The organism is Streptomyces sp. NPDC046862 (genome assembly GCF_040704615.1).
Classification (GTDB): domain Bacteria; phylum Actinomycetota; class Actinomycetes; order Streptomycetales; family Streptomycetaceae; genus Streptomyces.
Window position 1 is genome coordinate 114563 of sequence record NZ_JBEYXP010000019.1, and the last position, 57671, is coordinate 172233.

Here is a 57671-nt window from a genome sequence, read left to right on the forward strand (position 1 = left end):
GCAGGGGGTGCGCTGGACGGCTGAGCAGGTGCTGGCATTGGCGCCTGACGCCGCGTCGCGCAAAGCGGGAAGCAAACTCGGCGCGGCCGGGCCGTGGTCGGAAGCGGGCAGTTCTGACGAGGGGACGGTGTGGGGACTGTGCAAGGGCAGTGGCAGCAAGCCGTATCGGACGGTCATCGACGTCGCGGACTCCAGTGGGCCCGCGTACAAGTGCAGTTGTCCCAGCCGCAAGTTCCCGTGCAAGCACGCGCTGGGGCTGCTGTTGCTCTGGGCGGGCGAGGACGGCTCGGTCGCGGCGCGTGCGCAGACGCCGGACTGGGCGGAGCAGTGGATCGCCGGGCGCCGGCGGCGCACGGAGGAGAAGAGGACGACGACGGGCGCGGCATCTGGGGGCGCGCAGGGCGATCCGGAGGCGGCGCGCCGCAGGGCCGAGCGTCGCGCCGAGCGGATCACCGCGGGGGCGACGGAGCTGGAGCAGCGGTTGTCGGACCTGTTGCGGGGCGGTCTGGCGGCGGCCGAGCAGGCGGGGTACGGACTGTGGGAGGAGACCGCGGCCCGCATGGTCGACGCGCAGGCGCCCGGACTGGCGGCGCGGGTGCGTGAGTTGGGAGCGATACCGGGTTCGGGGCCCGGCTGGCCGGTGCGGTTGCTGGAGGAGTGCTCGCTGCTCCATCTCCTCGACCAGGGGTGGCTGCGGCGTGAGGACCTGCCGGAGGGCCTCGCGGCGACGGTCCGTTCCCGGGTCGGTCTGTCCGGCTCGGCGGACGGCTCCCCGGTGCGCGACCGCTGGCTGGTCCTCGCCCAGTACGACACGGCGGACACCCGCCTGACCACGCGCCGGATCTGGCTGTACGGCGCCGAGTCCGGCCGTGTGGTGCTGCTCCTCTCCTTCGGGGCGGCCGGCCGCGCACCGGAGGTGACGCTGCCGATGGGGCTCGCCTTCGAGGCGGAGGTGTTGCCGTACCCGGGTGCGGGGCAGGTGCGGGCCGCTCTGGGCGAGCGGTTCACGGCGCCCGGGTCCGCGGCGATACGGCCGCCGGGGGTGACCCCGGCTCAGGCCGTGGCCCGTTACGGCGAGGCGCTGCGCGACGACCCGTGGCTGGACTCGGTCCCGGTCACCCTGTCCAGGGTCGTCCCGGCCTCCGACGGCGACTCCTGGCAACTGTGCGACGCGGACGGCGACACGGCGCTCCCCTTGTCTCCCTCCGCCCGCGCCCGCCCCGGCCTGTGGCGACTCGTCGCTCTGTCGGGCGGCGCTCCCGTCACGGTCTTCGGCGAGTGCGGCCACCAGGGCTTCACACCGCTGACGGCCTGGCCCGAGGGGGCGGGAGCGGCGGTGGGCCTGTGCTGAGGGGGGCAAGTGGCCGCCTGAGGTGAGGCGGCGCGAGAGGTGACGCGGCGCGTGACGAGCCGGGTGCGGCCCGTGCCCGGCTCGTCCGCTCCGCGCCCGCACGACCAGCCGGCCGGCCGCACAGCACGACACCTACGGCCGGCCGCACCAGTGAGGACAACGAACGGAGGGGACCCTCATGAACAGCACCCCGGCTCCTGCCGAGAGCTCGGAGAACTCGTGGGAAGAGCTCGTCACCGTCGCCCTGCTCGGGACCGACCGGCGTGGGGCACCCGGGCCCGCGTCCGGGCGGGAGGCGCCGGTGGCGTTGCTGGACGCGGCGGCGGTGGAGACCGTGCGCCGCAGGGCGGGGGTGCGGCCCGCGCGGGCGGCGGTGCGCCCGGAGCCCGCCGCGCCGGATCCGCGGCCGCCGCTGCCGCCGCCCGCGGCGCGCAGGCTCGCGCTGTTGCTGGCCGACCGGCCCGGCGTGGGAGGCGGGGGGCGTAGGGGCACGGCGCCCGACCTCATGGAGTTGCTGCCGCAGTGGCTGGCGCTGGCGAACGCACGCGGGTTCGCGGCACCGCCCGAGGCGCTGCCCGCTCTCCTGGACACGGCACGGGGCCGTACCGACCTGCGCCCGGCGGCTTTGGCCTTCGCGGGCCCGCGCGCTCTGTGGCTGGCCCGGCTGAACCCGGACTGGCGCTTCGCCCTGCGGGCCACACCGGGAGGCGGCGCCGATCTGCCGGGGCCGGGCGAGACCGACCGGATCGGGCGTCTGTGGCGGGAGGGCCTGTTCGCGGAGCGGGTGGCTCTTCTGACGGGGATACGGGCTCAGGAGCCCGCGGCCGCACGCGAGTTGCTGGAGACGACATGGGCGACCGAGCGGGCGGAGGACCGGCTCATGTTCCTCGACTCACTGCGGACGGGGCTGGGCGCGGACGACGAGCCGTTCCTGGAACGGGCGTTGACGGATCGGAGCCGGAACGTGCGGGCGACGGCGGCGGAGTTGCTGTCCGCGCTGCCGGGTTCGGCGCTCGCCGCGCGGATGGCGGACCGGGCGGAGGCGTGCGTGGCCGTCGACCGCACGCGGGACGTGCCCACGATCGTGGTGGAGGCGCCGCACGAGTGCGACGCGGGCATGGAGCGCGACGGAGTGGTGGCCAAGGCTCCGGCAGGACGGGGTGAACGGTCTTGGTGGCTGGGCCAGTTGGTGGAAGCGGCGCCGCTGGCGGTGTGGTCGGCGCGGCTCGGGGGGCGTACGCCGGAGGAGATCGTGGCCCTGCCCGTGGCGGACGACTGGCAGGGGGAGCTGCACGCCGCGTGGTGCCGGGCGGCGGTGCGGCAGCGGGACGCCGGATGGTCCAGGGCGCTCCTGGGCCCGCCGTCCGCTCCCGAGGCCGCGGGGCCCGGGGCGGTGTCGCTGGCCGAGCGGGCCAAGCTCCTGGCGACGTTGGGTGCCGGCGCACGAGCCGAGTGGGTGGCGGGGTTCATAGCGACGCACGGGCTGTCGGAGGCGTTCCAGCTGCTCGGTGTCTGTGCGGTGCCGTGGTCGCCCGCCCTGGGCGGCGCGGTGGTGGACGCGCTGAACATCGCGCGGGACGCGGGCAGCTACCCGTGGAGCTTCAGCGGCGTGATGGGGCTCGCCGAGCGCTGCCTGTCTCCTTCGGAGGCGGCACGTCTGGACGCCCTGACGGCCACCCCCGAGGAGCAGGAGAACGCGTCCCCGGGTGCCGGCGGGTACTGGTCCGAGGCCTTCCAACGCCTCGTCACGACGTTGCGGCTGCGCGCGGCGATGGAGGAGGAGCTGAGAGGCGAGGAGCTGCGGAGCTGAGCCCACGTGACCCGCAGCCCTCAGTTGCCACGGCGGGGCGAGCGCACCGCGACGGCGGGCGTCACGCTCCGCGGCGAACCGCTCACCGAGAGGCCGAGGGGCCGAGGGGCCGAGGGGCCGAAGGACTACGCCTCCGCCGGCTGCCGCACGTTCGCGCGGACCCAGTCCACGATCGACGCGGTGGTGGCGCCAGGGGTGAAGATCTCGGCGACGCCCTTCTCCTTCAACGGCGGGATGTCGGCCTCGGGGATGATGCCGCCGCCGAAGACCTTGATGTCCTCCGCGTCCCGCTCCTTGAGGAGTTCGATGACGGCCGCGAAGAGCGTGTTGTGGGCACCGGAGAGGATGGACAGGCCGATCGCGTCGGCGTCCTCCTGGATCGCGGTGTCGACGATCTGCTCCGGCGTCTGGTGGAGGCCGGTGTAGATGACCTCCATGCCGGCGTCGCGCAGCGCCCGCGCGATCACCTTGGCCCCGCGATCGTGGCCGTCGAGCCCCGGCTTGGCCACCACCACGCGGATCGGACCGGCTGCCACACCCATCACTGCCTCCATCAAACGACTGCACCGAACCCGTACCGAACGTCACGACACGTACGGCACACGAACCACCACAGTACGTACAGCCACACACCGTACGGACTGTGTACACGGCACGCACACCGCACATATCGGTTCTACCGCCGCCCACGACGCCGAATGCGTCCGCGGGCCCAGGCGCCCCGTACCGCACCGACCGGGGAAGTGAACGAACGTTATCGCCAGCATCCCGCAACCGGCAGTTTCGCGGTGGAGACCGAGGGGGAAATCACATACATACGTTCGCCGCGCACGGTTCCGAGTCACCGCGGCACACGCGTCACGGAAGGCGGGCGGCATCGGGCCGCACGTACCGGGACGCGGGCGTCACGGTCGGGGCGTGCGCAAGGAGAGCCGCCACGAGGTGGCCGCACCACCGCTCCACCGGCGGGAGACGGCGGCGGAGGTGAGGCGCTTCGGCGATGGCACGAGTAAGGAAGCGGGGAATCACGGTCGTACGGAGTCCGGGACAGCCTGTGCCGTGAGGACGGCGGGATGTCGCGTCGCCTGCACGACACGCAGCCCCGTCGCGCCACCGACGCCCCACGCGTCGCACACGCCGCACTCGCACCAGTCGCCCACCTCCGCGGGGGCTCGCCACGAGGGCACAGCGGGGGACAGGGACGTCCTCCCACGTGCCGACGGGAGGTCGGCCATGAAGGTCACCCGGGCTTCACTGCCCTTTCTACCGCTCTGCCAGCGTCTCTGGCCCGTCAGGCTGGCAGGGCTGTCGGTGACCCTCCTGAAGGCGACCGCCCTGGAGTTCGCGATCCTCGCCGGGCATCTGCTGCTCTACCCGTCCGGGATCATCCAGGAGCGCCGCGCCCTCCCCATCCCTTCGGCCCCTGACGACGCCACCGCCTCCCTGCCGGCCGAGGCGAAGCCCCCGGTGGTCCTGCTGCACGGATTCATCGACAACCGGTCCGTGTTCGTCCTGTTGCGCCGTTCGCTCGCCCAGCACGGCCGACGGCAGATCGAGTCGCTCAACTACTCGCCCCTCACCTGTGACATCCGCACCGCGGCCGAGCTGCTCGGCCGGCACATAGAGGAGATCTGCGAGCGCACGGGCCGTGAGCGGGTGGACATCGTCGGGCACAGCCTCGGCGGGCTCATCGCGCGGTACTACGTACAGCGGCTCGGTGGCGACCTCCGCGTGCGCACACTCGTCACGCTCGGCACTCCGCACGGAGGCACGCGTGTGGCCCCGCTGGCCGACGCGCACCCCATCGTGCGCCAGATGCGCCCCGGCTCGTCGGTACTCGAGGAGTTGCGCGAGCCGGCGCCCGACTGCCGTACGCGGTTCGTGGCCTTCTGGAGCGATCTCGACCACCTGATGGACCCGCTGGAGACCGCCTGCGTCGAGCATCCGGACCTGGCCGTGCGAAATGTACGGGTGAGCGGCATCGGGCACCTCGCCCTGCCCGTTCACCCCACCGTCGCCGCGGAGATACGGCAGGCACTCGACCTCGACGAGACGACTCCCGCGGCGGGAACCCCCGCAGGGGGCCTGACCGTGGCCTAATCGCTCAAAAGCGGCGGAAAAACCGGCAGAATCGGTCGAGTCGAGCCGCGACTCGGGGATCGAACCATCACCGGTACCGCCACGCGACAGCCCACCCGACCGCACTCTTTCGAACGCGCGTCGAACACAAGGCCAAGGCTGGGTCCATAGTCCGCCGAAAGACGCTCGAATGCCCGTTTCCTGCGAGCGTGAAACCCGTTGAAGATTGTCGCGCCCGCATACCGCCGGGTACAGTCGCCGCACTGCTCTGCCAGCCCCTGTTGTCGAGGCGAAAGAGAAGTTGGTGAACGACCGTCACCCGTCGGGGACTGCCACTCCCCCGGCCCCGGCTTCCGATGCCGACTCGGCGCACTACGCGTCGTACGGCCACCAGGAAGCCTCGTACGGCGACTTCACCACGTACGACGGTTACGGCGCCACCGGATTCGACACCGGTCACCACACCACCGTCACCACCGACACGGGCTTCGCGACCGCGGCCTTCGAGACCTCGACCTTCGAGACCGATCCCCTCTTCGGTGACATGCCGGGCGACGGCGCGACCGGCTCGTACGACTCCTCGCAGTGGTCCACGGGCAGCCAGCAGACGCTGAACTACGACCCGTACGCGGCCCAGCACCAGACCGCCTACGACACCGGCAGCTACGACTCCGGCGACTGGGCGACCGGTTACCACGGCCTCGGCGAGATCCCCACCCAGTCGCAGAGCCCCGAGGCGACCGGCCAGTGGGACGCGAACGGATGGCTGCAGGCCGATCAGCTCGGTCAGGCAAGCCAGTTGGGGCAGTCCGACCAGACCCAGCAGTGGACGGGCGCGCAGCTCTTCGACACCGGCGTCTACGACGCCACGCAGTGGAACAGCGACGGCGCCTCCGGCGATCACGACGCGAACGCCTATGAGCCGTACGAGGCCTACGAGCCATACGAGGGCTACGAGCAGCAGACGTCGGCCGACGGGTACGAGCACCCCTCCCCGGACGCCTTCGACCAGCAGGCGACCTCGGCCTTCGAGCAGATCAACCCCTACGACGACGGGCAACCCGTCGCCACGGAGGATGAGTTCGAGGGAGCCGGCACCGACGGACACGGAGCGGACCGTTCCGCGCTGCTGGACGACGAGGAGGAGACCGCGTCCGCGACTCCGCTCGCCTCGGCGGCGTCCGGCGCGTCCGGTGCCCCCAGCGGCTCCGGCCGGGCGGCGGCCCGCGCCGCCCAGCGTTCGCGTCGTCGCGCTCCGGCGAAGCGTTCCGGCCCGGCGAAGCGTTCCGCCGTACTGACGATCGCCGTTCCGTCGGCCTGTGTCATGGGGGTCGCGGGAATCGCCGCCGCCTCCGTGGGCGGTGGGGACGACGACGTCAACAGGACGACCGCCGCCGCGTCGGACGCGGTCCCGGTCAAGCCGTCCACCGCCAACAACAAGCTCGACACCCAGCTCGAAGGCCTTTCGGCCGGGGCGGACGACTTCGCCGACCGCGCGAGCCGGACCCAGGAGCGCATCGACCTCAAGGCACAGCAGGAGGCCGAGAAGAAGCAGGCGGCGGCGGAGGCGGCGCGCAAGGAGCGCCTGCGGCCGAAGTTCGCGCTCCCGGTCGCCCAGCGGGGGCTCAGCGCGTACTTCGGGCAGTCCGGCATCAACTGGATGTCCGTGCACACCGGCATAGACTTCCCGGTGTCGTACGGCACGCCGGTGATGTCGGCGACCGACGGAACCGTACGGACACAGTGGAACAGCGCCTACGGCAACATGGTCATCGTGACCGCCAAGGACGGTACGGAGACGTGGTACTGCCACCTCTCCACGTACAAGGTGCCTTCGGGGACGACGGTGAAGGCCGGCGACATGATCGCGTACTCCGGCAATTCCGGTAACTCGACCGGCCCGCACCTGCACTTCGAGGTACATCCCGGAGGCGGCGACGCGATAGACCCGCTGCCGTGGCTGCGGAGCCACGGGCTCGACCCGACGTAATCCCCCTCCCGACGGCACCGCGTCCAGGCGTCACGTCACTCATCCCACAGCACGGACAAGACCGGGCCCCTGCGGGAAGCAGGGGCCCGACTCGTGTCCGTGACCGTGCACCTCGCCCTACTCGCCCTACAACTTCTCCACCGGCGCGTACCGCAGGAGCAGCCGCTTCGGCTTGGTGTCGCCGAAGTCGATCGTCGCCTCGGCGTTGGCCCCCGTACCCTTCACGCCGACGACCGTGCCCAGGCCGAACTGGTCGTGGGTGACGCGGTCGCCGACGGCCAGGGAGACGACCGGCTTCTCGGTGGCGCGTCGCGTCGCGAAGCCGGAGGCACCCGCGGCGGACGAACGGGAGCGGGAGGACGACAGGGAGGCGGCGATGCCCGAGGCCGGTCCGGAGGACACCGGGGCCGCGGGGGCGCCGGTGCGCTTCCAGTCCAGGTGCGCCGTCGGGATCTCCTCCAGGAAGCGAGACGGAGGGTTGTACGACGGCTGGCCCCAGGCGCTGCGCAGGGTCGAGCGGGTCAGGTAGAGCCGTTCCCTCGCGCGTGTGATGCCCACGTACGCCAGGCGCCGCTCCTCCTCCAGTTCCTTGGTCTGGCCGAGGGCGCGCATGTGCGGGAAGACACCGTCCTCCATGCCGGTGAGGAAGACGACCGGGAACTCCAGACCCTTGGCGGTGTGGAGGGTCATCAGGGTGATGACGCCGTCGCCGTCCTCCTCGTCCGGGATCTGGTCGGAGTCGGCGACCAGGGCGACCTGCTCCAGGAAGTCGGCGAGTGTGCCCGCCTCGCCCTCGGCGCGCTCCTGCTCGAACTCCAGGGCCACGGCGGCGAGTTCCTGGAGGTTCTCGATGCGGGTCTCGTCCTGGGGGTCGGTCGAGGCCTGCAACTCCGCCAGGTAGCCGGTGCGTTCGAGGATCGCCTCCAGGACCATGGCCGGGCCGGCGCCCGAGTCGACGATCGTGCGCAGGTCCTCCATGAGCGTGTTGAACCGTTTGACGGCGTTCGTGGAGCGGGCCGCCATGCCGTACGCCTCGTCCACGCGGCGCAGGGCCTGCGAGAAGCTGATCTTCTCGCGCTGGGCGAGGGCGTCGATCATCGCCTCGGCGCGCTCGCCGATGCCGCGCTTGGGGACGTTGAGGATGCGGCGCATCGGGACCGAGTCCTCCGGGTTCGCCAGGACCCTGAGGTAGGCCAGGACGTCCCGGACCTCCTTGCGCTCGTAGAAGCGGACGCCGCCGACGACCTTGTAGGGCAGGCCGACGCGGATGAAGATCTCTTCGAAGACACGGGACTGGGCGTTCGTCCGGTAGAAGACGGCGACGTCGCCGGCCTTCGCGTCGCCCGCGTCCGTCAGACGGTCTATCTCGTCGGCGACGAACTGTGCCTCGTCATGCTCGGTGTCCGCCACGTAGCCGGTGATGCGGGCGCCCTCTCCGGCGTTGGTCCAGAGGTTCTTGGGGCGGCGGGACTCGTTGCGCTCGATGACCGCGTTGGCCGCGCTCAGGATCGTCTGCGTGGAGCGGTAGTTCTGCTCGAGCAGGATCGTCGTCGCGTCCGGGTAGTCCTCCTCGAACTGGAGGATGTTGCGGATGGTGGCGCCGCGGAAGGCGTAGATCGACTGGTCGGCGTCACCCACGACGCACAGCTCGGCGGGCTGGAGGTCGTCCGCGCCGGGCGGCACGTCCACGGGGTGCTCGGAGGTGCCGACGAGTTCCCGTACGAGGGCGTACTGGGCGTGGTTGGTGTCCTGGTACTCGTCGACGAGCACGTGGCGGAAGCGGCGGCGGTAGTGCTCGGCGACGTCGGGGAAGGCGCGGAGCAGGTTGACCGTCGTCATGATCAGGTCGTCGAAGTCGAGGGCGTTGGCCTCGCGCAGCCGCGACTGGTAGAGCGCGTACGCCTGGGCGAGGGTCTTCTCGAAGCCGTCGGTGGCCTGGGCGGCGAAGTCCTCCTCGTCGATCAGCTCGTTCTTGAGGTTGCTGATCTTGGCGCTGAAGGACTTCGGCGGGAAGCGCTTGGGGTCGAGGTCCAGGTCGCGGCAGACCAGCGCCATGAGCCGCTTGCTGTCGGCGGCGTCGTAGATCGAGAAGGACGACGTGAAGCCGAGCCTCTTGCTCTCCCGCCGCAGGATCCGCACGCAGGCGCTGTGGAACGTCATCACCCACATCGCGTTCGCCCGCGGGCCGACGAGCTGCTCGACGCGCTCCTTCATCTCGCCCGCGGCCTTGTTGGTGAAGGTGATAGCGAGGATCTGGCCCGGGTGGACGTGCCGCTCGCCGAGGAGGTGGGCGATGCGGTGCGTGAGCACGCGGGTCTTGCCGGAGCCGGCACCGGCCACGATGAGCAGGGGCGAGCCGGAGTGGACGACTGCCGCACGCTGGTTCTCGTTCAGCCCCTCCAGGAGCGTGGCCGGGTCCACCGCGGGGCGCGGGGCGCCGTCGCGGTAGTACGCGTCCCTGTCCGGTGGCACGTCGAACCGGCCGCCGAACAGGTCGTCCGGAACGGGCTCCGGCACGTGCTCGTCCTCGGGCGGCGGCGGGGGCTCTTCCTCGTGGGCCCGCGGGGCCTTGAGGTCCGCCAGGAAGCTGTCGTCAAAGAGGCTGCTCATCGCTCTCCGAGTCTAGGCCGCCCCACCGACAGCGAGGGGCCACCCCGCGAACTCGACCCTCTCCCCGTCCGGTCGGCGATCTTCCGGAGCCGATCGCCGGGGCGATCCTCACCGTCCAGGTTCGCATCGTCACCACTCGTGACCGTGCCGCACACGTGAGCACGCGTGAGCGCACGTGTCACCTCGCCCACCAAAACACCCGTTCACCACCAAAGAAGCCAAGAAGGGCAGAGCTCGCACCACGAACGAGTCCCCCTATATCCCCTTGGATTCGCCACGATCCGCGACGTCCTGAGTCAAGGTCACGAAAACGTATCGGGCATATCGCGCATCAACCTTCACAGAGGCCACACGAGTTGGCTAGCGTTCTTGTGGGCCGCTCGACACAACCGGCGAACGTCGCCGGGCCGGGCGTCCTCCGCCGAGTCCGGCGCACCCTCACGGGAGCCGGAGCCGGGGACCCACCGACCTTGGGGTGAATCGGTCCACCTGCCGTACGCGGCACGGACCGTAGGGCACACCTTCCGACGCAAGCGCCCGAACCCGACAGCTAACTCGGTAGGCGGACAACGGAAGGAGCCCGCCTTTCATGGCGCCGCACCGAAAGCCGCGTCCTGCCCGGACGCGCACAGGCATACGGACGCCCGCCCTGGCGACGGCGGCACTGACGTCCATGGCCCTGTTCTCCCAGACGGCGAACGCCGCGCCCTCGACCGACGACAAACCGAGCCTCGAAGAGGTCGAGAAGAAGGTCGGCGACCTCTACCGCCAGGCCGAGTCGGCGACCGAGAAGTACAACGCGGCCGAGGAGAGGACGACCAAGCAGAAGAAGCGTGTCTCCACGCTCCTCGACGATGTCGCCCAGCGCACGGAGAAGCTCAACGAGGCCCGGGAGCGGCTGGGTTCGTTCGCCGCCGCCCAGTACCGGACGGGCGCCGCCTCCCCGGACACGGCGGCGATGCTGCTGGCGGACAACCCGCAGGACTACTTCGACCAGACCCAGTTGATGGACCGCTTGACGGAACGTCAGAAGGACGTGGTCGACGACTACATCACGCAGCAGACGGAGACGGCACAGAAGCGCCAGGAGGCCACCGAGAGCCTCGCGTCGCTCACGGACTCCCAGGCCACGCTGAAGTCGTCCAAGGCGCAGGTCCAGACGAAGCTCACCGAGGCCCGTGAGCTGCTGACGAAGCTGACCGCCGAGGAGAAGGCCCGCCTCGCGGCGATCGAGAAGGAGAAGCAGGAGGAGGCCGATCGCCGGGCGGCGGAGCTGGCGCGGCAGCAGGCGGCCGAGGCGGAGAAGCAGCAGGCCGCGCAGCAGCAGGCGGCGCAGGAGCAGACAGCAGGCAGCACCTCCACGGTCGAGGCTCCGGCCGAGGACTCCACCTACGCCACGAAGGCCGCCAAGGCCCTCGCGTTCGCCCGCGTCCAGATCGGCAAGCCCTACGTCTGGGGCGCGACCGGCCCCGACTCGTACGACTGCTCCGGCCTCACCCAGGCCGCCTGGAAGGCCGCCGGCGTCGACCTGCCGCGCACCACGTACGACCAGGTCAACGCGGGCAGGACCGTCGCTCTCGCCGACGCCCGACCCGGTGACCTCGTCTTCTTCTACGACGACATCAGCCACGTCGGCCTCTACATCGGCAACGGCATGATGATCCACGCGCCCAAGCCGGGGGCCTACGTCCGCGAGGAGTCGATCTTCTACGACGGGGAGTCGGCGATCCACAGCGTGGTGCGGCCGGCGTAACGGTCGGCGTAACGACCACCCCTCCGGCCCTGGTCGGCGCTCGGCTTCTCGCCGACGGCCAGGGCCGGACTGGTGGCTGTCAGGTCCAGAGCACCGCGATGAAGATGTTCACCGTGGTCAGGGCGCCCACGAGGCCGAACAGTCCCTTCTCCACCCGCTCCTCGTCGCGCTTCACATAGACGAGCCCGAGGATCACGACCAGCAGGGCCAGCTTCACGCCGATCTTGATGTTGTTGACCGGCTGATCGTCGGCCTGGTTGAGGCCTACCAGGACGGCGCCGGTGATGAGCATCGTCAGCGCGCCGTGCAGCATGGCGGGCACGAAACGGGCCGCCCCCTGACCCATCGCCTTCACCTGGGTGAGAAATCCGCCCAGGAGGGAGGCTATGCCGATGATGTGCAGGGCGACGAAGAGATGGATGAGTACGTCCATGGAGCCGGAGCCTAACCAGGAGCCCTCGCCCGGCCGGGCACCGGGGCCCCGGCTTCCGCCGCCGAGCATGGGCTGCGTCTGCGCGCCTCCATATGCGCCTCCAGATAGACGCCATAGGCGCCAGATAGGCGCCATCTGCGCCTCCATAGCACCGCTCGGCCACCCGTTGGCGCATAACCACCGCATCGGTCATCGCTCTGCGTGAAGTCGGTGACGCCAGGCGGGGATCGCGGTCGCATACGGTCACCCGACGGTCCGTCCACACCAATTCCGCACATAGCGTTACCGAGCGGACACCGTCAGGTTTACCGTCCTCCCCCAGGTGACCGGCTCCCCACCGCCGCCCGAACCAGGGGCGGCAGCCGGACACCTCCGCCGAGAGGTCCGGCGGCGGCTCGCTCCCCCTGTGCGGGCCGCCGCCGGACGCGCGACCGCCGACCCCCACGGTGGTCCCGGCCCACAGGCCGTCTCGGTCGCGTCGTACGAAAGGACGTGACGCCCACTTGCCAGCGCACCGCAGGCCCCGACAGCGCCTCCTCGGCGGCAACACGGCTCGTACCGCCTTCACGATCGCCCTGGCGGGCGCGGCGGGCGCGGCCGGCCTCGACGGCACCGGGCACGCCGAACCGCAACGCACACCGGCGCAGGCCCAGGCGAAGGTGAACAGGCTGTACGAGGAGGCTGAGGTCGCGACCGAGCGGTACAACGGCGCGCGGGAGAGGGCCGGCGAGGCACGGGAGCGCCTGGAGGACCTGCGGGACGAGGCGGCGCGCCGGACGGAGGAGCTGAACTCGTCGCGCGAGAAGCTCGGTTCCATGGCGGCGGCGCAGTACCGCGAGGGTGGCATCGACCCCGCGGTGCGGCTCGCGCTGAGCGACGACCCGGACGCGTACCTGGACGGTGCCGCCTTCGCGGAACGGATGGGCAGCCGTCAGGCGTCGGACGTGGCGAGCGCACGCACGCAGTTGCGGGAGATCGAGCAACTGCGAGGTGCCGCGCACATCGAACTCTCGCGGCTCGCGTCCCGGCAGGCGGCCATGGAGCGGCACAAGCGGACGATCAACGGAAAGCTGGGCGAGGCGAGGCGTCTGCTGGCGCGGCTGCCGGAGGGCGAGCGGGCGCGACTGGACGCGGCGGGCGGCGCGGGGCGCGCATCGCGGTCCGGAGCCACGGCGCGCGACCTCGGCCCCCTCCCGGCGGCCCCCTCCACCGCCCAGGCGCCCAACCCACGGGCGGCCGCGGCCCTTTCGTACGCGTACGGCAAGCTCGGCAGCCCGTACGTGTGGGGCGCGACCGGTCCCGACGCCTTCGACTGCTCGGGGCTCGCACAGGCGGCGTACCGCGCGGCCGGGGTCTCGCTGCCCCGGACGACGTACGCGCAGATCGGCGCGGGGCAGCGCGTCGCGCGCTCCCAGCTCCTGCCCGGTGACCTGGTGTTCTTCTACTCCGGGGTCAGCCATGTGGGCATCTACGCGGGGAACGGGCAGATGGTCCACGCACCCCGCCCGGGGGCGCCGGTGCGGGTCGCGCCGGTGGACGAGATGCCGTTCGCGGGGGCTACGCGGGTGGTCTGAGCCTCCGAACTGAAGCAGGGGAACGGCGGGTCAGATCACGCGGAAGAGGCCGGCGGCGGCGTGGACGTCGGTGAGGTCCTCGACGGAGCGGAGGTTGTCGCACAGGGCCTCCAGGAACGAACCGGCGTCGCCGACGCGCGGGGCGCCGACGACCACGCCGAAGACCCGGAAGCCCAACAGGCGCTTGGCGTCGTTCCAGCCGCGCATCCATTCCTCGGTGACGCCGCAGTCGTCGTCGGTGATCATCACGATGTCGCCGCGTCGGCGGGCGGCGTCGTTGAACTCCTCCTCCAGCAGTTCGGCGGCCGCCGTCAGCGGCGTCTGGTAGCTGGTCCCGCCGCCGAGGAAGGTCTCCACGAAGTCGAGGGTCCGGTCGATTCCGGCGGGCCGGCCGCCCGGGAAGCGGAAGACCTGGATCTTGTCGGCGGCGGAGAACAGGATGCCGACGAAGTCACGCCCCGCGTGGCGGGCCTGGTCCAGCAGCGCCAGGGCGCAGGCCTTGGCCCACGCCTCCCGGGTGACCCCGCCGGGCCCCGCCTCGTACATGGAGTGCGAGGTGTCCACGCACGCGATGACGGCACCCTGGCCGGTGGTTTGCTCCCCCTGGCTGTCGTAGAGCATCAGCTCCCCCGCGGCGTAGCGCACGGCGAACACCGCGCGCAGTTCGGGCACGCCGAGAGCCGCCAGCTCGGAGGGGATGACGCGGGAGAGGTCGTTGCCGAGCGTGACGCCGACGAGTTCCCCTGTGGCGTTCTCCACCTTGCGGGCGCGCTCACCGCCGGCCATCTGCCGGAAGCGGCCGATCAGTTCGGCCCACTGTGCGAGACGGCCGGTGCGCAGCAGTTCGGCGAGCCGGGCGCGCTGGTCGAACGGCATCCGCTCCAGCTCGCCGCTACCGACGCCCCAGGCCCGCATCAGCGCGGCCTCCTCCCGCACGGCCTCGGCGGCCTTCGCCGCCGCGTTCCGCGCGGCGACACGGACACCGGGGGCCGCCGCCGCGAGGGCCTGCGCGGCGTCCTGGGTGGCCTGCCGCACAACAGCGTCGGCGGCCTCGGCGGCCTCGATCGCCTCCTGTACGGCGTGGGCGGCCTGAGCCCTCGCCTCCTGTACGGCGTCTGCGGCCTGAGCCGTCGCCTCTTGTACGGCGTTGGCGGCCTGGGCCCGCACGGCGCCGGCCCCGTCGGACCAGTCCGCATCGTCGGCGGCCTGCTGGAGCGCCTCGCTCACGGCGGTCGCCGCGTCTTCGGCGTTCTGCTGGGCCTTCTTCGCCTGCTCGGACTGCTCCAGAGCCTGCCGGGAGCGCTCCAGCAGCCCCCGCAGTACGGTGGCCTGGGCGAGCACGGCCATGGCGGCGGCGTAGGGGTCACCGGCCGTCTCCCGGCGCAGTTCGGCGAACTCCAGTGACTCCACCAGACAGCTGATGACCTGGTGGTTGACCAGGCGGGAGGGGTCCATCTCCTCGCGCTCGCGCAACCGCGGGCGGGCCTTGTAGGCGGCCAGGAACACGTCGGTCAGGAGGTCGGTCGCGCAGTCGTAGCGCTCGTTCAGCTCCTCGGCGAGATCGCGCAGTCCGGCCGACTGCTCGTAGGTGTCGCGCCATGTGATCCGGTCGAACCGGTCCGCGACCACGGCCGCGGTGTGCCGCGTGGGAGCGGCGGCGGACGCGAGGCCCAGCCACTTCCCGGCCCCGCTCGCCAACTCGTCGAGCGTGCTCGGAGTCCTGTCCATGCCCTGCCCGTCCATGCCCTGCCTGTTCACGCTCTGCCTGTCCGCGCTCTGCCTGTCCATGTCCTGCCACGGCCGTGCCCTGCGATGTCCTGTCCGTGGTCCCGTCCCGCCGGTGTTCAGAGCTGGGCCTGCACCATGCTCGCGTCCACGCCGAGGGCCTCGGTGAGGACGCGGGCGCGAACGGCCCGCTGGCGTCCGGTGACCCGGTCGATGGCGGCGGTGGAGCGGCCGGCGCTCGCCGCCTCCTCGCGCAGCTTCTCCAGCCGCTTCCCCGCCGTGGCGAGCTTGTTGTGGGCCTTCTTGATGACCCAGTCGCTCAGCGCCTCACGGGACTGCCCCGCCATGGCGTCGAGCTGGGCCTCCAGTTCGTCGATCGTGTCGGCAAGGTCGAGCGCTTCCTTGGCGTCGGGGTTGACCAGGTGCAGCACCTCGCGCTCGACGGTCGGGCGTTCGGCGGGCGAGTCCCACAGCACGTGGGTCAGCAACGCCAGGTCGGTCTCGGCGACCGCCGGGCGGCCATCGAGGTACGCGGACGCCTGGAGCAGGCCCACTGCCTGCCGCCAGCGGCGGTCGGAGGCGACGAGTTCCTTGCGGCGCAGGGCGGCCCGCAGCGTGCACACCGCGTCCACGATCAGGTCGGGGACGTCCACGGCCGGGACGGCCTCGGTAACGGCGTGCTGCAGGGCGGCCAGCTCGACCGTGGTCCGGCTGGGTGCCGCCGGGCGGCTGACGGCGGAGCGGACGAGTGCGGCGAAGTTCGAGGGGTCTTCCAGGTACCCGACCTCGATCCGCACCAGCAGCCTGTCGTAGATGGCGGCCGCGTCCTCTTCCCCGGGCAGTTCGTTGCTCGCCGTGATGGCTCCGATGAGGGGGCAGCGGATCGGCTCGCCGCCGTTCTCGGGGTGGTAGAGCCGCTCGTTGAGGTAGCCCAACGTCTCGTTCAGCGCCGCAGTGGAGCACTTGAAGATCTCGTCGATGAACGCCACATGCGCCGTCGTCGCTCGGCCGTCGTAGACCTGGCGGTACTCGCCCCGGGCCAGCGCGGCGACGTCGATGGGACCGAACATCCTCGTCGGGGCGGTGAACTTCGACAGGAGGATCTCCCAGTAGGCAGCCCCTTCGATTCTGCCGGTGAGCTCCCTCGCCATCTCGGACTTCGCCGTCCCGGGCGGGCCGAGCACTAACGAGTGCTGTCCGGCCAGCAGCGTCACCACCAGCGTCCGCACCACGTCGGCCCGCTCGTAGAAACGGTCCGCCAGCTCGTCACTGATCGCCCGCAGCCTCTTGGCCGTGTCCTGCATGTCCTGTGCGTTGTGCGCGTCCTGTGCGTCCATATCCAACTCCTTGCCGGCGACGCCTTGTTGGGTCGACCAGGCGGCCATCGTTTCCTGGAACTAGGACGTCAGTGGACTCCGCCGAGTTCTCGCAGCACCTCGCCCAGCGTCGCCACCCCCTCCGCGACCGCCGTGGCCGGAGAGGCGGCGTAGCCGAGGAGGAGGCCGGGCGGGCCCGGCCTCTGGCGGTGCCAGGAGAGGGGGTGGACTTTGACGCCCCGGGCGAGCGAGGCCGCCGCCAGCTCGGTGTCGGCGAACTCCTTCCGTCTCCGCGCCGCCGCTGTCCCGTCCGGCCCCCCGAAGGTGATCAGCAGATGGAGCCCGGCAGCGGCGCCGTGGACCACCGCTCCGGGCAGGTGGTCGCGTATCGCCACGATCATCGCGTCCCGGCGCCGCCGGTGCCTGTGCCGCAACTGCCGTAGGTGCCGCTCCAGTTCACCGGACTCCATCAGCCGGGCGAGGACGAGCTGGGGCAGCGCGGGGTTCCCCAGGTCGGCGAAACGCTTGGCTGCCACGAGGGCGTCCCGGTAGCGCGGTGGCGCCACCACCCATCCCGTACGCAGGGCGGGCGCCAGCACCTTGGACACGCTTCCCGCGTAGCAGACCCTCTCCGGCAGCATCGCCCGCAGCGCGGGCACGGGCGGGCGGTCGTAACGGTGCTCCGCGTCGTAGTCGTCCTCCACGATCAGCCCGCCCTCCCCCGCCCATCGCATGAGCTCCCGCCTCCGCGCGCCCCCGAGCACGACCCCGGTCGGGAACTGGTGCGCCGGAGTGAGCAACACGGCTCCCTCTGCCCGGAGTTCGGACACGCGGACGCCCTGGCCGTCCACCGGAACCGGCGGTGTGCGCAGCCCCTGGCGCTGGAGATGCTGCCGCACACCGAGCGACCCGGGCTCCTCCACGGCGATCTCCTCGACGCCGTCCTCCCGGAGCACCTGTCCGATCAGCGCCAGTGCCTGCGCGGTTCCCGCCACGACCAGCACCTCGTCGGGGTTCGCCCGAATCCCCCGGTACCGCGCCAGCCATCCCGCCACGGCCCGTCGCAACTCCGGTGTCCCCCGCGGATCGCCGTACGCGAAACCGCTCGGAACCAACTCACCGAACACGGCCCGCTCAGCACGGAGCCAGGCCGCCCGCGGGAATGCGGTGAGGTCGGGAACGCCGGGCGAGAGGTCGATCCGGGCGGGTACGGAGCGAACGGCGTCGAAGACGTCGTCACCGGGTGGCGCGGCGAACAACCGGTCGGCCGCCGGTGACGGGTGCCGTGCCGCGGTGATGGGGAGCGCGGGCGCCGCCACGACGACCGTCCCGTTGCGTCCCCTCCCGGCCACGTGGCCGTCCTCGGTGAGCCGTTGGTACGCCTCGGTCACCAGGCCGCGGGACACGCGCAGTTCGGCGGCGAGCACCCGGGTCGCGGGGAGCCGGCTGCCGACGGGCAGCCGTCCGTCTGCGATCGCGCGCCGCAGCCGCCCTGCCAGCCACTCGGCCCGCCCACCGGACGGAGCGTCCCGGATGTCGAGTTGCAGGAAGTCGGCGCCGGAACTCTCTTTGGCCCCCTTGTCAGACATCACTTTGGCTCTGTCCACGGGACCATTGTCGAACGACGCTCACTCCATGACCGCTTCCGCACCCCTGCCTCCCGACTACGTCCACGGCTACTCCCCCTACGAGACCCGCCGGCTCGGAGACCAGGCCGACACCCTGGCGACGCTGCTCCACAGCGACACCGCGTACCCGGCGGGCAGCAAGGTCCTGGAGGTCGGCTGCGGAGTCGGGGCCCAGACCGTCCACCTGGTGACGACGAGCCCGGAGGCCCACTTCACGGCGGTCGACGTCTCGGCGTCCTCGCTGACCCAGGCCCGCGCCCGGGTAACGGCTCACGCACCGGGCGCCCATGTGACGTGGACCCAGGCCAACCTCTTCGAGCTCCCCTTCGACGACGCCGAGTTCGACCACGTCTTCGTCTGCTTCGTACTGGAACACCTGGCGGCCCCGCGCCAGGCGCTCACCGCCCTGCGCCGCGTCCTGCGCCCCGGCGGCAGCCTCACGGTCATCGAGGGCGACCACGGTTCCGCGTTCTTCCACCCCGACAGCGCCTACGCCCGCGCCGCGATCGACTGCCAGATCCACCTCCAGGCCGACGGGGGCGGGAACGCCCTCATCGGCCGTCAACTCCACCCCCTCCTCACGGAATCCGGCTACGAGGACGTCACCGTCCACCCCCGCACGGTCTACGCCGACCGCTCCCGCCCCACCCTGGTGAACGGCTTCACTCGCAACACATTCATCGCCATGATCGAGTCCATCCGGGAGGACGCTCTGGCCGCGGGCCTGATGACGCCGTCCGACTGGGACCGTGGCATCACCGACCTGCGCCGAACGGCGGCGGACGACGGGACGTTCCACTACACGTTCTTCAAGGCCGTGGCGGTGAACCCGTCGCCGGAACCACCGGACCGGCCGGACCGGTTCAAGCGGTAGGGCCGGCGGACCTCACCACCACGCACCCGGCCCCGGTCTCACACCAGCCGTCGTGCCGTGGCCCACCTCGTCAGCTCGTGCCGGTTGGAGAGCTGCAACTTCCGCAGCACCGCCGAGACGTGGGACTCCACCGTCTTGACGGAGATGTACAACTGCTTGGCTATCTCCTTGTACGCGTAGCCACGGGCGATGAGGCGAAGGACCTCACGCTCGCGCTGGGTGAGACGGTCCAGGTCCTCGTCGACGGGCGGGGCGTCCGTGGAGGCGAAGGCGTCGAGGACGAAGCCGGCCAGCCTCGGCGAGAACACCGCGTCGCCCTCCTGGACGCGGAAGATCGAGTCGACCAGATCCGTACCGGTGATCGTCTTGGTGACGTACCCCCGGGCGCCGCCCCGGATGACACCGATGACGTCCTCCGCCGCGTCCGAGACGGAGAGAGCGAGGAAGCGGACGGGCCGCTCGACGTCGGACATCAACCCGGCGCACCGGCGCAGCACTTCGACGCCGCCACCACCCGGAAGGTGCACATCGAGGAGGACCACCTCGGGTCGCGCGGCCGTGATGACGCCCACCGCCTGGTCGACGTCGGCCGCCTCCCCGACGACCTCGACACCAGTGCTCTCCGTCTGCCCGATCTCCGCCTGCACGCCCGTCCGGAACATGCGGTGGTCGTCGACCAGCACGACCTGGACCCGGCGCCCGGGCGCCGAACCGGCCGCCTCCGCCGACCCGTTCCCCCGGGCCGGCCCGGCCTCCGGCGTCGATCCGCTCCCACCCTCCCCCGCCGAACCGCTCGGTGCGGCCGCGTCCGCCGGGGCACCCGCCTCAGCGGCGGGACCGGCAGAACGGGCAGGGCCCGTGGGGTCGGTGGAACCGGTGGGACCGGTGGAACCGGTGGAACCGGTGGGACCGGTGGGACCGGTGGAACCGGTGGAACCGGTGGAACCGGTGGAACCGGTGGAACCGGTGGGACCGGTGGGACCGGTGGGACCGGTGGAACCGGTGGAACCGGTGGAACCGGTGGAACCGGTGGAACCGGTGGAACCGGTGGGACCGGTGGGACCGGTGGAACCGGTGGAACCGGTGGAACCGGTTTCACTGGTGCCGGGGGTCGTCCCGTCCGGCCTGGTCGGACCGCTCGCCCCGTTCGCGTCGCTCATGACGTCGTCTCCGCCCTCTCCATCTCCAGCTCGACCTCCGTGCCGCCGTCCGGTACGGCGCGGAGCCGTGCCGTACCGCCGTTGCGCTCCATGCGACCGATGATCGATTCTCTGACGCCCATGCGGTCGGCGGGTATCGAGTCGAGGTCGAAGCCGGGGCCCCGGTCCCGCACGGACACGAAGACCGTTCTGCCCTCGACTTCGGCGAAGACCTGTACGGCGCCGCCCTCGCCACCGTACTTGGCCGCGTTCACCATCGCCTCGCGCGCGGCCTGCATCTGCGAGCCCAGGCGTTCGTCGAGCGGGCAGTCGCCGACGACCACGACCTCGATCGGGACGCCGTGCTTGTCCTCCACCTCGGCGGCGCTGCGCTTCACGGCCTCCGCGAGGGTGTCGGGTTCGTCGTCCTCGTCCTTGCCGGTGCCCTCGGGCTTGTAGAGCCAGTTGCGCAGGTCGCGCTCCTGGGCCCGGGCGAGGCGGCGCACCTCGTTCGCGTTCTCCGCGTTGCGTTGTATCAGCGTCAGCGTGTGCAGCACCGAGTCGTGGACGTGGGCCGCGACCTCCGCCCGCTCCTGGGCGCGGATGCGCATCAGCCGTTCCTCGGAGAGGTCCTGGGTCATGCGGACGAGATACGGGCCGGCGAGCAGCGCTATCCCCACGAGGACGGCGAGCGCGGCCTGCAGGACCGAGCCGAGGTGGGCGGCGGAGCCCTGCAGGACGAATATCCCGGAGACGCCCGCGGTGACGAGCAGGACACCGCCCACGGAACGGAGCAGCGTGAGCGTGCGCCGACGGCGGCCGACCTCGACCCAGCGTGCCCGTCGCGCGTTGTCCGCCTGACGCCAGACCAGGGCGACACCGGCGGCGACCAGGACGGTCGGCCACAGATACGCCTTGGCTCCGTCGCCGAGGTTCACATTGCCGACGAAGACCATGGCCACGACGACCATGAGGAGCAGGGCGACGATCTGGCCCCTGTCCGGTCTGCGGGCCACCAGTTTCCGCCGGCCGTCCGGTGAGGTCTCGGTGGAGACCGCCGGGGTCCGCTGGTTGTCGACACCGCCCACGCCGAGCGGGACGAAGAACCAGAACGCCGCGTACAGCAGCGCGCCAAGGCCGTCCGCGAGGAACAGGCCGACGAACACGAGCCTCAGCCAGGTCACGGGCAGCCCGAGATGCCCGGCGAGCCCTCGCGCCACGCCTCCGAGCCAGCGACCGTCGCTGCTGCGGTAGAGCTTGCGCGGGGGCCGCGGGACGTCGACTGGCACTGCTGCGGCTTCCGGCATGCCATCGATGTTCACACGCATGGCGGTCCGTGGCATCAGGGTCTGCCCCCGAGACACCCCTGATCTTCGACCGGGCATGATCGAACAGTTCCCGGGGCGAATATCAGGGTCGGGCCAGGGTCATCCCGACTGCCGCCGGGCGGTCTCGGCGGCCACGATGGACACATGACAGATCAGCAGCACGCGGCTCCGGAGCCGGACCCCGGCTCGGGCGCCCGGCGGCCGGCCACCGAGCCGCAGGACGCCATGCCCGCCCCGGACGAGGGCGGCACCACGCCCGGACCGGGCCAGGGCAAGGAACCGCGCGCACACGCTGGCGCGCACACGCACACGCGCACACACACGAGCGCGAGCGCGGACAAAGCGGGTGCGGGTGTGGGTGCGGATCAGGCGGGCGCTGGTGCGAGTGCGGGTGCGAGTGCGGCCCAAGTTGCCGCCGAGGGCTCCGCGTCGCCCCAGGCCCCCGCCAGGTTCCGTCGTGACCGGCGGCACAAAATGCTGTCCGGGGTCTGCGCGGGGCTGGGGCGGCAGTGCGACATGGATCCGGTGATCTTCCGGATCGTGCTCACGGTGCTGTCGATGGCCGGCGGCACAGGTCTCATCTTCTACGGCTTCGCATGGCTGTTCGTTCCGTACGACGACGAGGAGGAGAACGAGGTACGCAGGCTGCTGACCGGCCGTGTCGACGGCCAGGCCCTGGCGGCCGTGCTCTTCACCCTGGTCGGCTGCGGCGTCTTCCTCACCATGCTGGGCAATGGCGGGGTGCTGACCTTCGCAGTGGTCCTCTCCCTGCTCCTCGCGGGCGCGGGGTACTGGTCTCGGCAGCGCGGCGCCCCCGATCCCGACCCGCTCGCGGCACAGGCCGTCGCCGACGCGCCGCCGGAGGCCCAGGCGCCGCCCGTCCCCGCCTCCTACCCGTCCTGGTGGCGTGACCCGATCGTCAAGGACGGCACGCACGTGGGTGGTACGGGCTATCTGTGGGGGCCGTGGGAGGCACAGGACCGCGATGTCGCGGCGGCCATCAACATCGCTCGGGGCACACCGTCCCGCCCTGACATACGTACCGCCCAGGGGCCCAGCCCGCGCGGGCCGCGCTGGATAGGTGGCTGGGTGTTCTTGCTCGCGCTGCTCGCCGGAGCTCTCGGTACGAACCTGACGTGGGACGACCACGCGCTCGGGACCAGCCTGCAGACCGGTCTGGCCTGCGCCCTCGCCGTGTTCGGACTGGGCATCGGGATCAGTGCGTTCCTGGGGCGTACGGGCGCGGGGTCGATCTTCCTCGCGGTGGTGACGGCGGGCCTGCTGGTGTGCTCGGCAGCGCTCCCGGCGAACGTCAACACCCACTGGATACACACGACCTGGGCGCCGACCGCCGTGGCTGACGTACAGCCGGGGTACGAACTGGGCACGGGTGTGGGCACGTTGGACCTGACGCGCGTGGATGTACCGAAGGGCAGGACGGTAACGACCGGTGCGGAGGTGGGTGTGGGCAAGCTGAAGGTGGTGGTGCCCTCGGACGTCACGGTGCGCCTGACGATCGAAGTCGGCGTGGGAGACATCCAGTTGCCGGGCGACAAGAAGGAGGACGTGGACGTGGCACCGGACACCGAGAAGCAACTGACCCTCTCCCCTGTGAAGGGCACCACCGGCGACGGGAAGTCCGCCGGCACGATCGATGTCAGCATCGAGGTCGGCATGGGCCAGGCGGAGGTGACTCGTGCTGCGGCATGACGTTCAGCCCGGCAAGCTGGTCGCGGGCTTCTTCCTCACCCTCACAGCCGTCGTCTACGCAGGAGACGCGGGCGGCGCCTGGGAGACCCCCTGGTTCGTGGCCATACCCCTGGTCATCGGCGGCCTCGGTCTGTCGGGCGCGACGGCGTTCCTGACGTATGCGATACGCCGCCACCGATCGTCCCCGCACGAGGGGCACGCTCCCGGGGGCAGGCAGGCCTCGGACGCCGGGGTGTCGAGCAGGATCGAGTAACCGCTCTTTCGCCCGGCGCCTCGCGGGGTGACGGCTCACGCTGTCTCACCGGGCATGTCACCGGGGTGCGGCAGGCAGCGGTAGGGCGGCGGTGCGCACCGCGGCCGCGGGCACTACGGCGGTGCGCAACGCGGCCATGGGGACCGCGGCCGTGCGCACCGCACCAGCCCGGCTGCTGCGCGGCAGCTCAGCGATAGCCGCCCGATCGTTGCCGTCGGCGGTTGCGGATGGCCGCGTCGATGGAGAGGACGGAGGCGCCGGCAAGGACGAGGGGGAGCCAGGCCATGAGGTAGGCGAGGTCGTTGCCGTAGTAGTAGGGGTCGGATGCCCAGCTGACCGTCAGCCAGAGGCTGAGGGAGATCAGGGCACCGCCGAAGGCCGCGAGGCGGGCGAGGAGTCCGAAGAGGGTGCCGAGGCCGACGGCGAGCTCACCCAAAGCGATGGCGTAGCCGAAGCCGACGGGGTTCTTGAGGGCGAGGTCGACGAGGGCCGGGATGGCCGAGGAGTCGCGGACCGCGCGCATCATGTCGCCGATCGAGCCGGAGCCCGCATCGGACAGGAAGGCGCTGTCGGTGAGTTTGTCCAGGCCGGCGTAGATGAAGGTGACGCCGAGGAAAACTCTCAGAGGGAGCAGTGCGTATCGGGTGGCGGTGTCCCGCCAGTCTCGGCCGCTGTCGAAGTAGGGGGTCTGCGTGTCCGAACGAATACTGTGAGTCATGACTGTCCGCCGCCTCTCGCCGCCGTGCCGTTGACCCCTCAACAGACCATACGTACGAACGGGGGGAGCCGCTCAATGAGCGGGGCGCCAGTTTTCGGAGAAGGGTGCCTTTGGGGGCGTTTCTCAGGTTTTCTCACCCTCGCCCGTCGGCGGTCGCCCGGTCCGGCGATCACCCGGTCGGCCGCCAACCGGCCAGAGCCGGTCAGCCAGCCGGAGCCGGTAAGCCGTCCAAGGAGGGGACAGCCGACCAAGGCCAGTCGATCGGCCAAGGACGGCCAGTCGGCCTGTTGGCCTGCTGGCCAAGGACGGACCGCAGGCCAAGGTCGGACCGTAGGCCGGAATTGGTCCGACGGCCGCACACCATCCGATCCGACGGCCGCACGCGATCCGATGCGACGGCCGGACTCGGTCCGAGGGTCCGCCCCGGTCAGTCGGTCACTTCGATCACGTACCGGTTCGTCTCCACCCCGGCGGCGGTCACCACCTGGACCTCTACTCGGCCGGGCTCCACGTCGGCGGGGACCGGCACGGTGAGGACGGCGTCCGTGGGGTTGCTGAAGCCGCCGACGACGGGGACGAGCGGGACGTGGACGTGGACGGCGCCGATGCGGACGACCATCCGGGAGAGGCGGTCGGCGCCTTGGGCACCCGGTGGGACGAAGCCGGCGCCGCGGATCTCGATGTCGTCGCCGGTGCGGATGGGCGCGTCGAGGTCGCCGGCCTCGCGGGAGCGGACCACGGAAAGGATCACGGGGCGGCCGCCGTCCGCGTACTTGCCGGCGACGTACGTGGCCGCGGAGACCAGCACCAGCAGGGCCAGTCCCCAGGGGAGGTCGGGGAGTTGGTCGGGGCGGCGGGCCAGGCGTACGACAGCGAAGGCGAGGGCGACGGTGTTCACGACGACGAACTGGATGTCCGTGAAGCTGCCACGGCCGGAGTCGTCGGTCAGGAGGTCGGAGGCGCGGGGGCGGTCGGCGCGGACCTTCTGCAGGCGTTGGCCGAGGACGCGCAGGCCGACCACCCGCCGGACCAGCACGGCGATACCGCACACGACGGCGAGGACGGTCACCACGCCCGCGCCACGGGCGAGTTCGAGCCCGGTGATCAGCGCGTCCCGCCGGCCGTGGTCCGAGGCGGCGGCGAGTTGTCCGACGAGCACCAGAACGGCGTACACGGCGAGGAGCACCCAGCTCGCGGCCACGGCACGGGAGGTGGAGAGCCGGTTGTCCTCACCGATCACGGGGGCCAGAGCGCCACCCCGCGAGCGGTGCAGGTAGCCGGCGCCCGTCAAGGCCAGGCCCACCACCAGAGCGGCCAGCAGACCGGCCGTGCGTGCCGTCGTCCAGCCCGCGCCGATCGCGGTGAGTGCCTGGACCAGGAGCAGGGACAGGAAGGCACCCCACACGACGCAGGCCGTGCGCAGCCACAGGCGGCCCAGCCATGCCTCGCCCTCCACTCGCGCGCGTTCGGCGACGAGGGCGGCGGACTGGGTGAGTTCGTCGGAGACCCACTGGCGGGACGCCGACGCGGAGTACGCGACCGCCGCGGGCAGCCCCTGGCCGGACGCGAACTCCTCGCGCTTGAGCAGGAACGCGGCGACCGCGCGCCGGTGTCCCTCACGGGCGCCGCGCGGGCAGTCCCCGCACGCGCAGCCGCCCTCGTGGGCGCCCGCGCCCTGTCTCGCCTCCTGCACCGCCACGCCCGAGCCCGCCTTCCCCGCGCCACTTCTCCTCCGTACGCCCGCGCCATGCGACAGCCGTACAGCCACCCTGTGATGACAGCGAATTGTGCCGTACGGAACAGGGCCCTCGTCCGGCAGGTCTGGTCAGAGCGGGGTGAAGGGGTGGGAATCACGTTGACCAGGGCGGTAGCGCCCCCACGCGGGCCCCTTGAGGGGTGCCGGGCCGTGACATCGCGCGGCTCCGCCGCGTGGGTGCGGGCAACGCGCGCGACCCGTGGCTCCGCGCCGGCCTTTCTCGTCTCAACCTCTCCCCGTGGAGGGCCCCACTGCGAGAATCTCCCTATGGCCGAGATCATCCAGCGTGACGGGACCTGGGCCTTCGACGGCAGCACGGTCCGGATCACGCCGGGACTCCACCGCTCCGTGCCGCTGTTCCGGCAGACGTACGGGGAGATAGCGGTGCCCCTCGAAGCGGTGTCGGGCGTCGTCTACGAACCCGAGCGCAAGCGGGGCCGACTGCGGCTCAGGCTCCGCGAGGGCTGTGATCCGCTGCTCCAGGCGACCGGCGGGCGGCTCCCCGACGCGGCCGATCCCTACCGGCTGACGGTCGACGTCGACCGCTCGGGCGTCGCCGAGTACGTGGCGGAGGAGATACGCCAGGCCCTGCTCCTGGAGCAGATACCGAAGGAACCCGCGAAGGCCTATCTGCTGCCGGGCCCGCCGGTGCCGGTGTCCGTGCGGTCCAGTGACGGCACGGTGTCGTTCGACGGTACGCAGGTGCGGATCGACTGGAGCGACACCTCCGACCGGATCAAGCGTGCGACGGGGCCGCGCGTCATCACGGTCGGTGAGCTGGTGCAGGTGGAGTGGCTGCCCAACTCCGGGTACGAGGACGGGTTCATGCGGTTCGTGACACGCGAGACGGTGTTCTCCAAGCTGCCGCCCGAGAAAGACCCGTACGCGCTCGACCTGTGGGGCAGCGCCCGTCGCGACCTGCTCACGGCCCTCGTCGCGACCGCTGTCACCGCCCGGCTGCCGCACCCGGCGACCCGCGCGATCGACGCGGCGGAGCGCCCCCGGCTCGCCGCCGCGACCGCGAGCACGACCGCAACCACCACCACAACCCCAGACGCCACAACCCCAGGCGCCACAACCGCAGACGCCACAACCGCAGACGCCACAACCGCAGACGCCACAACCGCAGGCGCCACAACCGCGTCTCCCGCCGACCACCACGACGTGCTTCTGCGCCGGCTGCGGGAGTTGGGGGAACTGCACCGGGACGGGGTGCTCACGGACGAGGAGTTCGCGATGACGAAGGCCGCCGTGCTGCGCGACTTCTAGGGCGCCGCGGAAGGGGGCTGTGCGGCTGTGTGGCTGTGCGGCTCTTCAGCTCAGCAGGTCCGGCTCGCTTCTGCTGATGTCCTGCCAGAGGGGCTGGTAGTTGATCCACGCGACAAGGTCGCCGCCGAGTTGCTCCCGCGTGGCCACTGCCTGCCGGTGGCCGATGAGCACCGGTCGCCCCGCCGCCTTCGCCGTCAGCTGGACCTGGGCCGACCGCTCCATCGACAGGAACCACCAGGCCGCCGCGTCCACGGAGTCGCCGACCGTCAGCAACCCGTGGTTGCGCAGCACCAGGGCCTTGCGGCTGCCGAGCACGGACGCGATCCGGCGGCCCTCCTCCGCGTCGACGGCGACACCGGTGTACGTGTCGTAGAGCGCGTGGTCCTCGTAGAACGCGCAGCTCTCCTGGGTGATCGGGTCCAGCAGTTCGGCGAGGGCCGAGAGCGCGCGGCCGTGCACCGAGTGGCAGTGGGCGACCGCCACGACGTCCGGACGGGCGGCGTGCACCTGGGCGTGCACGGTGAACGCCGCCTGGTTGACGTGGTAGCGACCGTGGATCACCTGACCCTCGGAGTTCGCCATGACCAGGTCACTCACGGTGACGTGCTTGAACGGCATGCCGAACGGATTGACCCAGAAGCAGTCGCTGAACTCCGGATCGCGCGCGGTGATGTGCCCGGAGACCCCGTCCTCGAATCCGAGCCGCCCGAAGATCCGCAGCGCCCCGGCCAGCCGTTCCTTGCGGTGCCGACGCTCGTCGTCCAGCGAGTCGTGCATCGGCGGCATGGCGAACTGCAGCTGGTCCGTGGGTAGGGGCAGGGGCGGTGTCGGCCCGTGCATATGTCCTCCAGCACTGGGTTCGTTTACGGAGCGGAAGTTACCGTCAGTCCCCGCAAGAGGACAGGGCCGTCCGGTGAAGAGTGTGCGCAACCGTTACGGAAGTCACCAAGGCGCGTCGCCCGTCACGGCACGGCACGGCAGCGGGGCCGGGCCGACAGCGGCAGCAACCAGCAACCAGCAATCAGCAATCAGCAATCAGCAATCAGCAATCAGCAGCGGCGACATACAGGACAGCGGATGTCGGGTATCGGCGCCAGACTGGCCGTATGAGCCATGTCAGCCATGTGAGCCGTTCCGGCACGAACCCCGTTCCGAACTGGGCCGCGTTCACCACCGCCGAACCCGATCTCGCCAGGACCGTCGAGGAACGCTTCGGCGCCTTCACCCACCATGTCCTCGCGACCCTCCGCAAGGACGGTTCGCCGCGCACGACCGGGCTCGAGGTCCGTTTCCTGGGCGGTGAGCTGTGGCTGGGCATGATGCCGGACTCGCTCAAGGCGCTCGACCTGCGGCGCGATCCGCGGTTCTCGCTGCAGGCCAATCCTGGTTCGGGTACCGACATGGGGGGCGGCGACGTGCGGATCAGTGGGCGGGCGATCGAGGTCGAGGACCCGGAGACGAAGGCGCGCTACACGCGAGAGGTGGAACCGCCGGAGCCGTTCCACCTCTTCCGCGCCGAGCTGACGGAGGTCGTACGGACCTACGTCGAGGACGAGAAATACCTGGTCGCGCAGGTGTGGCAGCCCGGAGCGCCGGTGCGTACGCTCAAGCGGGCCTGAGCCCCCGCCAGGAATCCGCAGGAACCCGACGGGCTCGACGCGCTCGACGCGCTCGACGCGCTCAACGGACTCACTCCCACTCGATGGTCCCCGGCGGCTTGCTCGTCACGTCGAGGACGACCCGGTTGACGTCCTTGACCTCGTTCGTGATGCGGGTGGAGATTTGGGCGAGGACGTCGTAAGGCAGGCGCGACCAGTCGGCCGTCATCGCGTCCTCGCTGGACACCGGGCGCAGGACGATCGGGTGGCCGTACGTCCGGCCGTCGCCCTGGACGCCGACACTGCGCACGTCGGCGAGCAGGACGACCGGGCACTGCCAGATGTCGCGGTCGAGGCCGGCGGCCGTCAGCTCCTCGCGGGCGATGGCGTCGGCCTCGCGGAGCAGGTCGAGCCGCTCCTTGGTGACCTCGCCGACGATACGGATGCCGAGGCCGGGACCCGGGAACGGCTGGCGCTGGACGATCTCGTCGGGCAGGCCGAGCTCCTGGCCGACCATGCGGACCTCGTCCTTGAAGAGCTTGCGGAGCGGCTCGATGAGCTCGAACTCCAGGTCCTCGGGGAGGCCGCCCACGTTGTGGTGGGACTTGATGTTGGCGGTGCCGGTGCCGCCGCCGGACTCGACGACGTCCGGGTAGAGGGTGCCCTGTACGAGGAACGCCACCTCCGGGCCCTCGTCCGCGATGATCTCGGCCTGGGCCTGCTCGAAGACCCGGATGAACTCGCGGCCGATGATCTTCCGCTTCTCCTCGGGGTCGGAGACCCCCGCGAGCGCCTTGAGGAAGCGCTCCTCTGCGTCGACGACCTTCAGCTGAACGCCGGTGGCCGCGACGAAGTCCTTCTCGACCTGCTCGGTCTCGCCCTTGCGCATCAGGCCGTGGTCGACGTACACGCAGGTCAGCTGGGAGCCGATGGCCTTCTGTACGAGGGCCGCGGCGACCGCCGAGTCCACGCCGCCCGAGAGACCGCAGATGGCACGCTTGGTGCCGACCTGCTCGCGGATGGCCGCGACCTGCTCCTCGATCACGTTGCCGGTGGTCCAGGACGGGGTGAGACCCGCGCCCCGGTACAGGAAGTGCTCCAGGACCTGCTGGCCGTGCGTGGAGTGCATGACCTCCGGGTGGTACTGGACGCCGTAGAGCTTCTTCTCGTCGTTCTCGAAGGCGGCGACCGGGACGACGTCCGTGGAGGCGGTGACGGTGAAGCCCTCGGGGGCCTCGCTGCACGCGTCGCCGTGGGACATCCACACCGGCTGCTCACTCGGGGTGCCCTCGAAGAGGGTGGAGCCGGACTTGGAGACGTGCAGGCCCGTACGGCCGTACTCGCGCGCGCCCGTGTTGTCGACGGTGCCGCCGAGGGTGGTGGCCATCAGCTGGAAGCCGTAGCACATGCCGAAGACGGGGACGCCGGACTCGAAGATCTCGCGGTCCAGGCGGGGGGCGCCCTCGGCGTAGACCGACGAGGGGCCGCCGGAGAGGATGATCGCCGCCGGGTTCTTGGCGAGCATCTCCGCGACCGGCATGGTGCTCGGCACGATCTCGCTGTAGACCCGGGCCTCACGGACTCGGCGGGCGATGAGCTGGGCGTACTGCGCACCGAAGTCGACGACCAGGACGGTGTCGGGGGAAGCGGCAGCGGGGGTCGCTGATGACACGGGGTGCCTTCCGGCGGTTGGGCGGGGTCTGTGCTTGCCGAGTCTACCGGGGGTGGTGTCCCGCGGTGTCTGCGCCGGGTTTTCGCCCCGCGGCCCCGGTTTTCGGCCCGCCGCCCCTACCCGCCCCTATCCGCCCTTCGAACGCCGGAGGGGCTGAAGGACACCGTCTCACCATCCGAACCCCTTTGGCCCTCTCGCCCTCCCAGGGCCATACTGCACGCATGCTCAAGCACCAGACGTTCGTCTTTACCTATGGCAACCGGCCCACCGGCTGCCATGGTCGTGCTGCTTGAGCAACTGACAAGCGACTTCCCAGGCGCCCCGGGCCGACAAGGCCCGGGGCGTTCTGTCGTTTCCGGGTCCTGCCGCTCCGGGGCGCCCCTCCCGAACACGAGACAGCACGGAACACGGAACAAGGAGCCCCCGCGATGACCGCCACCACGGCCAACCGGACGAGCACGACGACCACGACGACCAGCCCCACCGAGAAGACCGGCGCCCGCACCGAGGAAGCCGCCGATGTGATCACAGGCGCGCGCGAACGCATCGACGCCCTGGACGACCGGATCATCGGACTCGTCCAGGAACGGATGGCCGTCTCGGCGGTCGTCCAGGACGCCCGCATCGCCTCCGGCGGCCGCCGAGTGAACCTCTCCCGCGAGATGGAGATCCTCGCCCACTACAGCGAGGCCCTCGGCAAGCCCGGCACCGCCCTCGCCATGACCCTGCTGGAACTGTGCCGGGGTCGCATCTGACCCACAGCCCGCACACAAGCCCGGCGCGTACAGGCCCGGAGCGCACAGGCCCGGAGCGCACAGGGCCGGCGCGCACAGGGCCGGCGGACGCGGACCCGGCGCACGCGAGCACGGCGCACGCACGTCCGCACCCCCTCTCACCCGTACGGCGCGTGACCGCCGTACGACTCGTTTCGTTGGTCCCGATGTCCGTGTCAGCCAGGCGCGGGCCCGAAAGAACCACGCGTGGCTCCGCTGGGGCGATGAGGCGTACGGATCGTGCTGTGCGCCGTGGGACCTCGCTCCAGGGTCGTGACCGGACGGCAGGGGACAGCAGCCCGGTCACCAGGATCGGTCGGCTTCGGGGACGCCCGGAGCCGGCCGGCGGAAACTGTTCAAGGGTGGTCGAAGCGGTTGCCCCCCCGGCGCCGCTCCTCAGGCACCGGCGCTGCCCTGACGACGGTGCTGACTCAGAAGAGCCCCGCGGGACACGTCCCGCGGGGCTCTTCGCAGCGAAACGAACGCTCGCCGCGCAACGGCGGAACGGCTCAGCCCGCCGCCTTCTCCAGCTTCGTCAGCTGCGCCTCGATCACATCGGCCGGCACCTGCGCCTTGTCCGCGTCGAGGACGTTCATCGCGTAGAACGCCGCGAGCGTCGACCCGCTGCGGACGACCGTGAAGGTCATCGGCACGCTCGTGCCCTCGATGGAGCCCTTCAGCTTGTACGAGACCGCCTCGTCGCCCTGCTTGGGAGCGGGCAGGGCCTTGACGCCGCTGTACTTGTAGTCGGTGTGCTCGTAGGCGGTGCACGACGTCGACGCCGTACGCAGGTCGGCGATCACCTTCTCGGCGTCGCTCTGCTCGTGCGCGAGCAGGGCGAGCGAGACGACGGTCGCGTTGAGGTCGCTCCTGGCCGTGAGGGTGCGGGCGGTGCGGGCATCGGCCCTCGGCGTGGAGGTGAAGAAGAACATGTCCGCGATCGGCTGGCAGGCAGCCGGCTCGGCGGGCACGGTCTCGGCGGGGATGTCCCCTTCGGGCGTCTTCGCGACCTTGTAGTCCTTCGTGTCACCGCTCACGAGGGCGGCCTTGTCCAGCTGCGCCTCGGTCAACGGGCCCTTGGCGTCACCGCTCGCGGCACCGCCCTCGCCGCCCTCCGCACCGGTCTTCGCCTCGTCGGCCGCCTGGGTGGCGCTCGCCCCGCCCGGCTTCCCCTCCGCGCTCTCCTCGTCGCCGCCCCCACCGCACGCCGCGGTGAAACCGAGCGTGGCCACGACCGAGACGGCCACGACTGCCCGCGACATCCTTGACTTCACATTCCCCGCCTTCGACTCCGGCGCACGCCCCGCACGGCTGACGCCTCGATACCTGCCTGCATGCCTGCACGCCTGACGCCCGCGCAGCTCACACGCGCCCAACAACGCCCGGACAGTCGCATCCGAGTCGGCGCACATCACATCATGTACGCGCCATCGCGACATCAAGTCATACAGCCGATCCTCACACATCCACATGTGACCCAGCCCACATAAGGATTCTGTGAAAACGGGCGCAACCATTCCCTGGCCTCACAGGTCCCACGTGCAGAACCAACGACCATGCACGCACTCGGATGAGGTCCCGATGAAGCTTCGCCGTGCTCTGGCCACAGCGGCCGTGACGGCTGTCCTGGCGCCGCCGGCCCTGCTGTCGGCCCCGGCCGCGTTCGCCGACGGGACGGCGACGCCGAGCGGGACTCCGAGCACGAGCACGCCCGGGTCGGCCCCCGAGTCCACCCCCGGGGCGACACCGGACAGCACCCCGCCCACCACGACACCGGGGCCGGAGGCCACGCCCTCCACGTCCGCGCCGGCGGCCCAGGGGGCCCGCCCGGAAACGGCCGGGTCCCGGACCCCGACGTCCACCCCGTCCCAGTCGAGCGAGGCGGACCCCTCCGACCCCGACATCCCGTTCTGCGAAGAGCTGGACGACGACTACGGCGACGCCAAGGTGTCCGCCGAGGTCGAGGGACTGCCCGGCAAGATCGTCGCGGGCAGCGGGCGCCACTCCTTCCAGCTGGTCGTCACGAACGACAGCGACGTGGACGTCAGCGACGTCGCCTTTTACGCGGAGATCGAGAACTACGAGACGGACGAGGACAAGTTCCTCAGCCCCTACGTCGACCTGGAGTTCAAGAACCCCGAGGACGGCAGGTGGACCCGGATCGGGGACGACGAGTGGGCCGGTGACTACTTCTCGTACGTCGACGAGCTCAAAGCGGGGGCGAGCGAGAAGTTCGACCTGCGCGTCAGCATCGACGCGAAGGCGCCCGCGGGCGACGCCTGGTCCTTCGGTTCCGGTGCCTACCTCGACAAGGTCGACGATCAGGACTGCGTCGCCGAAGGATGGGCACAGTACGACTTCGAAGTACTGAAGGCCGGCGCCGACAACCCCCAGCCGGGTGAGGCCGAGCCGGGTGACAAGGACGAGAAGGAGTCCGTGAAGAAGCCTCAGGGCGAGGTCTCCGAGCTGCCGACCGGCAGCCTCGCCCACACCGGTTCGAGCTCCGCGCTGCCCGTCATCGGCCTCGTCGGCGGTATCGCCGTCGTCGTCGGCGCGGGCGCGGTGTTTTTGGTCCGCCGCCGCAAGGACCAGGACACCACCGCGTAGGACCGGAGGACCGGAAGGGCCGGAAGGGCCGGAGGACCGGAGGAACACCAGCAGCCGCGTAAGGCATCGCGGCTCACACAGACAAGAAGGACCCGCGCTCGGAGGGGAGCGCGGGTCCTTCTCCTTCCCCTGCCTCTTCTTCCGCTTCTTCCTCTTCCGCTTCTTCTTCTACTTCTTCGGCGGCACCGTCGGCACCCCCAGGAACGGCAGCCGCAGCGCGCCGAACGCGTCCGCCGGGACCGCCGGGTGCCGTGGCTCCACCGGCTTCAGCCGCTCGTACGCGGCGCCCTGGGCGGGGCGCGGGTCGGCCTCGCCCTTGTTGGGCCAGTACGACATCGCGCGCTCGGCCTGGGCGGTGATGGTGAGCGAGGGGTTCACGCCGAGGTTCGCCGTGACCGCCGCGCCGTCGACGACCGAGATGCCCGGGTGGCCGTACAGCCGGTGGTACGGGTCGATCACGCCCTCCTCGGAGGACGGCCCGATCGGGCAGCCGCCCAGGAAGTGCGCGGTGAGCGGGGTGCCCATCAGCTCGCCCACATTGCTGCCGGCGAACCCGTTGATCTCGGCGGCGAGGGCGGAGGCGGCCTCGGTGGCTGCCCTGATCTGCTTGGGGTTGGGGGCGCCGTGCCCCTGGCGCGCCGTCAGCAGGCCCTTCCCCACGCCCTTGTCCTTCAGGTACGTGGTCAGGGAGTTGTCCAGCGACTGCATCACCAGGCCGATGATGGTCCGCTCCGACCAGCGCCGGTTGGACAGCGAGCGCACCACGAGCATGGGGTGCCGGGCGGCGTGCGCGAGCCAGCCCAGAACCCTGGACGAGCCCTCCGCGTACGGCACCTGGAGGATGGACAGGCCGCCCATCGCGTTGGAGCCCTTGCCGTAGCGGACGGGCTCGATGTGGGTGTTCTCGTCGGGGTGGATCGAGGACGTGATGGCGACGCCCCGCGTGAAGTCGGCCCGGGGCGCGCCGTGCGCCTTGCGGTAGCGCCGGTTGTCGGTCTGCGCGCCCACCAGCGCCTCGGAGTTGGTGCGGGTGAGCATGCCCAGTCTCGGCGACAGGTAGGGCAGTTGGCCGCCCGCCTTCATACGGTGCAGGAGGGTCTGGGTGCCGTACGTGCCGGCGGCGAGGACGACGCGCCGCGCGGTGAAGACCCGCCCCTCGCCCTTCCTCTTCTCGTCGGTCGGGAGCGTCGCGACGGCGTATCCGCCCCGCGAGTCGTCGGTGACCGAGACGACCGTGGTCATCGGGTGGACGACGGCGCCCGCCTTCTCCGCGAGATACAGGTAGTTCTCGTTGAGGGTGTTCTTCGCGCCGTGGCGACAGCCCGTCATGCACTCGCCGCACTCGTTGCAGGCCCTGCGGGCCGGTCCGGCGCCACCGAAGTACGGGTCGGCGACCTCCTCGCCGGGTGCGGCCTTCGCCTGGCCCTCCGCGTCCTCTCCGTCGCCGAAGAACACGCCCACGGGCGCCAGGTGGAAGCTTTCGCCGACGCCCATCCGTTCGGCCGCGGCCTTGAGGTGGATGTCGGACGGGGTCATCGTCGGGTTGATCCGTACGCCGAGCATGCGCCGGGCCTGGTCGTAGTACGGCCGCAACTCCTCCTGCCAGTCGGTGATGTCCTTCCACTGCGGGTCCTCGAAGAACGGCTTCGGCGGCACGTAGAGGGTGTTGGCGTAGTTGAGGGAGCCGCCGCCGACTCCGGCTCCCGCCAGCACCATCACGTTGCCCAGCAGGTGGATGCGCTGGATGCCGTACATGCCGAGTTTCGGCGCCCAGAGGTAGTTCTTGAGGTCCCAGGAGTTCTTCGGCAGCGACGCGCGGGTGAAGCGGCGGCCGGCTTCCAGGACGCCTACGCGGTAGCCCTTCTCCGTGAGGCGCAGGGCGGTTACCGAGCCGCCGAAGCCCGAGCCCACCACAATGACGTCGTAGTCGTAAGCGTCCTGAGGCACGTGCGGACTCCTCTTCGAGTGTGCGTGCGGGTCGTCTGTGGTTGCTCGCGCCCACGCGGCGGAGCCGCAAGTTGATACCGCCCCGCGCCCCTGAGGGGCGCGCCCTAGCGCAGCCTCAGTGCCTTCATCGCCCGGAGGCTGCGGCTCATGAACTGCGCGTACTTCTCGTCGTCCATCCCGAACGCCGGGGCCATCGGCAACACCCTCTGCTGGGCGATCGTCTGGGCCTCGGTGTACTTGAGGATGCCCTCGGAGCCGTGGCGGCGGCCGAGGCCGGAGTCCTTCATGCCGCCCATGGGCGACTGGACGCTGCCGTACGCGGAGGCATAGCCCTCGTTGACGTTGACCGTGCCCGTGCGCAGCCGGGAGGCGACCTCGCGTCCACGCCTGCCGTCCTTGGACCAGACGGACGAGTTCAGGCCGTACGCCGTGGAGTTGGCGAGCTCGACGGCCTCGTCCTCGTCCTTGAAGCGGTAGAGGGAGACGACCGGGCCGAAGGTCTCCTCGCCGCACACGGCCATGGGGGCCTCGACGCCCTCCAGGATGGTCGGCTCGTAGAAGTACGGGCCGATGTCCGGGCGGGCCACGCCGCCGGCGACGACCTTCGCGCCCTTGGCGACGGCCTCCTCCACGTGCCGCGTGACGGTCTCCAGCTGCCGCTCCCCCACCAGCGAGCCCATGTCGGCCCCGTACGCGAGGGCCGTGCCGAGCCGCATGGCCTTGGTGCGGGCGGCGAACCGCTCCACGAAGGCGTCGGCGATCGACTCGTGGACGTACAACCGCTCGATGGAGATGCAGAGTTGACCGGCCGAGGAGAAGCAGGCGCGGACGGCGCCGGCCGCGGCCTTCTCGATGTCGGCGTCCTCCAGCACCAGCATGGCGTTCTTGCCGCCGAGTTCGAGGGAGACGCCGACGAGCCGGGCGGCGGCGCCCTGGGCGACCTCTCGGCCGGTGCGGGTGGAGCCGGTGAACGAGACGTAGTCGGCGTGCTTGACGACCTCGGGGCCGATCACCGGCCCGTCGCCGAGGACGACCTGGAAGACCTCGGCGGGAAGGCCTGCCTCGATGAGCAGGTCACGGGCCCACAGCGCGGTGAGGGCGGTCTCCGTGTCGGGCTTCATCACGACGGCGTTGCCCGCGACGAAGGCGGGGATCGCGTCGCCGACCGACAGTTCCAGAGGGTAGTTCCAGGGGGCGATCTGGCCGATCACGCCGCGCGGGTGGCGCAGTTCGGTGACGCGCGTGAGGGTGGGCATGGCGCCCGCGTGCCGCTTGGGCTTCAGGTACGACACGGCCTTGCGCCCGTAGTGGCGGGCGGCCACGGCGACGGCCTGGACCTCCTCGTGCGCGTGCAGGCGGGCCTTGCCGGTCTCCAGCTGGATGAGGTCCAACACCTCCGCCTGGCGCTCCAGCACCAGGTCGTGGAAGCGGAGGAGGACGGCGGCGCGCTCCCGTACGGACCTCTGGGCCCAGACGGCCTGTGCCCGGCGCGCCTGCTCGTATGCCTGTACCACGTCCTCGGGGGTGGACTCGGGCAGGTCGGCCAGCTTCTCACCGGTGAACGGCGTGTGGTTGGCGGTGCGGCCGGAGCCGGCCACGCCCTTGGTGAGCTGGGCGACCAGCTCCGGCGTGACGACGTCGGCGGCGGTGCGGGCGCCCTGGGGGGCGGGCGCGAGCGGGTTGGTGCCGTGGGTTGCGTCCATGCCGGTCTTCTCCGGGGCCTGCGAGTCCATCATGACGCGCAGGGTATGCCCGCGCGGAGCCTTTTGGTACCCGGCGGTAACAGGCTTTCACCTGGAGCACACACCGCGCCAGCGATCAGTGGCAATGAATGCACTGATCAGGGCGTCGGCCCGGTGACGGGGACACCTACGATGACGACTTGATCACGTGGTGAGGATCTTCAGCCACTCTTCAGCCGGTCCCTGGCGCCCTTGAGGACCGCGGTGCCCTGCTCCGGGAGTGACTCCTGTTTCTCCTCCGCCGCCCGCTGCGGGGTCCCGCCGTCAGTCCCGGTCCTGTCCGTCGCCGCGGTCGCGCGGGTTCCGCGCCTTCCGCTCCTTCCACTCCTTCGGTCCCTTCCGCTCCTTCGGCCCCTTCCACCCCTTCGGCCCCTTCCGCTCCTTCCATTCCTTCCATTCCTTCCGCGCCTTCCAGTGCTCCCCCCAGGTGTCCCAGTTCTGCCGGTCCCGCAGGTCCCGCCAGGTCTGTGGGTCGCCCCAGCTCTGGCGGTTCTTGGGCAGGGCCGTGCGGCCCACCGCGGCCGCGAGCTTGCGCAGCCGGCGCCAGTCCATGGGCGGCTTGGTCTCCGGGACGCCGGGGCGGTCGGCGGGGACCCGTACGCGCAGGGCCCTGGGTTCGATCCGGCACCGCACGGGCGTGGGCAGGACCACTGCCTCGCCGTCGACGCCCACCTCGATCTCGGTCCGGTCGGCCTGGACGACGACCTCGGCGGCGGTGAGGACCGTGAGCCCGGGAGCGCTCGGTCCCAGCAGCAGCGTGGCGGCCTCGGCGGCGCTCTCGACCTTGACGCCGAGCACGCCGAGCACACCGGAGTCGAGCCGTTCCCGGCGCCCGAGGCCCGCGAGGTCGTCGCTGCGGTAGGGGTTGTTGCTCACGAGCACGGCCTGGGGCGCCTCTATGACGGTGTTCTGTGCGCGGGCGACGAGCCGCGGCCCCCGCTGGTGGGTGAGCAGTTCGGGCAGCAGCTCCAGCGTCGTACGGACCTTGTCGTCCCGGTACTCCGGGCTCTGCACGACGGCGGCGTAGGCGCCGAAGGAGGCGTTGTTCACGAAGGGGTGGGTGCCGGCGAAGCCGAGGTCGACGCGGAGTTCGACGCCCGCGTCGGTGAGCGCGTCGAGGCAGGCGGCCGGGTCGTCCCGGTCGAGACCGAGGTCCATGGCGAAGTGGTTGCGGGTGCCGGCGGAGATGACGAGCAAGGGGACGCCGTGCTCCGCGGCGACGGCTGCGACGAGGGCCTGTGTGCCGTCCCCTCCGGCGACCCCGAGCAGGTCGGCTCCGCCTTCGACGGCCTCCCGGGCGAGCGCGACGACGTCGTCGTGGCGTGCGGGGTCGAGCAGATGGACCTGCGCCCCCAGCCGCTCGGCCTTCTCCTTCAGCCCGAACCGCTCGACCTTCCCGCCTCCGGACCGCGGGTTCATGATGAGGAACGGGCGGGTCGGGGCGGGGGTCCGGTACTCCCGCACCCGCACGAGGTGCGACTTGGTGCTGCTGAGGGCGAACTTCCCGGCCCAGACGGCGAGCCCCCACAGCGCCAGGGACACCACGACGACCCACAGCAGATTGGCGGCGGCGTAGAACGCGATGACCGTGACGGGCGCGGCGCCCGCAAGCAGCGCGGCGGCGATCCGGGCCGCGCCCTTCCGGGTCAGCACCCACCACAGCGCGGCGACCGTGACCGCCACCCCGAGCAGCCCGACCCCGACCAGCACGAGGCTCTGGGCGCGGGCGACCCCGAGGGGCAGCAGTACGGAGAGGCCGGCGGCCCCGAGCGCGATGCGGGCGGCCCAGCGCTGGGTGGCGTGGGCACGTTCGTCAACGTACATGGGGGCGCACCTCGGGCCGGGCGGTGGGATTCATGGGATCGCCGTTCTCCTCGCGCTCCTGGCCGCGTGCGTCCGCCGCCGGACGCCGCCGGGGAGCGGCCACGGCGCAGAGCGTAGCCGCAGCCGACGCCCCGCCTGCCGGTTCCCCACAGATGATCCACAGTGGTTGGCGGGCGGCTCACCAGCTGTTGACGGACGGATCACCGGGCGTTGGCGGGCGGATCACCCAAGTCGGTCACCGAACGAATGGCCGGATCACGGCTTGTTGATGTCCAGGTTCGCTATCGCCGTCTTCGCCACCTCGCGGCCGCGCTCCGTGAAGTCGCCCTTACTGGGGTAGCTGATGGTGAGCTTGTACATGTCCCCGGCCCTGGTCCGGTAGTAGAAGACCTTCAGTTCGCGGGGGCGGGGGTTCTGGCTGTCGGTGGTCGTGTACGTGACCGTGTTCTCGGCGGCCTGCCTGCCCTGGTACGCGACCTTGTCGTCCGTGTCCGTCTTCGCGCCCTCGGGCATGGACAGGTCGTAGCTGCCCTCGTCCTTGAACTTCTCGTCGTCGGCGTACATCTGGGCCGGGGCGGAGGGCTTGATCTGGTTCAGGGTGTCCTGGGACTTGCGGGCCACGTTCAGGCCGATCCAGATGTCGCCGCTCCAGTCGGAGTAGGTCACCCAGTTCTTGTCCCGGTCGTCGGCTTCGGGCCTGGTGACCTGGTAGTCGGCGGGTACCCCGAGCGTCGCACCGAGCTTTGGGTGCGCCCTGGTCTTCCAGCCCTCCGGCAGCGGCCCGGCGAACGGGTCGGCGACCACCAGGTAGGCCGCCACCGCCGCCGCGACGACCGCGGCACCGAGACCGAACAGGGTCTTGCGGCCGACGCGTACACCCTTGCCGCCGGGGCCCTCGAGCCGACCGCCGGGGCCCGGGATGCGGACGACCTCGGTGGGCTCCGGGGCCGGGGCGGGGGGCCTGGCGGCCTCCTCCAGGAGGGCGCGGACCTGCGTGGCGGACGGGCGGCGCGCGGGGTCCTTGTCCAGCAGGCCGTTGATGACGTCGGCCAGTGGGCCCTTGACCGAAGCGGGCGGGGCCGGCGTGGAGTTGAGGACGGACTGGAGGGTCGCGGGGGTGTTGGTGCGGCGGAAGGGAGAGACTCCCTCGGTGGCCGCGTAGAGGACGACACCCAGTGACCACAGGTCAGACGCGGGTCCCGGGCGCCGGCCCAACACGCGTTCCGGCGCGATGTACTCGGGGGAGCCGACGAAGTTGCCCGTGTCCGTCAGGTCCGTCTCGCCCTCGATCTGGGCGATGCCGAAGTCGGTGAGGACGACGCGGTCGTGACGGCCGAGGAGGACGTTGTCGGGCTTGACGTCGCGATGCAGGATGCCCGCCGCGTGGGCCGCCTCCAGGGCACCCAGCACCTCCAGGCCGATCTTCGCCGCCTCGCCCATCCCGAGGGTGCCCTCCTGGAGCGCGGCGCCCAGCGAACGCCCCTGCACCAGCTCCATCACGATCCACGGCCGACCGTCCACGACCGCCACGTCGTGCACGTTGACGACCGCCGGATGGTCGAGCCGGGCCGCGGCGCGCGCCTCGCGGCGCATGCGTTCGAAGGCGTTCGCTCTTACGCGGTCGGGAAGATGGTCCGGGACGCGGGGCTCCTTGACGGCGACCTCCCGGTCCACCGTCTCGTCCTTGGCCCGCCAGACGGTACCCATGCCACCGTGGCCGAGCTTGGCGAGCAGCCGGTAGCGGCCGGCTATCAGACGTCCGGCGCCCGGATCCGGCTGGGGCTGCGGCTGCGGCTGCGGCTGCGGCTGTGGCTGGGACGCCGCATGCGGGGGAGCCGCGTGCGGGGGCCTCGCGTGCGGGGCGGGCGCGGGTGCGGGGGCGCCGGACGGGGCGGGTGCAGGAGGGGACGCCTGGGGAGACGCCGAGGCTTGCGCGGGTGCCGGTGCCTGGGCGGGTGCCGGTGCCTGGGCGGGTGCCGGTGCCTGGGCGGGTGCGGCCTGTGCCGGCTGCACCGGCTGCGCGTACGGGTTCCCCGGGTACGGCACCCCCGGCTGCGGCGGCCGCGGCGGCTGCAGTCCGAAACTCGTCGGCTCGTCGGACCCGTGATCGGACCCCTGATCGGATCCGTAAGGGGCTCCCCCGTTGCTGCTCATGCGTTCATCTCTATCGCGGCAAGCGCTTCGGCATCCACCCTCGGCGCTTTCCAGTCACAGACCCGTGACGCGGGTCGCCGCTTATCTCCCTTTCACGGGCGTATTTACGGAGAGGTCGTGTTCGTGGGCGAGGTCGTGTTCGTAGGCGAGGTCGTGTCCGTAGGCGTAGGCGAGGTCGTGTTCGTAGGCGTGAGTCTGTCCCTGGGAGTGTGTGTGTCCCTGGGCGTGGGTGTGCCTCTGGGCGTGGGTGTGTCCGTGGCCCTGGGCGACGGCGTGCCGGTCGACGGGTTCCCGGGGGTGCTCGGCGCCGAACTCGAGGGTGCGTCGCTCCCGTCGCCGCCCTCCCGCATGAGAAGGGCCGCCGCCGACACTCCGGCTCCCGCCATCGCGGCCACGAGCGCGGCCGCGACCAGCACCCCCCGGGTCGGCTGCCGTAGGGGGCGCTGTGCCGCCCCGCCGGATTCGCCGGATTCTCCGGGGTCGTGCTGCCGCGGCGGCACGGGGGCGTCCTGCGGCCCGGCACCCCGGGCATCCCGGGCGCCCCGGGCATCCCACGGCTCGCCGTGCCCGGCGGGCTCGGCGGCGGCCCGGGCCGCGTCCCATCGTGTCGGCGTGTGCCCCGTCGGCACCGGGGGCGTACGGCCCGTCTCCAGGAAAGCCCGCAGCAGCTGCTCGGCCGCCGTCGCGTCCAGCCGCCGGTCCGGGTCCCGTTCCAGCAGTCCGCGGACGACGGGCAGAAGCGGTGCGGCCTGGGCGGGGGGCCGTATCTCGTCGGTCACGACCGCGTGCAGGATCCCGCCCAGCGAGTCGCGCCGGAACGGCGACTCACCGCTCAGTACGGCGCACAGCAACGCGCCCAGCGACCACAGGTCCGACTTCGGCCCAGTCCTGGCCCCGGACATCCGCTCGGGCGCGGTGTACTCGGGCGAACCGACGAACGACCCGCTCTCGGTGAGCGTCGTCGCGCCCGCGACCTGGGCGATGCCGAAGTCGGTGAGGACGACGCGGTCGGTGCCCGCCTCCAACAGGACGTTGGCGGGCTTGAGGTCGCGGTGCAGGACCCCGGCGTCGTGGGCGCGACGTAGCGCGCCGAGCAGGTCGATGCCGATCCGGGCGGCCTCGCGCGCGTCCACCGGACCGCCGGCCGCGACCCGCTCCGCGAGCGAGCCCCCGTCGATCAACTCCATGACGAGGTACGGGCGTTCGTCGTGCTCGACGACATCGTGGACGACGACGATGTGCGGATGGCTGAGCTGTGCCACCGCGCGGGCCTCACGCAGGGTGCGCTCGCGCTGCCGCCGGGTCTCCTCCTCGTCGTCGGAGGGGTCGAGGTCGAGCTCCTTGACCGCCACCTGCCGGCCGAGGAGCTGGTCGGTGGCCCGCCAGACGACACCCATGCCGCCCCGGCCGATCCTCGCCTCCAGGCGGTAACGGTCCGCTATGACACGGAAGTTGTCCCCCTCGGTCCCCATGCGCCCCATCATGCCGCACGCGGACGGAGCCCCTCCGGGACCGCGCGCCGGGGTGGCCGACAAGCGACGTACGGGAACGGAGAGGGCTGAGGGAGCGGCGGGCTACTGCCCGGAGGGCCGCCAGCCGCGCAGCACCGTGTCGAACTGCTTGCGCGTGGTGCCCCAGTCCTCGGCCGGCGCGGACATGTAGATGGCGTACTCGACGCCGTCACGGGCGATGTACGTCTCCTCGATGGCGCGACGCGGCCCGGGGAACGGCGTGTCCTTGGCCAGCGCCGTCCACGTGTACTCCCACAGAGAACCCCTGCGGTCCCGATAGGTGTTGACCTTCATGGTCACCCGCTGGTAGTTGACGAGCCGCTGCGAGATCTGCTGTTCCAGGTCGGCCTGGTGCAGGTTCGGGTCGTCGAAGTCGGGTGAGTCGTCGACGGCGATGCGGATGAAGTGCTTGCCGCCGTCGGGGGTGTAGTCGGTCTGGTTGGCGTCGTAGACCTTGCGCTTCCACGTCTTGTCGGGCAAGGGAAGGCTGAATCCCGCGGGGTCGGTGCGGCGCACCCAGCCTTCGGGGAGGTTCCCGCCCGTGTCGTTCCCGGCCCCGGGGCTCTGTGCCGCGCCGGGACTGGAACTCGGCGTGGTGGACGCCTCCTTCCGCGACTGTTCCTCGTCCCACTTCTGCAGAACGACCGCGGTGCCCCCGCCGATGAGGGCAGCCAGGGCCACGACCAGGACGAAGGTGCGGCCGCGCCTGCGCTTGCCGTTCTCCGGCCGTGAGGTGTGGGCGGTGGCCACCGGGGGGTGAGGCGCTCCGTAGTGACCTGACACAGGGGTGTCGGCACCATATGAGCCCGTTCCCGGGTGGGAGCCCGGTGCCGAGTGCGCTCCGGCGGCCGACGAGGCCGTGTGACCTGGGGACATGCGCCCTGACGCCATGTGGCCCGGAGCCATGTGCCCTGGAGTCGTCTGGCCTGAAGCCGTGTGTCCTGGAGCCGTGTGTCCTGAAGCCGTGTGCCCGTTCGTCCCATAGCGGCCGTCCACATAGGGACCGCCCGCATAGAGACCGCCCGCATAGGGACCGTCCACATGGTGGCTGCCCGTACGGTGGGTGGCCGCATGATGGGAGGTCGGCACATACGCCTGCGCCCCACGAGGCCAACGCCCCTCCGCCGCCTCGGCCAGCATCTGCTCCGCCTCCGCCACTCCGGGCCGCTCGGCGGGATCCTTGCGCAGCAGTGCCGTGATCACGGGCGCGAGCGGCCCCGCGTGGACCGGTTCGGCGGGCTCCTCGTCGACCACGGCCTGCATGGTGGTGAGCGGAGTGGTGCGCCGGAACGGCGACTTCCCCTCCACCGCCGTGTACAGCGTGGCACCCAGCGCCCACAGGTCGGAGGCACGTCCGGGGTCCTGGCCGCGGACCCGCTCGGGCGCGATGTAGTCGACGGAGCCGACGATCTCCCCCGTCTTCGTGATGGTCGTGTCGCCCTCGACCTGAGCGATCCCGAAGTCGGTGAGGAGAACCCGCCCGTCCTCGGCGAGCAGCACGTTCCCCGGCTTCACATCGCGGTGCAGCACGCCGGCGTCGTGGGCGGCGCTCAGCGCGCGCAGCACCCACAGCCCGATCCGGGCCACCTCCCGCGCTTCGACGCGCTCGCGCTCCTTGACCGCGTCGGCCAGGGAGGCACCCTCGACCAGCTCCATCACGATCCAGGGCCGGTTGTCGTGGTCGAGCACGTCGTGCACGGTGACGACGGCCGAGTGGTTGATGCGCGCGGCCGCCCGCGCCTCGGCGTCGGTCCGCGCGAAGAGTCTGGCCCGCTCACTGTCCGTGACGTACAGCGCCGCCGTCAGTTCCTTGACCGCGACCGCCCGGTGCAACACCTCGTCACGCGCGCGCCACACGCGGCCCATTCCGCCGCTGCCGATCGAGTCGACGAGCCGGTAGCGGCCCGCGAGGAGCAGGCCCTGCATCTGATTCACGTTGCCCCGCAATGGTCTTGACAACATCAGAGTAGAGAGCGGCTCCCGCACAGGGAACGGGCGGGGTGACACAGAGACCTCACTGTGACGGTTCTCGCTTGCCGTGACGAACGGGAACCGTTCCCCGAACGATTCCGTCGCCCTCGCCCCATCGCCCCGGCCCGTCACGCTCAGTCGGCCAGGCTCAGCCGATCACGCTCAGCCGGTCACCCGGTACGTCGCGGACGCCTGCTCGTACAGCCGCGTCACCTCGTCGCGTTCGGCCTCCGGACCGCGCACCTGCACCACGTGGTACCGACCGCCCACGAGGATCGCGAGGTTCCGTACGAAGATCTCGCGCCCGGTGGAGTCCTGCCAGGTGAACTGCCCCTCGGCCATGCGCCGCCCGCCGACCTCGATGAGCCGCATCCCGCTGGACGTCGCCCAGGTCGAGTCACGGAACGGCTGGAGCTCGGGCTCGTCCTCCCGCTGGTACGCCAGCGGATCGCTGCCGTACTTGCTCGCGCTGTCGCGGCCGGGTACGACGATGAGCTCGAAGTTGCCCTGTGCGTACACGACCTGACCGCGCCCGTTCTTGGGCGTGCGGTCCCAGCCCTTGGCGACGGCGACCTGGAAACCCTCGGAGTCCTTGCGCAGGGTGAAGCCCTGGGCGACGTCCGGGGCGTTGCTCTGCGCCTTGTCCGAACCGGACGACGCGGACGGACTCTTGTCGCCGTCGGCGGGCGAGGTCTGGTCGGGCCGTGGCTCGCTGCTGGCGTCGGGAGCGGAACCGACGTCCCCGGCCGCACCCGTCCGCCCGGCGTCGGGACTGTTGCCCGTGCTGGTGCCACCGCTCGTATCGGTCTTGGGCATGAACACCATGGCGTACGCGACCGCCGCGGCCAGCGCGAGCAGTATGACCAGGAGCAGGTTCCGCCCGAGCCTGCGCGGCTTGGGCGGCCGTTCGTCCTTGGCGCGCCGGTGGCGGGCGCTGGTGGCGGGGAGCCCCGCGCGACGCCTGCGGACGAGCTCGCCCCGGCGCCGTACGATCGGCAGCCGGCTCGGGTCCGCGGGGGGTACCGCTATCACGTGCGCCCCGGCCTCGGGCTCCGGCGCCGACCGCACGAGCGAGCGCAGCCAGCCGCGCAGCTCCTCGAAGCCCAGCCGCTCGGTGGGGTCCTGGCGCAACAGCGACTCGACGACCGGCCGCAGCGGCCCGCACTCCTCCGCGAACGCGGGCGGCTCCGAGCACACCATCTCCACCAGCTCGGCGGTGTTCTCCTCCGGGTAGGGCGCGTGCCCCTGCACGGCCCGGAACAGCAGCGCCCCGAGCGCCCACAGGTCGGTCGCGGGCCCGATCGGCGCCGCCAACTGCCAGTTCTCGTGCACCGGTCCGGCCTGCTCCGGTGCCCAGCGCTCGGTGACGGGCCCCACGACCGCCATCCGCGCCTGCCGGGCACGCTCGGCGGCCAACGCGGTGGCGGGCCCGCGCCGGGGAGCACCCGTGGGGACCGCCTGGTCCCACCGGCCGGTGGGTGCGACCGGGGTCGCTTCCGTTTGCGCGGCGCCCCCGGGAGCGGTCAGGCCGCCACCGGTGCCGTACGGGGCGGGTACGGGCGCGCTGTCGCCGTACGGGGCGGGTACGGGCGCGCTGTCGCCGTACGGGGCGGGCAGGGGCGCGCTGTCGCCGTACGGGGCGGGCAGGGGCGCGCTGTCGCCGTACGGCGGGCCCGCGGGCGCGCTCTTCCTGAAGGGGTCGGCGCCGTACGGGCCGCTGCCCGACGTGCCGTGTGCGTCGCGCTCGCCGCCCCGGGCGTCGGTGTCGCCGCCGGGGAGGGCCGGCCGTCCCCGGCCGTTGTCGTCGTCTGCGGGGGCACCACCGCGGGGCAGCGCTCCGTGCCAGGTGTTCGGCCGTGCCACGCCGTACGGGTCGGCGATCTGGCCGGGCGGTGTGTACGGCGCGGCCTGGCCCGCGGCCGGCGTCGCCTCGCCGTGAGGGGGCGCGGGTCGCTGGGCGGGCAGCTCCGCGCTCCGGCCGGCCCGCTGCCCCTCGTGCACGCGCGCCGCGGCCCGCGCGCCGGCACGGTAGGCCGCGATCGCCCCGGCCCGGGCCGCCCGGACGTCGTCGCCGGTTTCGAGCGCGCGTTGGCCGCCCGACGGGTCCGGGTCCGTGACGGGCCCGGCGCCTCCGGCCGCCCGCGCCTCGATGGCGGCTCGCCGCGCGGCCTCGGGATCGCCACCGCCCGCTGGGGGCAGCTGGCCCTGGGGTCCCCCGAGCTGGGCGGCACGCGAACCTCCGGCCTCCACGCCGCCGCGCGCTCTGTCCGGCCCACCGGTCATCCCCGGCCGACCACCGCCGTACGGGCCACCGCGCCCGCCCTCGCCGTACGGGCCACCGCGCCCGCCACCGACGGAAACGCCCGCGGCACCGGAGACTCCCGCAGCACCGGAGACTCCCGCGGCGCCGGAGGGCCCCGCAGAGCCCGAAGCCCTACCCGGGCCATACGCGCCTGTCTGCCCGCCCGTGCCAGCCGTGTGCCCAGGCCCGAGCGCCCCGGCAGGCCCATCGCTCCCGGGCGTCCCCGGCCCGCCGTGCGCCCGTGGTTCCCCCGCCGGGCCCTCGTCTTCGAACTCGCGCACCGGCACGGGGTCGTACCCGCACAGTGCCTCCTCGGCCGCTCCGGCCGCCAGCCCCGTGAGCACCACGCGCCCGTCGTCGCAGACGAGGACGGTCCGCGCGGTGATGTTCCGGTGCACCCAGCCGTGGGCGTGCAGGGCGCGCAGGGCGGTGAGGACGTCGGCGGCGACCTCGGCCGCCCGGTACGGCGTCAGCGGCTTCTCGGCGAGCAGCGCGGCCAGCGGACGGGCGCCCACCAGCTCACTCACTATCCACAGCGACCCGCTCTCGGCGAACACGTCGAAGACCTGGTCGAGCCGTGGGTGGTCGGGAATCTGCGCGGCGGCCTGCGCGGCCTCGATCGCCCTGCGCACGGCCGGGTCCGTGGGCCGGCGCGTGGTCCTCGCGGCGGTCGGGCGTGTCCCGCCGTCCCGGGCGACATACCCCTCGGGCAGCCCGTCCGCGTCGAGCACCTCCGCCTCGACGACCTCGGGCAACGGCACCTGCCGTATGAGGACTTCCTGCCCGCTGTAGGTGTCGAACGCCCGGATCTCGGCAAGTTCGTACTCGTCCGACGGCGGTAGCGGCAGGCGGTAGCGGTCGGCGAGAACCCGTCCCGCATAGTCGTCCACGATGCCTCCCCCGGCCGCCCGGTCGGTCAAATCCGTTCGCCTCGCGTCCCGTTCCGTCATGGATGCGTACGGTCCGCAACAACCACTCACGATACGTGCCGGAGGCAACCCGTATTGAGGGGATGCGACATCTCACCCCTCACAAGTCCTTCAAGGGTCCCAGTACCCCCTCAGGACCTCGCCCGATCCTCCCGAGAACGCCGGCCGCCCCACTCGGAACTTCCCCCGACGCCCAGGAACCGGCCCCGCCCACTCACGACTTCGGCTGGAACGTTTTCGTGAAGGTCCGCCACGTGTCCTTGCGCAGGTCACCGCGCCAGCCGGACGCCTTGGCGGTGTACATCAGCGCGTACCCCTGCTGCGCGTTCACGACGAACCCCCGGTCGATCGACCGGTACTTCGTGCCGCCGTCCACGTAGGTGAACTCCCAGTCGGCCGTCTTCCAGCCGCGGTAGTCCACCTCCTCTATTCGGATCCGCTGGTACTGCGAGCGCGTCATGTAGCGCTCCTGGCTCTTCCAGTCCGCCACGGGGTCGTTCTTGGGCGTGCTCGTCCAGGCGACCAGCAGCTTCTGCCCGTCGGGCCCGGTGAAGCGGGCACCCGCGGCATCCGTCGACTGGTACTTCCACCCCTTCGGCAGCCCGATCGAGAACCCCTGCGATCCCTTGTACGTCTTCTCCGCGATCCCGTCCGAACCCGACGAGTCCCCGCCGCTGCCGGATCCACTCGACTCGTTCGAACCGCTCTCCGTGCTCGCCTCACCGCTCGCCGACGCGTTCGTCCCCGAGGCCGCCTCGGTTTTCTCGGTCTCCGTACTGGCGCCCGAGTTCCCGCCCTTGTCGCCGCTCGGGGTCGCCTTGCCGGCCGCGGCCGACTTGGTGTCGCCGCTCTTGGAGCCCGACGCGCTGTCGTCGCCGCCGAGGTACAGCGCGAGCACGATGCCGAGCACGGCCAGCGCCACGACCAGCGCGACAATCACGAGCGTCCGCCGGGGCACGACATCGGTGATCGGCGCCCGGGGCACGGGCCGCGACGGCAGGTCGGGCGGCGTCATCTGCGGCCACCCGGAAGTCCGGCCTCCGGCCGCCGTGTTGACCGCCTTGGTAGCGGCGACGTCCCCCGCTCCGCTCTGTCCCGCGGAGCCCTTGCCAAGGGACGCGCCGCCCCCGGACTCACCACTCCGCCCGGACGGCGCACCGGACTTGCCCGAGGGCTTGCCGGAGGACTTGTCGGAAGACCTGTCGGACACGGCCGTACCGACGGCCGCCCCCTTCCCCGCCCCGGCACCCGCACCGGAACTCGTCCGGGCACCCGCCGCGGACCCGGGCCGGGAGCCACTCTTGAAACCAGAACCAGAACCAGAAGGTGAACCAGAACCAGAAGGTGAACCAGAGCCAGATCCAGTACCCGAACCCGAACCCGAACCCGACCCGGCCCCGGAATCCGCCCCGGACGAGGCCGTCCCGGAGCCGCTCTCCTCGCCCGACCTGCCCCGCGTACCCGCCGCGGCCGAACCGGCCACGGCCCCCGACGCCGCCTTCCGCACGGAACGCAGCGCCCCGCGCCACCCTTCCGCCCCTTCGCCCTGCTTGGCACCGGATCCGGAACCGCCCCGGCTCCCCTTGCCCGAAAGCTCCTCCGGCACCGGCGGCAACGCCACGACCCGCGTCGCGTCCAGCGGCTCCGGCTCCGCCTCCTCGGGGTCGGGTGCGTGGATGACGTCGTTGAGCAACACCCGCGCGCCCGCGTCGTCGAGCCGCTGCTGGGGGTCCTTGACGAGCAGCCCGAAGATCACGTCCTTCAGCGGTCCCGCGCTCTTCGGCTCCGGGACCGGCTCGGTCATCACGGCGGTCAGCGTCGCGATGGCCGAGCCCTTGTCGTACGGCGGCACGCCCTCCACCGACGCGTACAGCAGGCCGCCGAGAGACCACAGGTCCGCCGCGGGGCCGGGCTTGTGACCGCGCGCCCGCTCCGGCGAGATGTACGAGGGAGCGCCGACGAGCATGCCGGTCGAGGTGATCGACGGGTCGCCCTCGACCTGCGCGATGCCGAAGTCGGTGAGGACGACCCGGCCGTCCTCCTTGGAGATCAGCACGTTCGACGGCTTCACGTCGCGGTGCAGGATGCCCTCTCGGTGGGCGGCGCGCAGCACGTCGAGGATCGCGAGGCCCACCTCGGCGGCGCGCTTCGGCTCCAGCAGCCCGTCCTCGCGGATGACCTCGGCGAGCGACTTGCCCTCGATGAGCTCCATCACGATCCACGGCCGGTCGTCCTCGTCGACCACGTCGAAGACCGTCACCGCTCCGTTGTTGCGGATCCTGGCGATCGCCTTGGCCTCGCGCAACGTGCGCGTGATGAGCCGTCGCTTCTCGTCCTCGTCGATGCTCGACGGGAACCGAAGCTCCTTCACCGCGACCGTCCGGCCCAGTGTCTCGTCCTGGGCCCGCCACACCGTGCCCATGCCGCCGCGGCCGAGGACCCCTCCCAGCCGGTAACGCCCGGCGAGGAGACGTCCGCTCTCGTCCCGACGGGATGCCCCGCCCCGCTCCGCCTCCGACATGCGTCCCCTCATGCAACCCGCCCTGACAGAGCCTCCATTGTCCCTCACCCGACAACCACCCCACGCCCAGGGTGTCCCTTGCCCTCCCCAGGCCGCAGCCCGGCGGGCTCCGGACCGCGAACGGCCCCACGGAACCCGCCTCACCGGCCCACCACCTTCCGGGTGAACACGGACGAAGTGGCAGACCCCGGACTCGAACCCGCCCTCCTCGCCGCCGAGTTCTGCCCCCGCACCTCGTAGAACGGCCGGGTTTCGAGCAAAGATCCCAGCCCACGACACCCGTTCGAGTGATACTGACGGAGGTCTGGAGGTCTGGAGGTCTGGAGGTCTGGAGGTCTCGCCGCGCTCCTACAACGGCACGATGTCCGGCGCCCCCAGCCGCGCCGCGTCGGCCGTCAGGTCGTCGGGCTGGCGCTGGGACTCCCGCTCGGCCTCCACCCGCTTCCGGTAGTGCTCGACCTCACGCTCGATCTGGTCCTTGTCCCAGCCGAGCACGGGAGCCATCAGCTCCGCGGCCTCCCGCGCACTGCGCGTGCCGCGGTCGAATGTCTCGATCGAGATCCGTGTCCGCCGGGTGAGCACGTCGTCCAGGTGGCGCGCTCCCTCGTGCGAGGCCGCGTACACGATCTCGGCCCGCAGATAGTCGTCGGCCCCGTTCAGGGGCTCGCCCAGCGAGGAGTCGGCCGCGATCAGGTCGAGCAGTTCCTCGGTCAGCGCGCCGTACCGGTTCAGCAGGTGCTCGACGCGCACCACATGGAGCCCGACCCGGGCCGCGATCCGTGCCCGCGCGTTCCACAGCGCCCGGTACCCCTCGGCCCCGAGCAGCTGTACCTCCTCGGTCACGCACTCGGCGACGCGCTGGTCGAGACCGTGCACCGCCGCGTCCACGGCGTCCTTGGCCATCACCCGGTACGTCGTGTACTTGCCGCCCGCCACGACCACGAGCCCCGGCACCGGGTGCGCCACGGTGTGTTCGCGCGACAGCTTGCTGGTGGCGTCCGACTCGCCGGCGAGCAGGGGCCGCAGGCCCGCGTACACGCCCTGCACGTCGTCCCGGGTGAGCGGCACCGCCAGTACCGAGTTCACGTGCTCCAGCAGGTAGTCGATGTCCGCGCTGGACGCGGCGGGGTGGGCCTTGTCGAGGTCCCAGTCGGTGTCCGTGGTGCCGACGATCCAGTGCCGCCCCCAGGGGATGACGAAGAGCACCGACTTCTCGGTCCGCAGGATCAGCCCGGTCGTGGAGTGGATCCGGTCCTTCGGCACCACGAGGTGGATGCCCTTGGAGGCCCGTACGTGGAACTGGCCCCGCTCGCCCACCATCGCCTGGGTGTCGTCGGTCCACACACCGGTGGCGTTCACGACCTGCTTGGCGCGGACCTCGTACTCGCCGCCTGCCTCGACGTCCTTCACCCGGGCCCCGACGACGCGCTCGCCCTCGCGCAGGAAGCCGGTCACGCGCGCGCGGTTGGCGGCCCGCGCGCCGTACGAGACGGCCGTGCGCACCAGGGTGGCCACGTAGCGGGCGTCGTCCATCTGGGCGTCGTAGTACTGGAGGGCTCCGACCAGGGAGTCCTTCTTCAAGCAGGGCGCGACCCGCAGGGCGTGGCGGCGCGTCAGGTGGCGGTGGACCGGCAGGCCCCGGCCGTGGCCGCGTGCCATCGACATGCCGTCGTAGAGGGCGACGCCCGATCCCGCGTACAGCCGCTCCCAGCCCTTGTGCTGCAACGGGTAGAGGAACGGAACCGGCTTCACCAGGTGCGGCGCCAGCCGCTCCAGCAGCAGACCACGCTCCTTCAGCGCCTCCCGTACGAGTGCGAAGTCGAGCATCTCCAGATAGCGCAGACCGCCGTGGATCAGCTTGCTGGACCTGCTGGAGGTGCCCGACGCCCAGTCGCGCGCCTCCACGAGTCCCGTGGACAGGCCGCGCGTCGCCGCGTCGAGCGCCGTGCCCGCTCCGACCACGCCCGCGCCCACGACCAGCACGTCCAGCTCGCGCTCGGCCATTCCCGCGAGGGACTCGGCGCGCTGCACCGGCCCCAGTGTCGCTGTCCTCACCGCTGCCTCCCGCTGTTTGTCGCGCTGGTCTCACCTGCCCAGTAAGACCCGGCTCACATCCCCCATTCCCAGAATTCTGACCGCGCCTCCCGACTTCGGCCACCACCCGTCGTCCACCTGTGGACAACTCTCGGGGACGCGCGGAGAAAGAGGACCAGCCAATCCCGCATAACGGTCATATTTACTCCTAGTCTGACATTGCGCTCGCCCATCCTGTCCACAGAGCTTGCGCGACTGTCCCGCTCCGGCTATTGGGAAGGACGGCCCACGCCATGCCCGCAGATCTCGCCGTCATCGGACTCGGTCATCTCGGCCTGCCGCTGGCCCAGGCCGCCGTCGCCGCCGGCATCCCCACGATCGGGTACGAAACCGCCTCCGAGACCGACCCCGACCCCGGCTCCGGCTCCGGGAGCGGCTCCGGCTACGGGAGCGGCTCCCTCACCCCGGCCGAGCTCCGCCGCATGCTCGCCCAGGGCTTCCGCCGCGTCACCAGCCCCGCCGAGCTCGGCCGCGTCCGTACGGCGGCCATCTGCGCCCCGACCCCGCGCGGCGCCGACGGCACGCTCGACCTCACCCAGGTGGCCGACGCCGCCCGCACCCTCGCCGAGCGACTCCGCCCGCACACCACGGTGATCCTGGAGTCCCCGGTGCACCCCGGCACCACGGAGGAGTTCCTGCGCCCGCTCCTCGAAGAGGGTTCCGGACTGCGCGCGGGCCGCGACTTCCACCTGGCCTACTCCCCCGGCCGCACCGACCCCGGCAACCGCGACTTCGGCCCCGCAAAAACCCCCAAGGTCATCGGCGGCCTCACCCCCGCCTGCACCGAGTCGGCCGCCGCGTTCTACGGCCGTCTCACCGACAAGGTGGTCCGCGCGCGTGGCCCCAGGGAAGCGGAGACCGTGCAGCTCCTGGAGACCAACTACCGGCAGGTCAACATCGCCCTCGTCAACGAGATGGCCGTCCTCTGCCACGACCTCGGCGTCGATCTGTGGGACGTCATCCGGTGTGCCGAGACCAAGCCGTTCGGCTTCCAGGCCTTCCGCCCGGGCCCCGGCGTCGGCGGCCATGGCGTCCCCCAGGACCTGGCCGGCCACTCGCCCCGTTCCCTCCGGATGGTCGAACAGGCCCAGCGGGTCAACGACCGCATGCCCCAGTACGTCGTCCAGCGCGCCGCCACGCTCCTCAACGAGCACGGAAAGTCGGCCCGCGGCGCCCGCGTGCTCCTCCTCGGCGTCACCTACAAGCCCGACGTCGCCGACCAACAGGGCACCCCCGCGCGCGAGATCGCCCTGCGCCTGCTGGAACTCGGCGCCTCCGTCAGCTACCACGACCCGTACGTCCCGTCCTGGAACGTCCTCGACCGCCCGGTCCCGCGCGCCGACTCCCTCTACGAGGCCGCCGCGGACGCCGACCTGACGATCCTGCTCCAGCAGCACCGGACGTACGACCTTCAGGGGCTGTCGGTGAAGGCGCAGTTGTTGCTGGACACGCGGGGGGCCGCGCCCGCGGGGGCGGCGCATCGGTTGTGAAGGGGGGCGCGTGGGTGGCTGGGCTGCTGGGGCTGGTGGCGTGCGGCACTCTCCGCCAGTAGCCTGCGGGAAAGCCGCAAGATCCACCTTCTCCGACACCTCGCCGCCGTAGCGGTCTGGTGCCAAAGAATGGCGGAGCCGGTTCGCAGGGGGTACTGCGGCAGGCTCCTGAAAGGAGAACCTTCTCTGGCACCGGGCCGCCCGACGGCGGATCCGGTACCGTACAAAAGGTGGAGCCCACCGCAGATGGCGCTGCGGCAGGCTCCTGAAAAGTGAACGGAGTGTCCACCCCTAGTCCTCTTGGGGGTGGCCGCTCACCTTCCGTGAATCCGCAAGATCCACCTCCTCCGGCACTTCACCATCCACAGACGGATCCGATCCCAGCGGGTGGGCTTGCGGTGACGCCCCATGGGTGCCCCCTTCCACGATGCCGCCCAGTTGCCCGGTGGACGGTCCGTTGGAGTTCGGGCCGGGCCCCGAGGGCCGGGGTCCGGAACCGTGTCCTTGGAAGGGGGCGCCCCAGAGAACCGGGGCGCCGAACAGGACACTATCGCCCCGATACGCCCGCTAGACGGCCATTCGCCCCGAACGCAACCGCGCGCCCCCTCCCCCAAAACGCGCCCCACCAGCCCCACTTGGACACACAAAGGGGCCCGGACCACCCAGGTCCGGGCCCCTTCACGCCGTAAGGCGCAGCGCCGTACGGCCTACCGCTTGTGCTGCGAGTCCGCCACCGTAACCTCCACCCGCTGGAACTCCTTCAGCTCGCTGTACCCGGTCGTGGCCATGGCCCGACGCAGCGCCCCGAAGAAGTTCATCGAGCCGTCCGGGGTGTGCGAGGGACCCGTGAGGACCTCCTCGACCGTGCCGACCGTGCCGAGGTCGACCTTCTTGCCGCGCGGCAGCTCGTCGTTGACGGCCTCCATGCCCCAGTGGTTGCCCTTGCCGGGAGCGTCCGTGGCGCGGGCCAGTGGGGAGCCCATCATCACCGCGTCCGCACCGCACGCGATGGCCTTGGGCAGGTCGCCGGACCAGCCCACGCCGCCGTCGGCGATGACGTGCACGTACCGGCCTCCGGACTCGTCCATGTAGTCCCGCCGGGCCGCCGCCACGTCCGCCACCGCCGTCGCCATGGGTACCTGGATGCCCAGCACGTTGCGCGTGGTGTGCGCGGCGCCGCCGCCGAAGCCGACGAGGACACCGGCCGCGCCCGTGCGCATCAGGTGCAGGGCCGCGGTGTACGTGGCGCAGCCGCCCACGATCACCGGGACGTCCAGCTCGTAGATGAACTGCTTCAGGTTCAGCGGCTCGGAGGCGCCGGAGACGTGCTCCGCCGACACCGTCGTACCGCGGATGACGAAGATGTCCACGCCCGCGTCCACGACGGCCTTGGAGAACTGGGCCGTGCGCTGCGGGGAGAGCGCGGCTGCGGTGACCACGCCCGCGTCCCGCACCTCCTTCAGGCGCTGCCCGATCAGCTCCTCCTTGATAGGAGCCGTGTAGATCTCCTGGAGGCGGCGGGTCGCGGTCTCCGCGTCCAGTTCGACGATCTCGTCGAGCAGCGGCTGCGGGTCCTCGTACCGCGTCCACAGGCCTTCGAGGTTCAGCACTCCGAGGCCGCCCAGCTCGCCGATGCGGATGGCGGTGGCCGGGGAGACGACCGAGTCCATGGGGGCGGCCAGGAAGGGCAGCTCGAAGCGGTAGGCGTCGATCTGCCAGGCGATCGAGACCTCCTTCGGGTCCCGGGTACGGCGGCTGGGGACGACGGCGATGTCGTCGAAGGCGTACGCCCGGCGGCCGCGCTTGCCGCGCCCGATCTCGATCTCAGTCACGTCTGTGGCCTTTCCCTCTGCGTTTCAGCGCCTCCAGTATCGCCGACGGGTACGCCGAGGGCGGCCCCGGAGGTTCCGGAGCCGCCCTCGGTGAGCCCTCGGTGACTGTGGCGACTACTTGCTGTTGCTGTAGTTCGGCGCCTCGACCGTCATCTGGATGTCGTGCGGGTGGCTCTCCTTGAGGCCCGCGGAGGTGATCCGCACGAAGCGGCCCTTGGACTCCATCTCGTCGATGGCGGCGGCACCCACATAGCCCATGGTCTGGCGCAGACCGCCCACGAGCTGGTGCAGGACGTTGGCCAGCGGGCCGCGGTAGGGCACCTGGCCCTCGACGCCCTCGGGCACGAGCTTGTCGTCGGTGGCGACCTCGGCCTGGAAGTAGCGGTCCTTCGAGTACGACTTCGCCTGACCGCGGGACTGCATGGCGCCGAGCGAGCCCATGCCGCGGTACGACTTGAACTGCTTGCCGTTGATGAAGAGCAGCTCGCCGGGCGACTCCTCACAGCCGGCGAGGAGGCTGCCGAGCATCACCGTGTCGGCGCCGGCGGCGAGCGCCTTGCCGATGTCGCCGGAGTACTGCAGGCCGCCGTCGCCGATCAGCGGGACACCGGCCGGGCGGGCGGCGAGGGAGGCCTCGTAGATGGCGGTGACCTGCGGGACGCCGATACCGGCGACCACGCGCGTGGTGCAGATCGAACCGGGGCCCACACCGACCTTGATGCCGTCGACACCGGCGTCGATCAGCGCCTGGGCGCCGTCACGCGTGGCGACGTTGCCGCCGATCACGTCCACGGCCACGCTCGACTTGATCTTCGACATCCAGCTGAGCGCGTTGCTGTTGTGGCCGTGCGAGGTGTCGACGACCAGGAAGTCCACGCCGGCCTCGGCGAGTGCCTGGGCGCGCTCCAGGGCCTCGGGGCTGGCGCCGACGGCGGCACCGACGAGCAGACGGCCCTCGGCGTCCTTGGCGGCGTTCGGGTACTTCTCGGCCTTGACGAAGTCCTTGACCGTGATGAGGCCCTTGAGGACACCGGCGTCGTCGACCAGGGGAAGCTTCTCGATCTTGTGGCGGCGCAGCAGCTCCATGGCGTCGACACCGGAGATGCCGACCTTGCCGGTGACCAGCGGCATCGGCGTCATGACCTCGCGCACCTGGCGGCTGCGGTCGGTCTCGAAGGCCATGTCCCGGTTGGTCACGATGCCGAGCAGCTTGCCGGCCGGGTCGGTGACGGGGACACCGCTGATGCGGAACTTGCCGCACAGGGCGTCCGCCTCGGCGAGCGTCGCCTCCGGGTGCACCGTGATGGGGTCGGTGACCATGCCGGACTCGGACCGCTTGACCAGGTCGACCTGGTTCACCTGGTCCTCGACGGACAGGTTGCGGTGCA

The 57671-nt window shown here is 71.6% G+C and carries 36 protein-coding genes, 2 pseudogenes and 1 riboswitch (2 of these 39 running past the window's edge); of the genes and pseudogenes, 14 read left to right on the forward strand and 24 right to left on the reverse strand.

Translation table 11 applies throughout. From position 1 onward, the window contains the following. Positions 1 to 1351 carry the 3' portion of an SWIM zinc finger family protein gene (locus AB0959_RS22310; protein WP_366828188.1) on the forward strand. Its footprint begins 8 nt before the window's first position, so the window shows 1351 of its 1359 coding nt (coding positions 9-1359); its start codon lies beyond the left edge, outside the window; it ends in the stop codon at positions 1349 to 1351. Between the two features lie 178 nt (positions 1352 to 1529). Then, positions 1530 to 3161: a DUF5691 domain-containing protein gene (locus AB0959_RS22315; RefSeq protein ID WP_366828189.1), complete on the forward strand. Its 1632-nt coding sequence runs from the start codon at positions 1530 to 1532 to the stop codon at positions 3159 to 3161. 125 nt (positions 3162 to 3286) lie between these two features. On the opposite strand, the gene AB0959_RS22320 is transcribed toward AB0959_RS22315, so the two are convergent. Further along, on the reverse strand, positions 3287 to 3703 hold the full coding sequence (locus tag AB0959_RS22320; protein WP_366828190.1) for a cobalamin B12-binding domain-containing protein: 417 nt from the start codon (positions 3701 to 3703) through the stop codon (positions 3287 to 3289). A 691-nt stretch (positions 3704 to 4394) separates the two neighbouring features. On the opposite strand from AB0959_RS22320, the gene AB0959_RS22325 reads away from it, so the two are divergent. Together AB0959_RS22325 and AB0959_RS22330 are read left to right on the forward strand one after the other, a co-directional pair. Further along, positions 4395 to 5261, forward strand: coding sequence for an alpha/beta fold hydrolase (locus AB0959_RS22325; protein ID WP_366828191.1), 867 nt, complete (start codon positions 4395 to 4397; stop codon positions 5259 to 5261). Between the two features lie 283 nt (positions 5262 to 5544). Beyond that, the gene (locus AB0959_RS22330) at positions 5545 to 7230 is read left to right on the forward strand and encodes a M23 family metallopeptidase (protein WP_366828192.1); all 1686 of its coding nucleotides are present in this window, start codon (positions 5545 to 5547) and stop codon (positions 7228 to 7230) included. A 126-nt stretch (positions 7231 to 7356) separates the two neighbouring features. On the opposite strand, the gene pcrA is transcribed toward AB0959_RS22330, so the two are convergent. Further along, entirely contained in the window at positions 7357 to 9840 is a 2484-nt protein-coding gene (gene pcrA / locus AB0959_RS22335; protein ID WP_366828193.1) for a DNA helicase PcrA, read from the reverse strand. A 409-nt stretch (positions 9841 to 10249) separates the two neighbouring features. Then, positions 10250 to 10421: riboswitch (cyclic di-AMP (ydaO/yuaA leader) on the forward strand. An 8-nt stretch (positions 10422 to 10429) separates the two neighbouring features. Between pcrA and AB0959_RS22340 the strand changes: the two genes are divergently transcribed. Continuing rightward, entirely contained in the window at positions 10430 to 11593 is a 1164-nt protein-coding gene (locus AB0959_RS22340) for an NlpC/P60 family protein (protein ID WP_366828194.1), read from the forward strand. A gap of 79 nt (positions 11594 to 11672) precedes the next feature. Here the strand turns inward: AB0959_RS22340 and AB0959_RS22345 are convergent, their stop codons facing one another. Continuing rightward, on the reverse strand, positions 11673 to 12026 hold the full coding sequence (locus tag AB0959_RS22345; protein WP_366828195.1) for a hypothetical protein: 354 nt from the start codon (positions 12024 to 12026) through the stop codon (positions 11673 to 11675). Between the two features lie 503 nt (positions 12027 to 12529). Here AB0959_RS22345 and AB0959_RS22350 point away from each other — a divergent pair. Beyond that, a complete protein-coding gene (locus AB0959_RS22350; RefSeq protein ID WP_366828196.1) occupies positions 12530 to 13600 on the forward strand; it encodes an NlpC/P60 family protein in 1071 nt (356 codons plus the stop codon). 30 nt (positions 13601 to 13630) lie between these two features. On the opposite strand, the gene AB0959_RS22355 is transcribed toward AB0959_RS22350, so the two are convergent. The 3 genes from AB0959_RS22355 to AB0959_RS22365 form a co-directional block, all read right to left on the reverse strand. Further along, complete coding sequence (locus AB0959_RS22355) at positions 13631 to 15328, reverse strand: VWA domain-containing protein (protein WP_366828243.1); 1698 nt, start codon at positions 15326 to 15328, stop codon at positions 13631 to 13633. Positions 15329 to 15444: 116 nt separating this feature from the next. Continuing rightward, positions 15445 to 16662: an AAA family ATPase gene (locus AB0959_RS22360; RefSeq protein ID WP_366828197.1), complete on the reverse strand. Its 1218-nt coding sequence runs from the start codon at positions 16660 to 16662 to the stop codon at positions 15445 to 15447. 68 nt (positions 16663 to 16730) lie between these two features. Then, a complete protein-coding gene (locus AB0959_RS22365) occupies positions 16731 to 18230 on the reverse strand; it encodes a PLP-dependent aminotransferase family protein (protein ID WP_366828198.1) in 1500 nt (499 codons plus the stop codon). Between the two features lie 46 nt (positions 18231 to 18276). Between AB0959_RS22365 and AB0959_RS22370 the strand changes: the two genes are divergently transcribed. After that, entirely contained in the window at positions 18277 to 19143 is an 867-nt protein-coding gene (locus AB0959_RS22370; RefSeq protein WP_366828200.1) for an L-histidine N(alpha)-methyltransferase, read from the forward strand. A gap of 38 nt (positions 19144 to 19181) precedes the next feature. On the opposite strand, the pseudogene AB0959_RS22375 reads toward AB0959_RS22370, so the two are convergent. Continuing rightward, positions 19182 to 19865, reverse strand: a pseudogene (locus AB0959_RS22375) (response regulator transcription factor); the annotation flags it as partial. A gap of 434 nt (positions 19866 to 20299) precedes the next feature. Next, positions 20300 to 21589, reverse strand: coding sequence for a PspC domain-containing protein (locus tag AB0959_RS22380; RefSeq protein ID WP_366828201.1), 1290 nt, complete (start codon positions 21587 to 21589; stop codon positions 20300 to 20302). A 165-nt stretch (positions 21590 to 21754) separates the two neighbouring features. On the opposite strand from AB0959_RS22380, the gene AB0959_RS22385 reads away from it, so the two are divergent. Continuing rightward, complete coding sequence (locus tag AB0959_RS22385; protein WP_366828202.1) at positions 21755 to 23320, forward strand: PspC domain-containing protein; 1566 nt, start codon at positions 21755 to 21757, stop codon at positions 23318 to 23320. Continuing rightward, positions 23307 to 23573 (forward strand): hypothetical protein, encoded by a 267-nt coding sequence (locus AB0959_RS22390; protein WP_366828203.1) that lies wholly within the window; start codon positions 23307 to 23309, stop codon positions 23571 to 23573. The genes AB0959_RS22385 and AB0959_RS22390 overlap by 14 nt, the downstream gene beginning before the upstream one ends. 187 nt (positions 23574 to 23760) lie before the next feature. Here AB0959_RS22390 and AB0959_RS22395 read toward each other — a convergent pair whose 3' ends face one another. Continuing rightward, positions 23761 to 24291, reverse strand: a complete 531-nt coding sequence (locus AB0959_RS22395) for a DoxX family protein (protein WP_366828204.1) — start codon at positions 24289 to 24291, stop codon at positions 23761 to 23763. Positions 24292 to 24718: 427 nt separating this feature from the next. Then, positions 24719 to 25990: a hypothetical protein gene (locus AB0959_RS22400; RefSeq protein WP_366828205.1), complete on the reverse strand. Its 1272-nt coding sequence runs from the start codon at positions 25988 to 25990 to the stop codon at positions 24719 to 24721. Between the two features lie 324 nt (positions 25991 to 26314). Between AB0959_RS22400 and AB0959_RS22405 the strand changes: the two genes are divergently transcribed. Beyond that, a complete protein-coding gene (locus AB0959_RS22405) occupies positions 26315 to 27316 on the forward strand; it encodes a DUF4429 domain-containing protein (RefSeq protein ID WP_366828206.1) in 1002 nt (333 codons plus the stop codon). Between the two features lie 45 nt (positions 27317 to 27361). Here AB0959_RS22405 and AB0959_RS22410 read toward each other — a convergent pair whose 3' ends face one another. Beyond that, a complete protein-coding gene (locus AB0959_RS22410) occupies positions 27362 to 28156 on the reverse strand; it encodes a class II aldolase/adducin family protein (protein WP_366828207.1) in 795 nt (264 codons plus the stop codon). 266 nt (positions 28157 to 28422) lie between these two features. On the opposite strand from AB0959_RS22410, the gene AB0959_RS22415 reads away from it, so the two are divergent. Beyond that, entirely contained in the window at positions 28423 to 28935 is a 513-nt protein-coding gene (locus AB0959_RS22415; RefSeq protein WP_366828208.1) for a pyridoxamine 5'-phosphate oxidase family protein, read from the forward strand. A gap of 70 nt (positions 28936 to 29005) precedes the next feature. On the opposite strand, the gene guaA is transcribed toward AB0959_RS22415, so the two are convergent. After that, entirely contained in the window at positions 29006 to 30586 is a 1581-nt protein-coding gene (gene guaA / locus AB0959_RS22420; RefSeq protein WP_366828209.1) for a glutamine-hydrolyzing GMP synthase, read from the reverse strand. A 428-nt stretch (positions 30587 to 31014) separates the two neighbouring features. Here guaA and AB0959_RS22425 point away from each other — a divergent pair, with 428 nt between their 5' ends. Further along, positions 31015 to 31341 (forward strand): chorismate mutase, encoded by a 327-nt coding sequence (locus tag AB0959_RS22425; protein WP_366828210.1) that lies wholly within the window; start codon positions 31015 to 31017, stop codon positions 31339 to 31341. Between the two features lie 527 nt (positions 31342 to 31868). Here the strand turns inward: AB0959_RS22425 and AB0959_RS22430 are convergent. Further along, positions 31869 to 32621, reverse strand: coding sequence for a hypothetical protein (locus AB0959_RS22430; RefSeq protein WP_366828211.1), 753 nt, complete (start codon positions 32619 to 32621; stop codon positions 31869 to 31871). Between the two features lie 319 nt (positions 32622 to 32940). On the opposite strand from AB0959_RS22430, the gene AB0959_RS22435 reads away from it, so the two are divergent. Next, positions 32941 to 33966, forward strand: a complete 1026-nt coding sequence (locus AB0959_RS22435) for an LPXTG cell wall anchor domain-containing protein (RefSeq protein ID WP_366828212.1) — start codon at positions 32941 to 32943, stop codon at positions 33964 to 33966. Positions 33967 to 34134: 168 nt separating this feature from the next. Here the strand turns inward: AB0959_RS22435 and AB0959_RS22440 are convergent, their stop codons facing one another. The 9 genes and pseudogenes from AB0959_RS22440 to AB0959_RS22480 all read right to left on the reverse strand — a co-directional run bounded on the left by AB0959_RS22440 (position 34135) and on the right by AB0959_RS22480 (position 52922). Further along, complete coding sequence (locus tag AB0959_RS22440; protein ID WP_366828213.1) at positions 34135 to 35913, reverse strand: GMC family oxidoreductase; 1779 nt, start codon at positions 35911 to 35913, stop codon at positions 34135 to 34137. Positions 35914 to 36017: 104 nt separating this feature from the next. Next, a complete protein-coding gene (locus AB0959_RS22445) occupies positions 36018 to 37649 on the reverse strand; it encodes a succinic semialdehyde dehydrogenase (RefSeq protein WP_366828214.1) in 1632 nt (543 codons plus the stop codon). Between the two features lie 270 nt (positions 37650 to 37919). Further along, on the reverse strand, positions 37920 to 39479 hold the full coding sequence (locus AB0959_RS22450) for a diacylglycerol kinase family protein (RefSeq protein ID WP_366828215.1): 1560 nt from the start codon (positions 39477 to 39479) through the stop codon (positions 37920 to 37922). Between the two features lie 255 nt (positions 39480 to 39734). Next, complete coding sequence (locus AB0959_RS22455) at positions 39735 to 41633, reverse strand: serine/threonine-protein kinase (RefSeq protein ID WP_366828216.1); 1899 nt, start codon at positions 41631 to 41633, stop codon at positions 39735 to 39737. A 272-nt stretch (positions 41634 to 41905) separates the two neighbouring features. Continuing rightward, positions 41906 to 43105 (reverse strand): annotated as a pseudogene (locus AB0959_RS22460) (serine/threonine-protein kinase); the annotation flags it as partial. A gap of 102 nt (positions 43106 to 43207) precedes the next feature. Further along, positions 43208 to 45070 carry a serine/threonine-protein kinase gene (locus AB0959_RS22465; protein WP_366828217.1) on the reverse strand — a complete coding sequence of 621 codons (1863 nt, stop codon included), beginning with the start codon at positions 45068 to 45070 and terminating at the stop codon, positions 43208 to 43210. Positions 45071 to 45277: 207 nt separating this feature from the next. Next, complete coding sequence (locus tag AB0959_RS22470; protein ID WP_366828218.1) at positions 45278 to 48307, reverse strand: protein kinase; 3030 nt, start codon at positions 48305 to 48307, stop codon at positions 45278 to 45280. Between the two features lie 253 nt (positions 48308 to 48560). Continuing rightward, entirely contained in the window at positions 48561 to 50867 is a 2307-nt protein-coding gene (locus AB0959_RS22475; protein WP_366828219.1) for a serine/threonine-protein kinase, read from the reverse strand. Between the two features lie 348 nt (positions 50868 to 51215). Beyond that, positions 51216 to 52922, reverse strand: a complete 1707-nt coding sequence (locus AB0959_RS22480; RefSeq protein ID WP_366828220.1) for a glycerol-3-phosphate dehydrogenase/oxidase — start codon at positions 52920 to 52922, stop codon at positions 51216 to 51218. A gap of 272 nt (positions 52923 to 53194) precedes the next feature. On the opposite strand from AB0959_RS22480, the gene AB0959_RS22485 reads away from it, so the two are divergent. Further along, complete coding sequence (locus AB0959_RS22485; protein ID WP_366828221.1) at positions 53195 to 54451, forward strand: nucleotide sugar dehydrogenase; 1257 nt, start codon at positions 53195 to 53197, stop codon at positions 54449 to 54451. A 707-nt stretch (positions 54452 to 55158) separates the two neighbouring features. Here AB0959_RS22485 and AB0959_RS22490 read toward each other — a convergent pair. Together AB0959_RS22490 and guaB are read right to left on the reverse strand one after the other, a co-directional pair. Further along, positions 55159 to 56283, reverse strand: a complete 1125-nt coding sequence (locus tag AB0959_RS22490; protein ID WP_366828222.1) for a GuaB3 family IMP dehydrogenase-related protein — start codon at positions 56281 to 56283, stop codon at positions 55159 to 55161. Positions 56284 to 56397: 114 nt separating this feature from the next. Then, positions 56398 to 57671, reverse strand: partial view of an IMP dehydrogenase gene (guaB, locus tag AB0959_RS22495; protein ID WP_366828223.1) — the 3' portion only. 232 nt of this gene lie beyond the right edge of the window; 1274 of the gene's 1506 nt are visible here — the last part of the coding sequence; the start codon falls outside the window, past its right edge; it ends in the stop codon at positions 56398 to 56400.

Coding starts and splice junctions, on each gene's coding strand:
- AB0959_RS22315 (WP_366828189.1), top strand. CDS start 1,530: ATGAACAGCACCCCGGCTCCTGCCGAGAGCTCGGAGAACTCGTGGGAA.
- AB0959_RS22320 (WP_366828190.1), bottom strand. CDS start 3,703: ATGGGTGTGGCAGCCGGTCCGATCCGCGTGGTGGTGGCCAAGCCGGGG.
- AB0959_RS22325 (WP_366828191.1), top strand. CDS start 4,395: ATGAAGGTCACCCGGGCTTCACTGCCCTTTCTACCGCTCTGCCAGCGT.
- pcrA (WP_366828193.1), bottom strand. CDS start 9,840: ATGAGCAGCCTCTTTGACGACAGCTTCCTGGCGGACCTCAAGGCCCCG.
- AB0959_RS22340 (WP_366828194.1), top strand. CDS start 10,430: ATGGCGCCGCACCGAAAGCCGCGTCCTGCCCGGACGCGCACAGGCATA.
- AB0959_RS22345 (WP_366828195.1), bottom strand. CDS start 12,026: ATGGACGTACTCATCCATCTCTTCGTCGCCCTGCACATCATCGGCATA.
- AB0959_RS22355 (WP_366828243.1), bottom strand. CDS start 15,328: ATGGACAGGACTCCGAGCACGCTCGACGAGTTGGCGAGCGGGGCCGGG.
- AB0959_RS22360 (WP_366828197.1), bottom strand. CDS start 16,662: ATGGACGCACAGGACGCGCACAACGCACAGGACATGCAGGACACGGCC.
- AB0959_RS22365 (WP_366828198.1), bottom strand. CDS start 18,230: ATGTCTGACAAGGGGGCCAAAGAGAGTTCCGGCGCCGACTTCCTGCAA.
- AB0959_RS22370 (WP_366828200.1), top strand. CDS start 18,277: ATGACCGCTTCCGCACCCCTGCCTCCCGACTACGTCCACGGCTACTCC.
- AB0959_RS22380 (WP_366828201.1), bottom strand. CDS start 21,589: ATGCCGGAAGCCGCAGCAGTGCCAGTCGACGTCCCGCGGCCCCCGCGC.
- AB0959_RS22385 (WP_366828202.1), top strand. CDS start 21,755: ATGACAGATCAGCAGCACGCGGCTCCGGAGCCGGACCCCGGCTCGGGC.
- AB0959_RS22395 (WP_366828204.1), bottom strand. CDS start 24,291: ATGACTCACAGTATTCGTTCGGACACGCAGACCCCCTACTTCGACAGC.
- AB0959_RS22405 (WP_366828206.1), top strand. CDS start 26,315: ATGGCCGAGATCATCCAGCGTGACGGGACCTGGGCCTTCGACGGCAGC.
- AB0959_RS22410 (WP_366828207.1), bottom strand. CDS start 28,156: ATGCACGGGCCGACACCGCCCCTGCCCCTACCCACGGACCAGCTGCAG.
- AB0959_RS22415 (WP_366828208.1), top strand. CDS start 28,423: ATGAGCCATGTCAGCCATGTGAGCCGTTCCGGCACGAACCCCGTTCCG.
- AB0959_RS22425 (WP_366828210.1), top strand. CDS start 31,015: ATGACCGCCACCACGGCCAACCGGACGAGCACGACGACCACGACGACC.
- AB0959_RS22430 (WP_366828211.1), bottom strand. CDS start 32,621: ATGTCGCGGGCAGTCGTGGCCGTCTCGGTCGTGGCCACGCTCGGTTTC.
- AB0959_RS22435 (WP_366828212.1), top strand. CDS start 32,941: ATGAAGCTTCGCCGTGCTCTGGCCACAGCGGCCGTGACGGCTGTCCTG.
- AB0959_RS22445 (WP_366828214.1), bottom strand. CDS start 37,649: ATGATGGACTCGCAGGCCCCGGAGAAGACCGGCATGGACGCAACCCAC.
- AB0959_RS22450 (WP_366828215.1), bottom strand. CDS start 39,479: ATGTACGTTGACGAACGTGCCCACGCCACCCAGCGCTGGGCCGCCCGC.
- AB0959_RS22455 (WP_366828216.1), bottom strand. CDS start 41,633: ATGAGCAGCAACGGGGGAGCCCCTTACGGATCCGATCAGGGGTCCGAT.
- AB0959_RS22465 (WP_366828217.1), bottom strand. CDS start 45,070: ATGCAGGGCCTGCTCCTCGCGGGCCGCTACCGGCTCGTCGACTCGATC.
- AB0959_RS22475 (WP_366828219.1), bottom strand. CDS start 50,867: ATGTCGGAGGCGGAGCGGGGCGGGGCATCCCGTCGGGACGAGAGCGGA.
- AB0959_RS22485 (WP_366828221.1), top strand. CDS start 53,195: ATGCCCGCAGATCTCGCCGTCATCGGACTCGGTCATCTCGGCCTGCCG.